Below are 55,917 nucleotides of genomic sequence, written 5' to 3'. Positions count from 1 at the left end.
CTCAGCTGAACACGATCATCGATCCCTGCGCCAGGCTGCGGGTCGCCGCCGCGTGCAGGCCGAGCCACACGTGCCGCTCGCGGGCGAACGGGCTCGGGTCGTAGGGAGCCGGGGTCGCCGGTTCCTCCAGGTCGGTGGGAGCGAGGGGGGCCTGTGGGGCCGCCGGGGGGTTCGCCGGGTCGATGCCGATCGACGGGGCGACGTACTCCAGCTCGCGCAGCAGGGCGTGGGACGAGCCCAGCGGGCCGCCGCTCGCGAGGAGTTCGTCGCTGGAGAGCGGGCTCGGGAAGTCGACGGGGACGTACGCGCCGGCGTGGTCGTAGTGCCAGACCAGATGCGACTGCTGGGCCGTGGACTCGAACATCTCCAGGAGCTGCTCGTAGTCGCCGCCCAGGTCGTCCACCGGGGAGACGGGCAGGCCGCACACCTGGAGGAGATAGGCGCGGCGCAGGAAGTGGAGCGCGTCGTAGTCGAAGCCGGCCACCGGCGCGACCTCGCCGGACAGTCCCGGCATGTACTGGTACACCGGCACCGGCGGCAGCCCGGCCTCGGCGAGCACCTTGTTGTACTGAGCGAGTTCCTCGGCGAACGGATTGTCGGGGGTGTGGCACAACACGTCGACGAGCGGTACCAGCCAGAGGTCACAGGCCAAAGAGGGCTCCTCGTATCGGCGCGGTGTCCGCGCGTTCACAGCACGTGCTCAGCTAGACGGTCTGGGAAGAGTAGTCGGTGCGGGGCCGCTCAGCTCCCCTCGTGCAGGTCCCATACCCAGACCCCACCGGTCCACCTACCGGGTTTTCCGGTCAGAGCCTGCAGAGCCTGCCGCAGCTTGTCGTCGTTGGGCTGCGGCGCGACCACCAGGACGCCCGCCTTCCAGTACGCGAAGTCCTTGCGCGCCTGCGCCCGCCAGTTCTTGCCGATCACCGGCACCTTCCCGGTGTAGCGGACGTCGCGCAGCATGTCGGAGGTGAAGCGCGGGACGGCGCCGTAGATGCCGATGCGGTCCTCGCCGTAGGGGCCGTTGAAGTACCCGCCGGGCACCTTGAAGCCGAGGTCCGCGGCCGTCTGCCAGTGCAGCGCCTCCGCGGAGCCGGGATCGGGCAGCGGCAGCGGCACCAGGGACTCGCCCCTGCCCACGTACGACGTCCACATCCCGCTCGTCACGAACTCCGGGACCGGCGTCCGGGGCGCGGACTTGAGCGGGGCCGGGACGATCGGGAGCAGCGCGACCACGAGCGCGAGCAGGCCGAAGTACTGGGTGCCGACTCGGCGGGCGCCCAGCACCTTCTCCAGCGCGAGCGCGAGGAGCACGCCGAGCGCCGGGGCGCAGATCATCGCCACCCGGCCCTCGATCACCGACTCGAAGAGCGGCAGCTTGCGCACCAGCGCCCACGGGCCGGAGTACACGGTGTCCGTCAGCGGGATGCGGATCTTCGGGCCCATGGACAGGACCGCAGCGGCCACCGCCGTGAACGCCAGCGCCTTGACCAGCGGCCGCGACCAGAGCCGTACCGTGATCGCGAAGGCGAGCAGGACCAGCGGCCAGCCGTAGAAGGCGTTCTGCTCGGTCGGGTTGAGGGACAGCTCGTTGGCGCGGGCCGCGTCCCCGAAGAGCATCGAGCGCTCGGAGAAGCCGAGGAGCGACAGCGGGCTGTTTCCGGCGTTGTCGCCGTGCAGCACGCTGTGGTAGCTCTGCGGGCCGCTGAACTGCCAGTACAGGGGATAGGCGACGACCGGCAGGCAGACCGCGCCCGCGATCAGCAGGCCCTTGCCCAGCGGACGCCAGGACTCCCTCGCCACCTCGGGCCGTGCGGCCGCGTACGCGGCGGCGAACAGGACCATGCCGAGCGCCGCGAGCAGGAACGGCTCCTCGCCCAGGAAGACCTGGTAGGCCGCCATCAGACCGAGCACGATCCCGTTCCGCCTCACCCGGGTGCCCGCCGCCAGCCGCAGGGCGCGGTCGATGATCAGCGGGATCATGAACAGGATCACGAAGTTGGGATGGGCGTTGGCGTGGCTGACCATCGGCGGCGCGAAGGCCGCCAGGGCCGCGCCGAGGAAGGCGGCACCCCGGTGCCGTACCACCCGCCTGACGAGCAGCCAGTACCAGGCGACGGCGGTCCCGGCCAGGCCGAGCGCCATGCAGACCGACAGGGAGACGGCCGGTCCGGCGAGCAGCGTGAGCGGGGCGAGGGGGACGGAGACGCCCAGCATGACCGTGTTGGCCATCAGGTTGACGCCGTCGGGGAAGTTCTGGAGGTCGGAGAAGAACGGGTTGCGCAGGTGCGCGAGGTTGTCCGCGGTCACCGCGAAGAACCACTCCCACTGGTTCTGGTCCTGGAGGGAGTCGGTGAGGTAGCGGTGGCCCGGATCGAAGAAGCGGCCCGAGTACAGGGCGACCGACAGGACCAGGAAGAGCACCGGGACCAGCAGGTCGGCCGGGCGCAGCCGGCGCAGCCGCAGCCGGGCCAGGTCGGCGAGGACCTTCGGGTAGGCCAGCGGGCCGACCTTGGAGCCGGGCTGGTGGCTCCAGCGGACCGGCACCTCGGCGATCGAGCCGCCGTCGCGGTGCAGGTGCTGGAGGACCTCGACGTCGATGCCCCAGCCGTCCAGCCGCGAGCCGGCGAAGGCCTCGCGGGCCCGGTCGCCGTCGAACAGCTTGAAACCGCACTGGGTGTCCTTGATGCCGGGCACCGCGGTGGCCCGTATCAGCAGGTTCCCGGCACGCCCGAGCAGCTCGCGCAGCCGGTGCTGGTGGTCGGATATCTCCGCGCCGGGCACCGCGCGCGACCCGATCGCCGCCGCACAGCCCTCGCCGAGCGCCTTGTCGAGCTGCTCCAGTTCCTCGATCGGGGCCGCCAGGTCGGCGTCGGTGACCAGCACCCGGCGGCCGGTGCTGGCGGCCACCCCGAGGCGCAGGGCGCTGCCCTTGCCGCGGTTGCGGTCGCCGGCGACCAGCCGGACACGCGGACGTCCTAATGCGGCGACCTCGCGCGTCCCGTCGGTGGAACCGTCGTCGGAGACGATCACTTCCCAGGTGCCGAAGCGGCTCTCGTTGTCGGCGAGGTAGCGGGTGACGGCGTCGAGCGTCGGGCCGAGCCGCGCCTCCTCGTTGTAGGCGGGGATGACCACGGACAGGTCGACGGTCTCCTGGGGCGCGGTCATCCGTTCTCCGACAGACGCTCGATGAGGGCGAGGGAGTGTGCGTTGTACGCGGCGACGATCGCGCGGGCGCCCTCGATGTCCCGCCGGGACAGCGTGTCGACCAGCTCGGTGTGCCGGGACCACAGCTGTCCGCGCGGATCGGGCAGCCGGCGCAGGTGCCGGACCGCGCACACCCAGGACTGCACGCGCAGCCGGTGCAGGAAGTCGCCGAGGTAGGGGTTGCCGAACAGCGTGGACAGCTCACGCCAGAAGCGCAGGTCGTAGCCGATCAGCACGGAGAGGTCGCCGGCGGTGGCGGCCCGCTGGGCCTCTTCGCCGCGCCTGCGGACGGCGGCCAGGGCGGCCGCGACCCGTGGCTCCCGGGGGTCCTTGAAGGCGGGGTGGCGGCCGTCGGCGAGGGCGTGGAACATGCCGTCCACGACCAGGCTGCGGGCCTCGATCATGTTCCGGTAGTCGGTGAGCGAGTACTCGGGGACCCGGAAGCCGCGGTGCTGGTCGGCGTCGAGGACGCCCTGCGCGGACAGGTCTACCAGGGCCTCGCGGACCGGTGTGGCGGAGACCCCGTACTGGTCGGCGATCTCCTTGACCGTGAACTCACGGCCCGGCTGGAGGCGCCCGGCGAGCACCTCGTCACGGAGCGCGTCCGCGATCTGCTGGCGCAGCGTACTGCGGGTCACAGCGCCGTTGCCCGGCATGGTCGGGTGCCTCTCCTCACGCGTTCAGGTGACGTGCTCGCTTACATGTACATCTACGAGCACGCCACCTTACGCGTTCGGGTTCCGCGAGTACTCCTTCCGGTGCCGCGGCGGTCCGGGGGAGCGCGGGGCGCCGCTACACCGTGTACGCGTCGGCCACGCTCAGCGCGGCGTCGAGCGCCTCGAACCCCTCCTTCAGCTCCGCCTCGCTGACGTTGCACGGCGGCACGACGTGCGTGCGGTTCATGTTCACGAACGGCCACAGACCGTGCTGCTTGGCGGCGGCCGTGAACGCGGCCATCGGCGCGTTCGCCTCCCCGGCCGCGTTGTACGGCACCAGCGGCTCCCGGGTCTCCCGGCTCCGCACCAGGTCCAGCGCCCAGAACATGCCGGTGCCGCGCACCTCGCCGACGCTCGGGTGCCGCTCGGCCAGCGCGGCCAGAGCGGGGCCGACGACGTCCGCGCCGAGCCGCTTCGCGTTCTCGACGACGCCTTCCTCCGCCATCACCCCGATGGTGGCGACGGCGGCGGCGCAGGCCAGCGGATGCCCGGAGTACGTCAGCCCGCCCGGGTAGGGCCGCCGGGCGAACGTCTCGGCGATCCGCCCGCTGATCGCGACACCGCCGAGCGGCACGTACCCGCTGTTCACGCCCTTGGCGAAGGTCATCAGGTCGGGTACGACGCCGAACAGGTCGGCGGCGAACCACTCACCGGTGCGCCCGAACCCGGCCATGACCTCGTCCAGGACGAAGACGATCCCGTGCCGGTCGCAGAGCTCGCGGACGCCCGCCAGGTAGCCGGGCGGCGGGAGCATGATCCCGGCGGTCCCCGGCACGGTCTCCAGGACGATCGCCGCGACCGTGCCCGGCCCCTCGAACGCGATCGTGGTCTCCAGGTGCTCCAGCGCCCGCGCGGTCTCCTGCTCCTCGGTCTCGGCGTAGAAGCGCGAGCGGTACAGGAAGGGCGCCCAGAAGTGCACGACCCCGGCCGCGGCACCGTCGGAGGCCCAGCGGCGCGGGTCGCCGGTGAGGTTGATCGCCTGCTGGGTGCCGCCGTGGTACGAGCGGTAGGCGGAGAGCACCTTCGGGCGGCCGGTGTGCAGCCGGGCCATCCGCACGGCGTGCTCGATCGCGTCCGCGCCCCCGTTGGTGAAGAAGATCTTGTCCAGGTCGCCGGGGGTCCGCTCGGCGATCAGCCGGGCCGCCTCCGACCTGGCCTCCACGGCGAACGCGGGCGCGAAGGTGGTCATCTTCGCGGCCTGCTCCTGGATCGCGGCGACGACCTTCGGATGCTGGTAGCCGATGTTGGTGAAGACGAGCCCGCTGGTGAAATCCAGGTAACGCCTGCCGTCGTAGTCCCAGAAGTACGACCCTTCGGCACCGGCCACGGCCGGCGGGTCGATGAGTTCCTGCGCGGACCAGGAGTGGAAGACGTGCGCGCGGTCGGCCGCCTTGACGGCGGCTCCGGCCTGGGGATTGGGCTGAGGGGTCATGGCGCCGAGCCTAGGAGTATCCGGCGCGGGCGCGATATCGGCGACATGTTCCATGGTCAGGGGGATTCCGCGACAGTTTGTCCACAGCCGGTGGATGCGCCGGAGGGAACGGCACCTGTTACGCAACCGTAGACAAGGCGGGTCCCGGGTGCCCGGGCGGCCGGAATATTCTCGGCTGGATCACACATGTGGAGAAGGGGCGGATCTGCCATGGAGAAGCTGGGGCCCGGGGATCCGCAGCACATCGGGAGGTACCGGCTGCTGGCGCTGCTCGGCGCGGGCGGCATGGGGCAGGTGTATCTCGCCCGCTCGGAGCGCGGCCGGACCGTCGCCGTCAAGCTGGTGAGGGCCGAACTCGCCGCCCAGGAGGACTTCAGGGCCCGTTTCCGCCAGGAGGTGCGCAACGCGCAGCGGGTCGGCGGGTTCTGGACCGCGCCCGTCCTGGACGCCGACACCGAGGCCGCCGTGCCGTGGGTGGCCACCGGCTACGTCGCCGGGCCGAGCCTCCAGAGGATCGTCGAGCACGACCACGGGCCGCTGCCCGAGCGGTCGGTGCGGATCCTCGCCGCCGGGCTGGCGCACGCGCTCGCCAACATCCACGCCGCCGGGATCGTCCACCGCGACCTCAAGCCGTCCAACGTGATGCTCACGATAGAGGGACCCCGGGTCATCGACTTCGGGATCGCGCGGGCCCTGGAGACCCTCCCGGGGGAGGGCATCACCACCACCGGATCGCTGGTCGGCTCCCCGGCCTTCATGGCCCCCGAGCAGGTGCGCGGCGACCGGATCACCCCGGCCTCCGACGTCTTCAGCCTCGGCTCGGTGCTCGCCTACGCGGCCACCGGCCGGCTTCCCTTCGGTGCCACCGAGGGCGGTGCGCACGCGCAGCTCTTCCGCATCGCGCAGGAGGAGCCCGACCTGGCCGGGCTTCCCGAGGGCATCGCCGACGTGGTCCGCGACTGCCTCCGCAAGGACCCGGCGACCCGTCCCTCGCTGGACGCCATCCTGGCCAGGACGGGAGCGGTCGACACGGTCGAGGAGGGCCGCTCCCGCGACCCCTGGCTGCCGGGGTCGCTGGTGGCCCAGCTGGGCCGGCACGCGGTGGAACTGCTGGAGGTGGAGGACCCGACGCTGTACGGGTCCGCGGCGCAGTCCCCGCGGAGCGGCGCGGCCGGCCCGTGGGCGTGGGGCGGTGCCGTGCAGGCGCGGCCGGCCGCGCCGCAGCCGGCACCCGGCTCGCCGTCCCCCGAACACGCCCCGGCCCATCCCGCCTACGGCCACCCCCAGCAGCACCCGCAGCCGGCGTCGTACAACCCCTACACCACCGTCGCCACCCCCGAACCCGCTCCCCGTTTCCCCGCCCCCCAGCCGCCGCCCCCGCCCTACGACCCGGCTCCCGACGAGGAGCCGGGCCGCAACCGCCGTTCGGTGCTCCTCGTCGCGGTCGCCCTGGTGGTGATGCTGGCCGCCGGCGGTTCCGTGTACGCGCTCCTGGGCAGCGGCGGTGACGACGACAAGGCCGGCGGCCCCGCCGACCCCGCCCCCTCGGCGCCCGCCCGGACCTCCGCCGGGGAACCGGCGCCCACCGGATCGCCGTCCTCCCCGTCTCCCTCGGCCGGCAGCGTGCCCACCGGCTTCCTCGGCACCTGGGCCACCTCGATCGACAACTCCACCGGCCACAACACCCGGCGACTCACCATCCGGCAGGGTGCCGTCGGCGACCCGGTGCTGACCCTGGTCGCCGAAGGACCCGGCTATCACTGCGAGTTCGACGCGAAACTCACCGGGAAGCCGGCCACGGGCGGCCCGTTGGAGATCGGCCCCTCCACGGTGACGGCCGGTGAGCCCCGTTCGTCGTGCAGCGCCGGAGAGGCCACCGAGGTGACCCTGCTGGCGGACGGCCGGCTGAAGCGGGTCCGCAAGGACGGCGAGGAGAGCCTCACCTACAGCAAGCAGTGAACTCCCGCTGCCACTGAGGACGACCCGACGGCGAAGGCGGTGCGCTGCGGGGGAAGACGGGCCGGTTCAGCCGAGGCTCACCCAGGTGCCCTCCGCGGCCGAGCGGCTCATCGCGTCGAGGGCGGTCGCGCTGCGCACGGCGTCCGTCAGGGTCGGGCCGTAGGGGCTGCCCTCGGCTATGGAGCGCAGGAAGGCGCGGGCCTCCACGACCTTGAGGTCGTCGTAGCCCATGGCGTTGGCCGCGCCCGGCTGGAAGGCGCCGTACTCGCCGTGCCCGGGACCGACGAAGACCGTGGCGACCGGCTGGTCCTGGTAGGAGGTGCCGCGGCTGACCCCCAGCTCGCCCATCCGCCGGTAGTCCCACAGGACGGCGCCCCGGGTGCCGTGCACCTCGAAGCCGTAGTTGTTCTGCTCCCCGACCGAGACCCGGCAGGCCTCCAGCACGCCGCGGGCACCGGAGGCGAAGCGCAGCAGGCAGCTGACGTAGTCCTCGTTCTCGACCGGGCCGAGCACGCCGCCGGTGGCCAGGGTGTGGCCGGCGGTGGCGCCGGTCGGGCGGGCGCGCTCGGGGATGAAGACGGCGGTGTCGGCGGCGAGCGCGGTGATGTCGCCGAGCAGGAAACGGGCCAGGTCGACACCGTGCGAGGCGAGGTCGCCGAGGACCCCGGCGCCGCCGCGGGCCCGCTCGTAGCGCCAGGTCAGGGCGCCGTCCGGGTGTGCCGCGTAGTCGCTGAGGAGACGGATGCGGACGTGCGTGACGGTGCCCAGCTCGCCGGAGGCGATCAGGTCACGGGCGTAGGCGACGGCGGGCGCGTTGCGGTAGTTGAAGCCGACCGTGCCCTGGACGCCGGCCTTCGCGACGGCGTCGGCGACCGCGCCGGCGTCCCCGGCGCTCAGCCCGACCGGCTTCTCGATCCACAGGTGCTTGCCTGCCTCGGCCATCGCGACGCCGATCTCCCGGTGCAGGAAGTTCGGCGCGGTGACGCTGACGGCGTGGACGCGCGGGTCGGCGGCGACCTCGCGCCAGTCGCGGGCGGTGGACGCGAACCCGAACCGGGCGGCGGCCTCCTCGGCCCGGCCGGGCACCTCCTCGGCGACGGTCACCAGCTCGGGACGGACGGACAGCTCCGGGAAGTGGTGGAGGACCCGCTGGTAGGCCTGGGTGTGCACCCGCCCCATCCAGCCGAACCCGACGACGGCGACGCCGAGCGTACGCACCATGTGGCTGCCCCTCTTCGGAACCGTTGCGCGGACTGTCCGCTCACGATGGGGCGCGGCTTCCGTGGATGTCAAGACATTAGGGCGTCGTGACAAAGCCGTCGGCTACGGGATCGGCCGGTGTCACCGGGGCTCCGGCGGCCGCTGCCTGGGCATGTTGGGGCGGCTGCCGTTCGCGCCCGGCGGCATCGGGAAGCGGCCGCCCAGATGTCCCGCGTCCGCGCGCGGCCCGGCCGTCACCGTCGCCTGCATACCGAGCGGCGCCGGACCGGTCCGGAACTCCACCATCCAGTCCGCCGTCTCCGTGCGGACCAGTTCCGTCACGTCCTCCGAGAACCGCCGCAGCACCGCGAGGCACCGCTCGGCCGCCTCGCTCGCCGTGCCCTCCGCCGGTCCCAGCACCTCCCGGACGCTCTCCGAGGCCCAGTCGAACTGGAGCACCTGGAGCCGCCGCTGCACCGCCTGCGCGGTCGCCATGTCCCTTATCCAGCCGGAGGTCACCCCGAAGAACCGGTCGATGCCCACGCACGCCACCGCCATCAGCAGGGCGAGGTAACCCCAGGGCGCGACGCCGCCGACCACCCCGGTGAGGTCGAGGAGCGGCAGCGCGGCGCCCAGCACGGCGCCCACGGCCGCCCCGCACCGCAGCGCCCGCGCTCCCCGCCGCTTCCAGATCCGGTCCGACAGGTACCACTCGGCGGTCCCCAGCGCCCCGCGCTCCACCCACCGGTACAGCTCGTCGAGCCGCTCGGCCGGTTCACCCCAGTCCCCGAGCGGGAACGGGCGCCCGGTCAGATCACCCGGCCGCAGTCCGGCCGCGCCCTCGCCCCGCCCTTCCTGAGGCGGTCCCTCGGGCTGCATCTCCGGCTGGCCCACCCGGCACTCCCTACTGATCACAACCGCTCACGTTCCGTGACATTGGATCGTCATGGTGCACGTGACCATGGATGCTGACGACGGGCACCCTTCCTACCGCCCAATGGGTGGCGAAGGCCTGGCTTTCGGCTCTTTTCCGCTCGGAAGTGGGCCTTGATCAGGTATAGGGCCGCCAGGATTCTCACTCGAAAGTGTGGCGGGGCGATGGCCGCGTCGAGCACGTAGGCTCATCCACAGCAGTGCAGAACCGGCAAGACGCCGAGCAGGACGCAGACGACACGGACGCGGAACCAGGAGCTGATCGTGATCCCCGGTGGTGGCCAGCCCAACATGCAGCAGTTGCTCCAGCAGGCCCAGAAGATGCAGGAGGACCTGGCGCGGGCCCAGGAGGAGCTGGCGAACACGGAGGTCGACGGGCAGGCGGGCGGTGGGCTGGTGACGGCCACCGTGACCGGCGCCGGCGAACTCCGCACGCTGAAGATCGACCCGAAGGCGGTGGACCCGGAGGACACCGAGACCCTCGCCGACCTGGTCGTCGCGGCCGTCCAGGCGGCCAACGCGAACGCCCAGGCGCTCCAGCAGCAGAAGCTCGGCCCGCTCACGCAGGGGCTCGGCGGCGGCAGCGGCATCCCCGGTCTGCCGTTCTGATCTGGCCGTTCTGATGTTCGTCGCCCGTGCGACACCCGTACCGCCTTCCTAGGACAGGCGGCAGCCAACTACGGTACGTACCGAAGACTCCAGGAAGGGCAGTCCGTTGTACGAAGGCGTGGTCCAGGACCTCATCGACGAGCTGGGGCGGTTGCCCGGCGTCGGTCCGAAGAGCGCGCAGCGGATCGCCTTCCACATCCTGCAGGCGGAGCCGGCGGACGTACGGCGGCTCGCCCAGGCCCTCCTGGAGGTCAAGGCCAAGGTCCGGTTCTGCGCGGTCTGCGGCAACGTGGCGCAGGAGGAGCTGTGCACCATCTGCCGTGACCCGCGCCGCGACCAGTCGGTGATCTGCGTGGTCGAGGAGCCCAAGGACGTGGTCGCCATCGAGCGCACCCGCGAGTTCCGCGGGCGGTACCACGTGCTCGGCGGCGCGATCAGCCCGATCGAGGGCGTCGGCCCCGACGACCTGCGGATCAGGGAACTGCTCGCCCGGCTGGCCGACGGCGCGGTCACCGAACTCATCCTGGCCACGGACCCCAACCTGGAGGGCGAGGCGACCGCCACCTACCTCGCCCGCATGATCAAACCCATGGGCCTGAAGGTCACCCGCCTGGCCAGCGGCCTCCCGGTGGGCGGCGACCTGGAATACGCGGACGAGGTCACCCTCGGACGCGCCTTCGAGGGGAGACGACTCCTAGATGTCTGACGCCACACTGCACGCGACCGCCCAGGACCCCGACGACTTCGCGGTCCAGATCGCCGACCAGGTCGAGAGCTTCCTGGTGGCCGTCACGGAGGTGGCCAAGGGCGACGAGCCGGACTCGGCGGTGCCCTTCCTCCTCCTGGAGGTCTCCCAGCTGCTGCTGGCCGGCGGCCGCCTCGGCGCGCACGAGGACATCGTCCCCGACGAGCGCTACGAGCCGGACCTGGGTCCCGAGCCGGACGTCGACGAGCTGCGCGAGAACTTCGCCCGCATGCTGGAGCCGATCGACGTCTACTCCGAGGTCTTCGACCCGTACGAACCCCGCAGGGCGCCCGTCCCGGCCCGTATCTCGGACGACCTGGCCGACATCGTCGCCGACCTCCGGCACGGCATGGCCCACTACCGGGCCGGCCGCACCACGGAGGCGCTGTGGTGGTGGCAGTTCTCCTACTTCTCCAACTGGGGCCCGACGGCCTCCGCGACCCTGCGCGCCCTGCAGTCCATCCTCATCCACGTGCGCCTCAACCAGCCGCTGGCGGAGCTGGACGGCCTGGACACCGACCAGGCGGCGCTGGGCGACGAGACCCTGGAGTTCGAGGCGGGCCAGGTCATGCAGGAGGAGATCGGCGGACAGCTGGGCCTGCGGACCTCGTGAGCAGGCGCCCCGGCTGCCGGGGCACCGGACCGGTCCCGGCCTCGGCGCTCTCCTCGCCGCCGTCACTGTGAGCCACCGCACTTTCCCGAGTGGTGCGCGGTGCGCTGGGCATGTTCCGTCCCGGAAGCGAGCGGCGGAACCCTCCGTCACCACGTCTCACCATGCGGGAGCACGCCGGCGGGATCCGGCCGCTCGTTAAACTGAGCCGACAGAGACAAACCGAGCGAGGAGCGCACGTGGGCCTTGTCGTGCAGAAGTACGGAGGTTCCTCCGTTGCCGATGCCGAGGGCATCAAGCGCGTCGCCAAGCGGATCGTGGAAGCGAAGAAGAACGGCAACCAGGTGGTTGTCGTCGTTTCCGCGATGGGCGACACGACGGACGAGCTGATCGATCTGGCCGAGCAGGTGTCCCCGATGCCCGCCGGCCGCGAGTTCGACATGCTGCTGACCGCCGGAGAGCGGATCTCCATGGCCCTGCTGGCCATGGCGATCAAGAACCTGGGCCACGAGGCCCAGTCGTTCACCGGCAGCCAGGCGGGCGTCATCACCGACTCGGTGCACAACAAAGCCCGGATCATCGACGTCACGCCGGGGCGCATCAGGACGGCGCTGGACGAGGGCAACATCGCCATCGTCGCCGGATTCCAGGGCGTCAGCGCGGACAAGAAGGACATCACCACGCTGGGGCGCGGCGGGTCCGACACCACGGCCGTGGCGCTCGCCGCCGCGCTGGACGCCGAGGTCTGCGAGATCTACACCGACGTCGACGGTGTGTTCACCGCCGACCCGCGCGTGGTGAAGAAGGCGCGGAAGATCGACTGGATCTCCTTCGAGGACATGCTGGAGCTCGCCGCCTCCGGTTCCAAGGTGCTGCTCCACCGCTGTGTGGAGTACGCACGCCGATACAACATCCCGATCCACGTCCGGTCCAGCTTCAGCGGACTCCAGGGCACATGGGTCAGCAGTCAGCCGATTGGGGACAAGAAGGTGGAGCAGGCCATCATCTCCGGTGTCGCGCACGACACCTCCGAGGCCAAGATCACGGTCGTCGGTGTGCCGGACAAGCCGGGTGAGGCCGCAGCCATCTTCCGGACCATCGCCGACGCCCAGGTCAACATCGACATGGTCGTGCAGAACGTGTCCGCCGCCGCCACCGGTCTGACGGACATCTCCTTCACCCTGCCGAAGACCGAGGGCCGCAAGGCCATCGACGCCCTGGAGCGCAACCGGGCCGGCATCGGGTTCGACTCGCTGCGCTACGACGACCAGATCGGCAAGATCTCGCTGGTCGGCGCGGGCATGAAGACCAACCCGGGCGTCACGGCGTCCTTCTTCGAGGCGCTCAGCGACGCCGGGGTCAACATCGAGCTGATCTCGACCTCCGAGATCCGCATCTCGGTCGTCACCCGCGCCGACGACGTGCCCGAGGCCGTACGCGCCGTGCACACCGCCTTCGGGCTCGACTCCGCCAGCGACGAGGCCGTGGTCTACGGAGGCACCGGCCGATGACCGCCAAGCCGACGCTCGCGGTCGTGGGGGCGACCGGGGCCGTCGGCACGGTCATGCTCCAGATCCTGTCCCAGCGGGCGGACGTCTGGGGCGAGATCCGGCTGATCGCCTCGCCGCGCTCGGCCGGCCGCAAGCTGACCGTGCGCGGGGCGGAGGCCGAGGTCGTCGCCCTGTCGGAGGAAGCCTTCGACGGGGTCGACGTCGCGATGTTCGACGTGCCCGACGAGGTGTCCGCGCGCTGGGCGCCGGTCGCCGCGGCCAAGGGCGTCGTCGTGGTCGACAACTCCGGCGCCTTCCGGATGGACCCCGACGTGCCGCTGGTGGTGCCCGAGGTCAACGCGCACTGCGCCCGCAGCCGGCCGCGCGGCATCGTCGCCAACCCCAACTGCACCACCCTGTCGATGATCGTCGCCCTGGGCGCGCTGCACGCCGAGTTCGGGCTGCGCGAGCTGGTGGTGTCGTCGTACCAGGCGGTGAGCGGGGCCGGGCGGGCCGGCGTGGAGACGCTGCGGGCCCAGCTGTCGATGGTCGCCGGCACCGAGCTGGGCACCAAGCCCGGCGACGTGCGGCGGGCCGTCGGGGACAGCACGGGGCCGTTCCCCGAGCCGGTCGCGCTGAACGTCGTCCCGTGGGCCGGGTCGCTGCGCGAGGACGGCTGGTCGTCGGAGGAGATGAAGGTCCGGGACGAGTCCCGGAAGATCCTCGGGCTGCCGAAGCTGCCGGTCGCGGTCACCTGCGTCCGGGTCCCGGTGGTCACCACGCACTCCCTGACCGTGCACGCCCGCTTCCAGGGCGAGGTCACCGTCGACGGGGCCCGCGAGATCCTGGACACCGCGCCGGGCGTCGTCCTCTTCGACAATCCGGCCGCCGGGGAGTTCCCGACCCCGGCCGACGTGGTGGGCACCGATCCGACGTGGGTCGGGCGGGTACGGCGGGCGCTCGACGACCCGACCGCGCTGGAACTCTTCGTCTGCGGGGACAACCTTCGCAAAGGCGCCGCGCTCAACACCGCGCAGATCGCCGAACTGGTGGCGGCGGAACTGACCGGCCGTTCAGGGACGGCCGAGTTCGCGTGAACAGTCGGTGACCACGGGAAACGTCCTGGGTGGGAGCGCGCCCACGCGGGCCGTCCGGACCGGAAATGTGGCCATGAGCATGGTCCAAACCACTTGAACCTCGACCCCTTGGCGTTCGAAGATTTCCCTTCCTGTCCTCCGCAACCAAGCGGGCGGCGGGGAGCGTCTTTGCGGTCGCCCTCTTACGGGGCGCTTACGCGGCCGGCCTTCGGGCCATGGGGGCGCATGATCCTGGCGTGGGGACGCCGTGATCGGGGCGTGGGGACGTCCGTTCATATGGGACACAAGGGAAGAGCGGGACGCATGACGGCATCTGAGGCACCGTCGGGTGTGCTGCCGGACGCGCGCCGAACGGTCACCGCGACGCCGGCCGGCGGGCCCGGCACGCCCGGCGCGACCCCGTCCGGCGGGCCCGGCCCGAATGTGATGCCTGGCACGTACAACCCCGAGGGGGTCAGGCGTGTCCAACAGACGTGGCAGAGGTACTCGAACTCAGTGCGCCCCTCGGCGCGGCGGCCCTGCGGCCGCCGTCCCGCGCGGGCCTGCGCCCCCGTCCGCCCGGTGCGGCCGGCGGCATGCCGGTGATCGCGCCCATGCCCGCGGCGCGCCCCACCCGCATACCCGGCCAGCGCGACGGCGCCGAGGAGACGGTGGCGGCAGGCACCACCGTCGACCACCTCACCGAGACCTACCGGGCGCACTACCGTTCGCTGCTCGGCCTCGCCGCGCTCCTCCTCGACGACACCGCCTCCTGCGAGGACGTCGTCCAGGAGGCCTTCATCCGGGTCCACTCAGCCCGCAAACGCGTCCGTGACCCGGCGAAGACCCTGGCCTACCTGCGCCAGACGGTCGTCAACCTCTCCCGCTCCGCGCTGCGCCGCCGCATCCTTGGCCTCAAGCTCCTGTCCAAGCCGATGCCGGACATGGCGAGCGCCGAGGAGGGCGCCTACGACCAACTGGAGCGGCGCGACCTGATCAAGGCCATGAAGGGCCTGCAGCGCCGCCAGCGCGAGGTCCTCGTGCTGCGCTACTTCGCCGACATGACCGAGGCCCAGGTCGCCGAGACGCTCGGCATCTCGCTCGGCTCGGTGAAGGCGTACGGGTCGCGCGGCATCGCCGCACTGCGGGTCGCGATGGAGTCGGCGGCATGACGGACAGCCCCGAGGGAGGCGACTCGCATGATCGCCACGAGCCCTACGCCTGGCACGAGCCGACACCGGACGGTGCGTCACGCGCCGGCCGTGCGCCGCGCGGCTGCGACGGCCCGGGAGAACCGGACGGCCCGCGGGATGCGGGGGAGCGGCCCGGCGGCCACGACTCTCCCGGACGGCGGGAGCCCGCGCGGGACCACGAGCAAGAGCACACGCCATCGCACGCTGGGAACGGAACTGTGAACCACGGCCCCGACGACAAGAGCCCCGAGGACCTCGGACAGGGCTTCGGCGGGATCGGCCCCGACCACGACGGGCTCGGCACCGACGAACTGGCCCTGCGCCGCATGCTGCACTCCGCGGTCGACGACCTCGCGCCGCGCGACGGCGCCCTCGACCACCTGCGGCGCGCCGTCCCGGCCCGCCGCGCCCGCAAGCGCCAGGCCGCCGTCGGCATGGCGGCAGCGGCCCTGTTCATCGGCACCGCGATCCCCGCCCTGGTGCACGTCTCCCACTCCGGCGGCACCGACCCCAACACCTCCATGGCCGCCCAGGCCTCCCAGACCCAGGGCGGCTCCGGCGGCGGCAAGAACCCGGACGGCGGCTCCGGCACCGCGGGCGGCACCGGCGGCCGGCCGACCGGCCAGGAGTCCGGCGGCACCAAGGACAGCGGCAAGGACGAGAGCACCGGTTCCGTCGGCGGCACCAAGGTCGTCCCCTCCACCAGCGCCGGCACCACGGCCCCGGTCTGCACCTCGGACCAGCTCGGCACCCCGACCGCCACCGTCGGCGCCCCCGACTCGACGGGCGTCGTCTACGGCGGCTTCCGGGTCGTGAACGTCTCCAAGACCAGCTGCACCGTCGGCGGTCCCGGCACCGTGAGCCTGCTCGCGCAGGGCGCGGCCGACGCCGGCAAGCTCAGCGCCGTACGGCACGCCTCGGGCGACGCGGCGGCCGGACTCCCCGACCCGTCCGCCGAGCTGACCGGCCTGGTCCTGGCACCTGGCGCGGCCTTCGACGAGAAGTTCGGCTTCGTCCCGCTGGAGACCTGCCCGACCAGCGGCGACACCGGCGGATCCGGCGACACCGGCGGCCCGACGACCTCGCCGAGCCCGTCCGCGGACCCCGGCAGCGGCACCACCGGAACCACCACCTCGGGGTCGGAGGGCGTCACCAGCCAGCTGCTCACCGAGGGCGGCACGGCCGACGGCTCCGTCGCCGTCTCGTACACCCCCGAGGCCGGCTCCCCGGCCGGCTCCGCCACGGTGCCGAACGCGTGCGCCGGGACGGTCTACTGGACCGGGGTCCTCCCGGCGGTGTGACCGGCCGCGGCGCCCTGCCGCGCCCGCGGCCGGACCGGACCCGCGCTTTTCCGTCCGGCCGGTCCGGCGCGGCTGTTAGCGTGCGCGGGTGGAGGAACTCAGGGGCGTGTCCTGGCCGCCCGAACCGATCAGGACCGAGCGTCTCCTGCTGCGTGAGCCCGAGGCCCGGGACCGCGCGGTCTTCGTCGAACTGCTCGCCTCGCCGGAGGTGCACACCTACCTCGGCGGCCCCCGCTCCCGCGCCGAGCTGGAGCGCGAGCTGCCCGCGGTGCCCGAGCGGCGGACCGGGAGCTTCGTCGTCGAGCTCGACGGGGCGATGATCGGCCTGATCCTGCTCAGGCGGGCGACGGGACACAGCCGTCCGGCCGCCGCGGACAAGGCCGACCTCGGCTACCTGTTCCTGCCGCGGGCATGGGGGGCCGGGTACGGGTACGAGGCGTGCACGGCGGCGCTCGGCTGGCTCGCCGAGGCGCTTCCCGGCGAGCCGGTGGTGCTCACCACCCAGAGCGCCAACGCCCCTTCGCTGCGTCTCGCGGCGAAACTCGGGTTCACCGAGGTGGAGCGGTTCCAGGCCTGGGGAGCGGAGCAGTGGCTCGGCCTGCGCTCCGCCGTCCCGCCAGCCGGCTGACCTGGGAGCGGGTCAGACCGCGGTCGGCTGCGGGGACGGGCTCTCCTCGTCCGGCACCAGGCCGAGCGCCGCGTCCCGGGCGAACTCCACCTCGCGGCGCAGCAGCCGGAACCACATGAACACCGTGAACCCCGCGAACACGAACCACTCGCCGGTGTAACCGAGGTTCTGGAACGCCTTCAGGTCCAGCCCCGAGTTGTCCGGCGCGGTCGCCGGCACCGCCGTCATCCCCGCGTCGGCCTTGTCCAGAGTGATCCACGCGTCGTACACCGGGTACGGCACCAGGTTCACCAGGGAGGCCGCGCTGATCGCCGCCGTCTGCCCGGACGGCAGCCCGCCCTGGGTGCTGACGCCGTTGTCGCCGGGCGTCTCGGAGGCCTGCAGCGCGCCGGTGACGGTGACCTCGCCGGCCGGCGGCGCGGGCACCTCGGCGGCGCCGGCCCGGCCGGGCAGCCAGCCGCGGACGACGGGCAGGGCGCGGCCGGAGTCGGTGCGCAGCAGGGTCAGCACGTAGAAGCCGTCCCTGCCGTCGAGTTGCCGGTCGGGGACCAGCAGCTGCTTGGCGTACCGGCCGCTGACGGTGGCCCGCCTGCCGGAGGTCGACTGGTCGACGGGGAGCAGGTCGGCGAGCGGCCGGGCCGCTTCCGTCCGGGCGTCCACCACCTGCTTGTCGGCGCTGCGGTGCGCCTCGACCCGTGACTCGAAGCGGCTCAGCTGCCAGGACCCCATGAAGACGCAGAACGGGATGGCGAGCAGCACGAAGACGTTGATGCCCCACCAGCGGGGTGTCAGCAGGAAGCGGTACACGCCTTCCACGGTACGGGTCGCTTTGCGGTGACCCGGGATCGGGGGGCGGCGCGGACGGGCGTCCGCTCGCAAAGTTGTCCACAGGCTGAGGACGCCCGCCAGCGCGTCAGGGGCGGGTACGGGCACTATGGGGCCATGACTGCGGCCATGAGTGAGAGCGACATGCCGGACTGGGAGAAGCGCTTCCGCGCCCCTCGGGTCTCCCTGCCGGACTGGGCGGAGGACGCCCCCGACCGTTCCCTGTTCGTGTCGAACGCGACGGGGACGTATGAGCTGTACGCCTGGGACCGCGCGAGCGGAGAGCAGCGCCAGGCGACGAACCGGCCGAACGGCACGACGGACGGGCTGCTCTCCCCGGACGGCGCGTGGATCTGGTGGTTCGACGACAAGGACGGCGACGAGTTCGGCGTCTGGCGCCGCCAGCCCTTCGGCGGCGGCGCGGACGAGGAGGCGACACCGGGCCTGGAGCCGTCCTACCCCTCGGGCCTGGCGCTCGGCCGGGACGGCAGCACGGCGGTCGTGGGCCGCTCCACCGACGACGAGGGTACGACGATCTACCTGGTCAGAGCGGGACAGAAGCCGCGGGAGATCTACCGTCACCACGAGTCGGCGGGCGTCGGCGACCTCTCCCACGACGGCTCGCTGATCGCCATCGAGCACACCGAGCACGGCGACGCCATGCACTCGGCGCTGCGCGTGATCCGCCCGGACGCCACGCCGGTCGCCGAACTGGACGACACCCGGGGCGGTGTGGAGGAACTGGGCCTTGAGGTCCTGGGCTTCGCCCCGGTCGAGGGCGATCCGCGGCTGCTCATCGGCCACCAGCGGCGCGGCCGTTGGGAGCCGCTGGTCTGGGACGTGGTGACCGGCGAGCAGACGGACCTGACCCTCGACCTGCCGGGCGACGTGAGCGCGGAGTGGTACCCGGACGGCAGCGCGCTGCTGATCGTCCACAGCCACGAGGCCCGCAGCGAACTGTTCCGCTACGACCTGGCGGCGCACGAGCTGACCGCGATCCCGACCCCGGCCGGTTCGGTCTCCGGGGCGACGGCGCGGCCCGACGGAAGCGTCGAGTACCTCTGGTCCTCCGCCGCCGAGCCGCCGGTGGTGCGCTCGACGACGGGCGAGGTGGTCCTGGACCCGCCGGGCATGAGGTGCCCGCCGTCCGTCCCGGTCTCGGACGCCTGGGTGGAGGGTCCCGGCGGCCGGATCCACGCGCTGATCCAGAAGCCGGCGGGAGCGCAGGGGCCGCTGCCGACCGTCTTCGACCTGCACGGCGGCCCGACCTGGCACGACAGCGACAGCTTCGCGGCGGGCCCGGCGGCCTGGGTGGACCACGGCTACGCGGTGGTCCGCATCAACTACCGGGGCTCCACGGGCTACGGCCGGGCCTGGACGGACGCGCTGAAGCACCGGGTGGGCCTGATCGAGCTGGAGGACGTGGCGGCGGTCCGGGACTGGGCGGTCGAGTCCGGCCTGGCCGACCCCGACCGCCTGGTCCTGACCGGCGGCTCCTGGGGCGGCTACCTGACGCTGCTCGGCCTCGGCACCCAGCCGGAGTCCTGGGCGGTGGGCATCGCGGTCGTCCCGGTCGCCGACTACGTCACGGCCTACCACGACGAGATGGAGGCGCTGAAGGCGATGGACCGCACGCTGCTGGGCGGTACGCCGGAGGAGGTCCCGGACCGCTTCGCCGCGAGTTCGCCTCTGACCTACGTCGACGACGTGAAGGCCCCGGTCTACATCTCGGCCGGTGTCAACGACCCCCGCTGCCCCATCCGGCAGATCGACAACTACGTCGCCCGCCTCGCCGCCCGTTCGGCCCCGCACGAGGTCTACCGCTACGACGCGGGCCACGGCTCTCTGGTGGTCGACGAACGGATCAAGCAACTGCGACTGGAGATGGAGTTCGCGGAGAGCCACCTGACGCCCGCGGCGGCCGCACCGACGGACTGACCCGGACCCGGCGCCGCGCGGTTCGGTGCCCCGCCTCTCCCGGCGGGGCAACTCCGCGCGGCCCGGCACCCCGTGAGCACCGGCGCCTCCGCCGCGTCGTCCGCCGCCTCGGCGAGGGCGGCGACCGGCTCGCCCGGACACGACGCCGCATCCGGACGCGGCCGACCCCGCGAGGGTCGCGGTCTCGGGCCAGTCGAGCCGGTCTGGCCCGCCCCCTCCGACCCGGCCGCCCCCTTCGACCTGGCCGCCCCCTTCGACCTGGCCGCTCCCTCCGTCCCGGCCGCTCCCTCCGACCCCTTCGATCCGGCCGGCCTCTCCGCCCCCTCCGACCCGGCCGATCCGGCCGGCCGGGACGCTCTCAGCCGAGTGCGCCGGTCGGGTGGGTGGGCGGTACCCGGCCGGACAGCTCCGCCAGGCCCCGGCGGGTGACCGCGACCACCACCCGGTCCCCGTCCCGCAGGACCCGGTCCCCGGCGACCTGCGGCTGCCCTTCGAGTGCCAGCACCCGCCACGCCCCGGCCCGGAACGCCCCGTCCACGGTCCGCCCCTCCAGCTGCGGATGCCCGCCGACGTCCACGGCCGCCACCAGCAGCACCTTGCGCTCCACCGGAATCGCCCCGAGGATCTGCCGCCCCAGCATCGCGCCCGCGAAGGACGGCGCCGCCAGGTAGGAGACGCTCCGACTCCGGGTGACCGCCCGCGGATGCGCGGCGCGCAGCGTCCGGTACACGGCGGTCGCGAAGTCGTCGTCGTACAGGCGCAGGACCGCCTTCAGGTCCGGCCGTACCGCCCGCGCGTACAGCACGGCCTCCAGATTCGTGGTGTCCGCGCTGGTCACCGCGAGCAGCGCCTGCGCCCGATGGATCTTGGCGGCCTCCAGGACGCCTTCCTGGGTGACGTCCCCGAGCACCACCGGCACCCGCAGCCGCCGGGCCACCGCCAGCCCGCGGGCCTCCGGATCGGACTCGACGCACACCACGGGCACGTGCAGTTCGCGCAGGCGCGTCAGCACCCGCGTCCCGATCTTCCCGAGCCCCAGCAGCACCACGTGCCCGCTCAGCCCCCGCGGCGGCTTGCGCAGCGCCGACGCCGTCCGGAAGGTGCCCAGCGCCTCCAGCACCGCCGCCAGCAGCACCGGCAGCAGCAGCAACCCCATCAGCCCGGAGAGGAGTTGAAGGATCTGCCGCCCGAGCGACTGCCCGATCGCGGGATCGTCGATGGCGAACAGGTCGAGGAGCGTGTAGTAGAAGGCCCGGACCGGATGTATGCCCGTCACCACCGACAGCGCGACCGCGAGCGCGATCACGCACCCCCCGACCCCGGCCAGCGACCACCGCAGCCGTCGCGAGAACAGCGAGGCGAGCACCGGCAGGACCCCGACCCGGCGCCGGTCCTGCGCCTCCGCCGCGGACGAGGACGAGGACACCTGCTCCAGCACCATCACGCCCCGCTCGCCGGCGTCCCGTACCTCCGCGTCGTCGGGCAGCAGCCGCGGCCCCTGATCGCGGGCGCCCTCGACCGGCGCGGCCCCGGTGTTGTTCAGCGAGAACAGCGCCAGCGTGCACAGCCCGCGGCCGGAGTCCGCTCCGGCGAGGGCGCCCGGCGGCAGGTCCACCGCCCGCAGCACCAGCCCGTCCGTCTGGATGACCTTGCCGGTGCCGGCGAGCGCGGTGGCGGCCAGCGCGGGCGCGGCGGTGTCGGCGTCGGAGAGGACGGTCGTGGACGTGTCGCCCGCACCGCCGTCCGCGTCACCGACCGCCAGTACGGCCGCCTGGTCCAGGAGTTCCTCGATGTGCTGGCCCAACCGCCGGTTGTAGAGCCGCAGGACGAGCCGGAGCCGCGGGTTCAGCCGGCGGGCGGTGAGGGCCGCCCGGATGTTGGTCTCGTCGTCGTCGTACACCAGGGCGAGGGCGGCGGCCCGCTCCACGCCCGCCTCGGCGAGCACCGTCTCGGTGGCCTCGACGGCCTCCAGCACCCGGTCGCCACGCGCGCCCTCACCGGCGGCCGGTCCGGAACCGCCCGTGCCACCACCGCCGTTGCCGTTGCCGTTGGTCCGTCCGACGGCGGCGCTGACCACCCGGTCCAGGAGCGCCGCGGCCGAGGCGCCGCGGGCCCTTCCGACCACCGGAGGCCGGGCGATCCGCACGTTCGGCGGCACGACGAGCGTGACCTGTTCGCCGTACACGACGCGCAACTCGGCCGCCAGCCGGTGCGCGAGCCCGTCGTCCCCGCACACCACCATGTGCGCCGGGGCGCCACCACCTTGATACGGAACGCTCGCCACAAGGGGAAAGAGTGCCTCAACGGCATGCATGGTTCCAGCAACGAGGTGAACGGCCGTCGCCGCCCGCCCGTAGGGGGGAGGAGGGAGTACCCTCCCGGATCTGAGCGAAGTGCCGGAGGTATCGGACCCGTGGCCATCACCGAGAAAGCCGCCCCGCCCGGCGGCGCGCCCGGCGACAGGACCGCCGGCCCCGACCCCGCCCGCACCCCGCCCGCCCAGGACGGCTGGCACCTCAGCTCGCCGCTGGCCCTGACCCTGCTCCTCGTCCTGGTCGTGGTGTTCCAGGGGCCGGTGCGCGGCGCGCTGTCGAGCCCGGTGATGCAGAGCTGGATGACGGTGTTCGTGGCGGTCGTCGTCCAGGCGCTGCCCTTCCTCGTCCTCGGGGTGCTGCTCTCGGCGGCGATCGCGGTCTTCGTGCCGCCGTCCTTCTTCGCCCGCGCCCTGCCCCGCCGTACCGCGCTGGCCGTTCCGGTCGCCGGTCTGGCCGGTGCCGTCCTGCCGGGCTGCGAGTGCGCGTCCGTGCCGGTGGCGGGCGCCCTGGTCCGCCGGGGCGTCACCCCGGCCGCGGCGATCGCCTTCCTGCTCTCCGCGCCCGCGATCAACCCGATCGTGCTGACGGCGACGGCGGTGGCGTTCCCGCGCGACCCCGAGATGGTGGTGGGCCGGTTCGCCGGCAGCCTGCTGGTGGCCTGCTCGATGGGCTGGCTGTGGCAGCGCCTGGGCCGTACGGACTGGCTGCGTCTGCCGGCGCACGCGCACCACGAGGGCCAGACCAGGGCGGAGGCGTTCTGGGACTCGGTCCGGCACGACACCGTGCACGCGGGGGGCTTCCTGGTCCTCGGCGCGATGGCGGCGGCGACGCTGAAGGCGGTGGCTCCGGCCGAGTGGCTGCGCACGGCCGCCGCCAACCCGGTGATCGCGATCCTCGCCCTCTCGCTGCTGGCCGTGCTGCTGTCCATCTGCTCGGAGGCGGACGCGTTCGTGGCGGCGTCCCTCACCCAGTTCTCGCTCACCGCGAAGCTGGCCTTCCTGATCGTGGGCCCGATGATCGACCTCAAGCTCTTCGCGATGCAGGCGGGCACCTTCGGCCGCGGCTTCGCCCTGCGGTTCGCACCGGCCACCTTCGCCGCGGCGATCGCCGGCGCGGTCCTGACCGGGGCGGTGCTGCTGTGAACCGGCAGGCCCAGGCGGCGGTGATGTTCCTGGTGGGCGTGGCCCTGCTGCACGCGGGCGGCACCGACCTCTACCTGCGTTACGTGAAGGCGGGCCTGCAGCCGCTGGTGCTGGCCGCCGGCGCCGTCCTGATCGTCTCCGCGCTGGCGACCGGGTGGTACGAGTGGAAGCGCGCCCGCGCCCGCAGGGAGGCCACCGCCACCGCACCGGCCGGGACACCTCCCGAGGTCCCCGCGGAGGCGCACGTCCACCGGGAACCGCGCATCTCCTGGCTGCTGGTCCTCCCCCTCCTCGCCCTGATCCTCGTCGCCCCGCCCGCGCTCGGCTCCTACAGCGCGCTGCGCACCGGGACCGCCCTGCAACAGCCGTACGGCTACCTGACGTTGCCCACGTCCGACCCGGTCCCGCTCAACCTGGTCGACTACGCGGGCCGCGCCGTGTACGACCACGGCCGTTCGCTAGCCGGCCGTCAGGTCCGGATCGCCGGCTTCGTGGCCGTCGACTCCTCCGGCACCCCGTACCTCGTGCGCATGGCCCTCAACTGCTGTGCGGCGGACGCCCAGCCGGTGAAGGTGGGCCTGACCGGCGCGATCCCCCCGGTCCTCCGGCCGGACGCCTGGCTCCAGGTGACGGGCACCTACACGAGCAGGCAGGGCCGCGATCCGGTGAACGACGGTCCGATCCCGTTCCTCCGCGTCACCGAGGCCAAGCCGATCCCGACCCCGGCGGACCCGTACGACGAGACCTGGAACAACTGACGGGCCTTCCGGGGTCCACGGGAAAAGAGTTCCCCATTCCTCTTTATCGCGTATTATTGACCGTTTTTCCGGTGGGGTGTCTACTTGCTGGCACGATTTCCGACTCTCTGCCGAGGGAGTGGTTTTGAGTATCCAGCAACCCGAGGGACAGCCGAAGTCCTGGTTTATCACGCTGTTCTTCAGGAGCGCGTCGAAAGTTCCCGACCTGCGTTCCGACGTGGAGCCGCCGGACGGAAGGACACCGCGCAAGAACGTGATCGACCACATCCAGGAGAAGATCAAGGACTGCGAGGGGCCGACGGTCGGCGAGGGGATCGTCGCCGCCATCCAGACCCTCCGCGACACGGCCGGTGAGCGGGGCGCGCGCGAGATCGACTCGGTCTTCCTGAAGCCGGAGCTGACCCAGTACTACCGCCGGCCGCTCGATGACCTCGACGCGCACAAGGCCATCGCGGTGAAGGAGGTCGAGTACTGGCTGGCGGAGCACAAGAAGAAGGAGTCGGGGGGCACCCGCTCGGCGGTCGCCTTCACCGTGCAGGACCGGGTGCAGCTGCAGCACGGATTCGGAAAGCTGAACGAATTCAGCAAGACGCTGGACCCCTCGTCGACGCGCTACGGGCCGGGTTCGGGATATCCGCAGTACTCGGAGTGACGCCACTCGGCACCGCCGAAAAGGCCGGGCCCGCGACGTCGGTTCTCCGGGTCCGGCCTTTTCGCTTTCCTGTGCGAGCTATTCGCTTTCCTGTGTCATTTCCGCCCGCGCTGTGTTTCGCTCGCGCCGGGTTCTGCCCGCGCTGTGTTCCGCGAACCGTTCCCTCTCCTGTGGTCGCTGCGGATCACACCCGGCCCACCGTGTCCTGCTCGGGGGCGCCGGCCTGCGCGGGTACGAGGGCGACGGTGTCCGCGGGCTCCAAGCGGCGGGTGAGGCGGCGGCCCAGTGGTTCGGTGTAGCGGGCGGTGAGCGGGCCGAGGACGACGAGGATCAGGACGTAGGCCGTGGCCAGCGGGCCCAGGGACGGTTCGATGCCGGCGGTGACGGCGAGACCCGCGATGACGATGGAGAACTCGCCGCGGGCGACCAGCGTGCCGCCGGCCCGCCAGCGGCCCTTGGCGGAGATGCCGGCGCGGCGGGCGGCCCAGTACCCGGTGGCGATCTTCGTCAACGCGGTGACCACCGCCAGCGCGAGCGCGGGCAGCAGCACCGGCGGGATGCTCGCCGGGTCGGTGTGCAGGCCGAAGAAGACGAAGAAGACGGCGGCGAACAGGTCCCGCAGCGGCGAGAGCAGATGGTGGGCTCCCTCCGCCACCTCGCCGGAGAGCGCGATGCCGACGAGGAACGCGCCGACGGCCGCGGACACCTGGAGCTGCTGCGCGATCCCGGCGACCAGCAGGGTCAGGCCGAGCACCACCAGGAGCAGCTTCTCCGAGTCGTCGCTGGAGACGAATCGGGAGATGAGGCGGCCGTAGCGCACCGCCACCAGCAGCACCAGCCCGGCCACCCCGAGGGCGATCGCCAGCGTGAGGCTGCCCGCGGCCAGGCCGGCACCGGCGAGCAGCGCGGTCACGATCGGCAGGTAGACCGCCATGGACAGGTCCTCGAGGACCAGGATGCTCAGGATCACCGGGGTCTCCCGGTTGCCGAGCCGCCCGAGGTCGCCGAGCACCTTGGCGATGACCCCGGACGACGAGATCCAGGTGACGCCGGCCAGCACCACGGCCGCCACCGGGCCCCAGCCCAGCAGCAGGGCCATGGCGGCGCCCGGCAGCGCGTTGAGCGCGGCGTCGACCAGGCCCGCCGGGTACTGGGTCTTGAGGTTGGAGACGAGATCGCTGGCCGTGTACTCGAGGCCGAGCATCAGCAGCAGCAGGACGACACCGATCTCGGCGCCGATCGCGACGAACTCCTCGCTGGTGCCGAGCGGATAGATGCCGCCGTTGCCGAAGGCGAGACCGGCCAGCAGGTAGAGGGGGATGGGCGAGAACCGGAGGCGCCCGGCGAGCCGGCCGAGCAGGCCCAGGCCGAGGATGATCGCCCCGAACTCGATCAGGAAGACGGCGGAGTCGTGCACGGAGGCCTCACTCCCGCCCGAGTATGACGGCGGCCGCGTCGACGCCCTCGCGGGTGCCGATCACGATGAGCGTGTCCCCGCCGGCCAGCCGGAAGTCGGGCGCGGGGGAGGGGACGGCCTCGGCGCGGCGCAGCACGGCCACGATGGAGACCCCCGTCTCGGTGCGCATCCGGGTCTCGCCGAGGAGCCTGCCGTTCCAGTACGAGGTGGCGCCCAGCTCGATCCGCTCGGCGACCAGGCCCAGGTCGGTGGTGGAGAGCAGGTTCGGGCTGTGGTGGGTCGGCATCAGCGCGTCGATGAGCGCGTCCGTCTCCCCGGAGGACAGCCGTACCGACAAGGCGCAGGCGTCGGGGTCGTCCTGGTGGTAGGCGCTCACGATCCGTGAACCGTCGCGGTGCGCGACCACGGAGAGCCTGCGCTGTTCCCGTGTGGTGAGGTCGTACCGCACGCCGATTCCCGGCAACGGCGTCCTGCTCAGGCGTGGAGCCCCCAAGGCTGTCTCCCCTGTCTCGTCTGTCTCGTTCCGCAGTCCCTTTGCGATTTCTTTAACGACACCCTAACGGTCCGGCGGGTGCCGCGGGATCGGCGGACGGGACGAAACAGGACGGGGCGGGCGAGCGGGCGGGGCGGCCGTCAGTCCGGGTAACGGGCGTAGCAGTCCAGGGCCGGGTGGTACAGGACCTCCCAGGTGCGGCCCTCGATCACGCCGCTCTCCGGGAGACCGTGGCAGACCTGGATCCACTCGATCTTCTTCAGCGTCCGGTCGCCGAAGCGCCCGTCGGCGGCCAGCTTCGGCGGCACGCCGCCCCAGGCGTTGCTGAGGCACTGTGCCTGCCGGACCGCGGCGCCGGTGCTGCCGTAGGTGAGGGTGGGCCGGAGGTCCGAGGACACGTACGAACAGCCGCCCACGGTGCCGGCCGCGGCGGTGTGCGGCACGGCCAGCCCCAGTGCGGCGGCCGCGCCCAGTGCCGCGGCCGTGGTGAGCAGTCGGTTCCGTCGCATGCGCGCTCCTTCAAGGCCGACTCCTGCCATGGTCGCGCGCGGGACGTGACCTCCGCGAGTCGGACACGGCGGCGCGGGAGGGAAAGCGGTGGCGGCCCCGGCCACCCGTCCGCCACCCGGCCGTGGCTTCCGGGCCGGCGCGGGCGTCGTGTCCCGGTGGCCGCCGCGACCGGGCCGGTCCGCTCGGCGACGTCCTCCCGCGCGCTCCGGTCCGGCGTCCCGGCCGCCGCCGGAGGCGCGCGGTAGGGCGGTCGCGGACGGCGACCGTCCCGCCGAGCAGCGCCGCTCCCAGGCAGCCGAGCCCGACGACGGCGGACGGCGCCTCGGCACCGACAGCCCGGACCCGGTCAGCGGGACGGCCAGCGACCGGCGCACCGCGCCGCCGGCGATCCGGCTGGAGACGAAGGAACCGAGCAGGACGCCCGGCACGGCGCCGATCAGGAGGGGCGCCGCGCGGCCCAGGTCGGCGTCGCCGACCAGCAGGTGGCCGAGGGCCGCGGCGGCCGCCAGGGGGACGGCCCGCACGAGGTCCCGCACGAGGTCGGTGCCGACGAGAGGGTTCGCCTCATGACGCGGGTGGGCCAGCGTCGGCATCACGATGATCAGGGATCCGGAGCCCACCGAGGCCATCCCCACGACCACACCGCCCACCAGCCCGATGAGCAGCGTCGCCACCGGCCGCACCGGGACCTCGGCGCCCTGAAACCGTCAGGCCCGCGCTGAAACCCGGCTGAAGCCGTGCTGAACCGCCGCGGCCGCAAGCTCTGCCGCATGACGACGACAGACGACGAACTCGCCATCGAGGCCACCGCGTTGCGCAAGGCCTACGGGGACCGGACGGTCCTCGACGGCATCGACCTGCGGGTACCGGCCGGCACGGTCTTCGCCCTCCTCGGACCGAACGGCGCCGGAAAGACCACCGCGGTCACCATCCTCTCCACCCTCATCTCCGCCGACGGCGGCGAGGCCCGGATCGCCGGCCACGACATCCGCGCGCGGGCCCAGTCGGTACGGGCCGCCATCGGGGTCACCGGACAGTTCTCCGCCGTGGACGGCCTGATCACCGGCGAGGAGAACATGCTCCTCATGGCCGACCTGCACCACCTCTCCAAGGGCGAGGGGCGCCGGGTCACCGCCGAGCTGCTGGACCGCTTCGACCTCACCGAGGCGGCCCGCAAGCCCGCGTCCACCTACTCCGGCGGCATGAAGCGCCGCCTCGACATCGCCATGACCCTGGTCGGCAGCCCGCGGATCATCTTCCTCGACGAGCCGACCACCGGCCTCGACCCGCGCTCCCGCCACACCATGTGGCAGATCATCCGCGAGCTGGTCGCCGGCGGGACCACGGTCTTCCTCACCACCCAGTACCTGGAGGAGGCCGACCAGCTCGCCGACCGGATCGCGGTGCTCAACGGCGGCAGGCTCGTCGCCGAGGGCAGCGCGCAGGAACTCAAACGACTCGTCCCCGGCGGCCACGTACGGCTGCGGTTCTCCGACCCGGTCGCCTACGAACAGGCGGCCGCCGCGCTGCGCGACACGACCCGCGACGACGAGGCGCTCGCCCTCCAGGTCCCGAGCGGCGGCACCCAGCGCGAACTGCGCGCCGTCCTCGACCGGCTCGACGCGGCCGGCATCGAGGCCGACGAACTCTCCGTGCACACCCCCGACCTGGACGACGTGTTCTTCGCCCTGACCGGCACCCCCGCGGCGGCCGCCGCCGCCACCGACAAGGAGACCGTCCGATGAGCACCGCATCCCCGTCCCCGCGCGCCCACGCCCTCCGCGACAACCTCACCATGCTGCGGCGCAACCTCCTGCACGCCCGCCGCTACCCCTCCCTGACCCTGAACCTCCTGCTCACCCCGGTCGTCCTGCTGCTCCTGTTCGTCTACGTCTTCGGCAACGTGATGAGCGCCGGCATCACCGGCGGCCACGCCGACCGCTCCGACTACGTCGCCTACCTCGTCCCGGGCATCCTCTTCCTGACCCTGGCCATGACCTCGCTCGGCACCTCGGTCTCCGTGGCCACCGACATGACCGAGGGCATCATGGCGAGGTTCCGCACCATGGCCATCTCGCGGTCCTCCGTGCTGATCGGCCATGTCCTGGGCACCGTGATCCAGACGCTGACGGCGCTCGCCCTGGTCCTCGGCATCGGGCTGGCCATCGGGTTCCGGCCCGACGCGACACCGGTGGAGTGGATCGCGGCCGTCGGGCTGATGGCACTGGTCAGCCTCGCGCTGACCTGGATCGCGGTCGGCATCGGCCTGGCGAGCCCGAACCCCGAGGGCGCCAGCAACATGGGCTATCCGCTGGTCATGCTGCCGTTCCTGTCGAGCGCCTTCGTCCCGGTGGACGCCATGCCGGGCTGGTTCCGCTGGTTCGCCGAGTACCAGCCGTTCTCGCCCTTCATCGAGACCCTGCGCGGCCTGCTGCTGGGCAGCGGGATCGGCACCAGGAACGCCGTGCTGTCCCTCGCCTGGTGCCTGGTGCTGATCGCGCTCGGCTACCTGTGGTCCCGGGCGCAGTTCAGCCGCGAGCCCCGGCGGTGAGCTCGTGCAGGGCCGCCAGACGCAGGTGATCCCGCCCCAGGGCCGCGTACTCCGACATCGCGTCGGCGTAGGCGGCCCGGTCCGCGTTCTCGGCCGCCCGCCGGGACCGGTCCCGCGCCAGCGTCGGGACCTCCCGTACCGTCGGCAGCCGCTCCGCCAGCGCCACCAGCCGGACGGCGGAAGTGTCGCCCGCGGCCAGCCCGGCGAAGCCGAGAGCGAGCAACGCGGCGCCGAACGAGGGGAGTTCGAGCACGGACCCGTCCGCCGCGGCCGGCCGCTCCGGAAGGTCCCGGCCGCCCGGACCGCCGGCCGGTGTCCCGGACAGCATGCCGAGGAGCCGTTCCCGCAGCTGCCCGGCCAGCGCGGCCACCGGTTCGAGCCGGCCGTGCTGCGCGTGCGCCGCGAGCGCGGCCGACTGCACCTGAAGCGCCCAGGGATCCACGAACGGATCGCCCGCGAGCACCACGGCGTCCTCCCGGATCCGTTCCACCGCCCGCCGCCACAGCCCGAGTCCGGCCTCGGTCAGCCCGCGGGCCAGCGCGATCTCCGCCCGGGCCACCAGATCGGGCGCGTAGACACGCGTCGACTCCGGCTGCTGGTCCATGGCCGCGAGGTCCAGCCAGTACTCCGCCTCGTCGATCTCCCCGCGCTGGAGACAGGCGAGCACCAGCCCCCAGCGGACGCCGATCGAGTCCGGCCAGCCCTCGAACTCCTCCAGCGTCCGCAGCGCGGCCCGCAGATGGTCGTACGCCTCCTCGCCCAGGTCGGCCCGCATGCACAGCTCGCTGATCCGCCCGTGGCTCAGCAGACGCATGGCCGGGTTGCCGAGGGTGCCCAGCGTCCCGGGCAGCCGTCGGGCGCACTCCAGCGCCCGAGCCGTGTCGTGCCCGGCCTCCCAGACGTAACTGGCGATGCTCAGCGCCGTACCCGCCAGCAAGGGAGCGTCGGAGGCGCAGAGTTCCTGCAGGCGCGTGTACCGCGGCGGCCGGATGTCCGGGGTGGCGCACAGCACCAGGGCCATCGCGCGGACGACCGTGTCCGGCGGGGCGGGCGGCAGCCGGCGCAGGGTGACGAGCTGCCGTACCGCGTGCGGGCCGAGGCCCACGAAGAGGGCGCTCGTGCACACCGCCGCCGCGCTGCGGGCCGTCTCCACGTCCTCGGGACTGCCCGGATCCGGACGGAAGCGGGACAGCGGGCCGCCGGTCTCCGCGCACAGGGTGACGAGCCGGCCGTAGCTGGAGTCGGTGACCCACAGCGCGGCGAGCACGGCGGTGGCCGCGGCGGTGGCGGGCCCGTCGGCGCGGGCCAGCGCGTACCGCAGGGCCAGGACCAGGTTGTCCTGCTCGGCCCGGATCCGGAACCACGCGGGCAGCGGATCGGGGCGGAACAGCGCGTCGTGATGGGCCCGCCCGAAGTCCCGGGCCCAGACCAGGAACCGGCCGGTCACCGCCTCGTCCTCGCCGGCCTCGGCCCGCCGCACGGCACCGAACTCCCGCAGCGTCTCCAGCATGTGGAAACGCACCCCGGACGGCCCCTCGCCCACCTTGAGCAGAGACTGCCCGGCCAGTTGCTCCAGCAGGGCCAGCGCGTCCCCGCCCTCGCCGAGCAGGCACTCGGCCGCCTCCTCGGTGAAGCCGCCGGGGAACACCGACAGGGCGCGCAGCGCGGCCTGGCCGTCGGGCTCCAGCAGGTTCCAGCTCCACTCCACCACGGCCCGCAGCGTGCGGTGCCGCTCCGGCGCGTCCCGGGCGCCGCCGCGCAGCAGCGCGAAACGGTCCTGCAGACGGCGGGCGATGTCGGCGACGGACAGCACCCGCACCCGGGCCGCGGCCAGTTCCACGGCCAGCGGCAGCCCGTCCAGGTGCCGGCAGATCTCGGCGACCCGGTCGGCCGGCAGCTCCACGCCCGGCCGGGCCGCCCGCGCCCGCTGGACGAAGAGTTCGACCGACGTCGCCGGCGACAGCTCCGGCAGCGCGTACACGGACTCCGAGGTCAGCCCCAGCGGAGCCCTGCTGGTGACCAGCACCCGCAGCTCCCTGGAGCGCGATACCAGCGCCTGTACGAGCGCGGCCGCACCGGAGATCACCTGCTCGCAGTTGTCCAGCACCAGCAGCGCGGGTCCGGTGCCCAGCGCGGCGACGATGCCGCCCAGCGCGTCCGCGCCCCCGCCGAACCGGCCGCCCTCCCCGGCGCCGACCGCCGAGGCCACCTCGCCTGCCACGTCGTCGTCGGCGCGGACACCGGCGAGCGACACGAAGTGCACCACGGGCTGCTCGGCCGCCCGGCTCACCGCGTGCGAGAGCCGGGTCTTGCCCAGCCCGCCGGGACCGACGACGCTGACCACCCGGGACGCCCGCAGCAGCCCGCCCACGGCGGCGACGTCCGCGTCCCGCCCGAGCAGCGGGTTCGGCTCGTGCGGCACCCCGTGCCTGACCCGGGGCACGTCCGCCCGCACCAGTTCCTGGTGCACGGCCGCGACCCCGGGCCCCGGATCGCTGCCCAGCTCGTCCCGCAGTCTGCGGCGGTAGGCGTCGTACCGGGTCAGGGCCGCGGCCCGCCCGGTGGTCGCGGCCTCGCAGCGCAGCAGCTCCGCCAGCACCTCCTCGTCCCGCGGCAGCTCCCTGGCCAGCGCGGCCAGCGGCGCCACGGCCTCCGCCCGGCGCCCCAGCCGGGCCAGCGCGAGCGCCCGGGTCCTGACCAGCGCGCGCCGCGCCCCGACCCGGCCGGCGCGCAGCGCCACCAGCGGATCGTGCAGGTCCTCGCCCGCGCCGGCGCCCACGCTCCCGTCCCAGAGCGCGAGCCCGGCCTCGGCCCGCGCCAGTGCGCCCGCGTGGTCCCCGGCCCGCGCGCGCTCGGCACTCGCCGCCTCCCACACCAGCAGCGCGGAACTGTCGACCTGCGTCTCCTCCAGCGCCAGCCGGTACCCGGTCGGCGTGCTCGCGATCAGCTCGGCACCCAGCTGCGACCTGAGCCGCGAGACCAGGATCTGCACGGCCTTGCCGGGTCGCTCGGGCAGTTCGTCCGCCCACAGCCCCTCCACCAGCCGGCCGGTGCTGCAGCCGCCGCGCAGATCCTCCGCGAGCAGCGCCAGCAGACCGCGCAGCCGGGGCGCGGTGATCTCCCGTCCGCGACAGGCGACTCGGGGCAGCAGGATCAGGTCGGTGGTCACCCGTGCAGAGTAGCCAGGGGGCCGGTGGAACGCCGGTCGGAGCCGGAGCGGCGACCCGGCACCCGCCCCCGGCGCCCCCACGCCCGGCACACCAGCCACCCCACCCGCCCGAACTCCGCTGCCAGTCACCGAAGTTGCACGATCCCCAGCCCCCACCACGCCGCCCCCGACGGGAGCCGCATCAGCCGATCGGCCCTCAGAAACCGTCCCTGGCCCCCCGGATGGCTTCCTCGAAGGGCGCCCGGGGAGATGTCGATCTAGCCTCCCAAATGAGCGCCGAGTGGATTTTCTGACGATCCGCTCATTTTTCCGGAGGAGGAGATATGACCAGTTTTCGCAAGGTTGCCGTGGCGGTGGCGATCATAAGCGGTGTCGGATTCCTGGGCGCCGGCCCTGCCGACGCGCAGGTCATGCACGGCATGCACGGCATGCAGGGCGGCGGGTGCAGGTCCCATGACCTGAACCTCGACGTCCTCGGCGAGGTGGGCATCCTCAACGGCCTGGGCGGCAACCTGCTCAACGGCGAGGGCAGCCCGGGTGCGCAGGTCACGGACATCGGCTCCGACTGCGACCGCGGCTGGTAGCCGACCCACCCCCTCCGACGACCGCCCAGACGCCCGGCCGGGAACCTCCCGGCCGGGCGTCTCCATGGCCCGGCTCGCCCCGGCGCACCCAGCGTGACCGGGACGGACGTGCCGTCAGGGGGCCGCGAGCCGTGGCGAGCCGCGGAAGACCTGGTCGGTGTGCCAGGCCCGGTGGGCCTCGGCGACGGGCCGGATGCCGGGCTGAGGGCCGATCAGCGGTCGCCCGGGTAGGCCGGTGAAGTGCCGCGGGGCGGCCCGTACTCCGCCAGCAGCCGCTTCAGATCGGCCTCCACCGAGGTGTAGCGCGACTCGCCCTCGGCATCGGACTGGAAACGGGCCGGCGCGTACAGCGGAAGCAGCAACGGCTTGTGCGGTGCCCGCACCCCGTGCCGGCTCCACTGCCTCAGTCGCGCGGCCCGCTCCAGCCAGTCCGTGACGGCGATCGTCATGAAGCGCCTCACGCCGCCCGCCCCGAGCCCCCTCCCGCCCTCCCGTCCACGGCGACGGGCCCTCCCGCGGACCTGCAGGCCCGCCGCTCCAGCGCCCGCGCTTCCCCGGTGAACTCGATCAGATGCTGCCCGGCACACCGCTGCAACGCGTCCCGCACCTCCATTGGGATCGCGTAGAACAACTCCTTGCCATCACCCTGCGACTATGGGTGAACGGCAGTTGTCAGCGACGCACGGTGCGCCATGCCCGAGGGTTGTGCAGACTCGCCAACTACTCCTAGCCGCAACCGTGTTGGAATTTCCCCCGTAGCCACTCCCGCTGACGGAACCACCCACCTGAGTCCGGACGGGCCCGAGCGCCGCTTGCGTGCCGAGAACGAGCGGCTGAGGGACGAGGCGACGCGGCAGAGAGCACTGGCCCATCACCGGTCCGAGTTCTGGACCAATATGGACATCGCCCTCGGCTTCCCGGCGGCCCTGCTCGCCGGTGCGGCGGGCACAGCGGGACTGGCCTCGCCGGACGCCCGAGTGCCCGCCGCCTTCACTGCCCTGGCCGCCACCGGATTCGCGGCGGGAGCGGGCTTCCTGCGCAGCGATACCAGACGCCGCGCCAACAAACGGGCCCGGCACGCCTGGGCCTTGGTCGAGGCCAGAGCCACCGTGGCCCTGACCCAGGAGCACATGACCCCGGAGATCCTCGGTGACCTGCTGGAATGCCGCCAGACCGCCCTGGCGGCCTATGACGGGGACGAACCCCGCCCCCGACCGTCATGACCCACACCTCGACACGGTCCACCGGCCACGACGATCCCTTCCAACGCACTGAGTGCTTCGATCAGACGGTGTCGATCTGCCATGCGATTACACCTGTAGATCCTTTGGTGCCATCGACATCGATGCGTACTGGCAGCTTGTGCGCAGTGATCCGTTGTTGCACCACTGACTGATCGCACGGCACGTCGGTCGTCGGCCCAGCGCTAGCCGGTATCAATGTCAACTGCGCGCTGCCGCTGCCGACGCACACCAAGTTGAGCTTGTACGTCTTGCCCTGGTTCAGGGTGGGCTCTGTGTGAATGCCGTCAGTCATGCGCTCCGCGCCAGCCTCAACCATCGTCCCGCCGTGAACGGCGGCAAGGGCTGCCTGGGCCTGGTCGGTCAGCTTCTTCTCCCGCGCCTTGGCCGCAGCCTGAGACGCGCTCGCCGCGGGCGATGACGACGTCTTGGCGGCCTCACCGTCCCCGCTTCCAGAGGTGCACGAGGTCAGCAGCAACGCCGACGCTGCCACAACGCATCGGGCGAACCAGGCTCGCGAGCTCAAAATGGTCATGAGGAGGTTTCCCAATACTTCCAACCGGTCTCGGACGTGGGGTAGACCGCTGTTCCGTGACCTATTTCAACGGTGTTGCAGCTGCTGCCGCTGCTGGAACGCCATCGCTTCCAGGTCATCTTGTAGCCCCACGACCCGTACTGCAGATGGCCGTACTTGTTCCGGCTGATGTCGTGGGAGTAGTTGTGGCCGGTGGTGACGCTTACGCTGGCAGCAACCTTGACGCTGATGGTGGTCTTGGCCTTCGCGAGGATGGCCCCGGCCGACCACTCACCACTGCCCGAGACTTCGCCGGAAATGGTGCCGCTCTTGGTCACAGACACGGACATGTTGCCGCCCGGACCGTCCTTGTAGCTGGTGCCATTCCACAAGGACGGGACGTGGTAGTTCTGGTACGAGAGGGTGTACCAGGTCTCCGGTCTGTCACACATGGTCGGCGTCTTCTCCTCGACCGGCCGATCGGTGGTGTCTTCCCAACCCTGCCTGTCGTTGACATCCGTCGTTTGATCGGCAGATATCGCCGTGTTGTCGGACGCTGCGCTGTCAGACGTCGTGCTGCCGGACGGCGCCTCCTCAGCGACGGCAGTGCCCCCGGTCACGAGGCAGAGAAGTAATGCAGTGGCAGCGCCGGTCACAGCGCGCCGTGAGCTGATGCCCATGTGACACCTTTATTTGGTGGACCGCCCCCGTGGCGATCGATCACTTGGACACTATGCACAGGACATGTCCGAGACAGTGAGATGATCGGTTTCAGAGGACAGCTTGAGGTTCGCGCGTGCTCCTCGGGTGTTCTCGGCGCGGAGCGGGCAGGCAAGGGCCCAGGTCGGTGTAGTGACTTTGACCGGGAGCTGCTTCGGCGCGAGTGATCATGGCCCCGTAAGCTTCCGGCGCGTCGGGCAGTCTGCGGACCTGCCATGGCGCGGGACAAGGTGAAGCGCAACGTCGTCGAACTCTGCTCGGTACCCCAGGGACAGGCTGGCCGCCCGTCGAAAGCGCTCACCTTCGCCCAGGCCCAGGCCGTCCTCCAAGGGCCGAAGGAACCTCGATGTACCCGTACATCGTCGTCGCGCTGCTGACCGGTGCCCGCACCGGAGAACCGCGCGCCCTCACCTGGGACCACGTCTCCCTGAGGGGCCGCCCTGACGTCGATCCGCGGCAGCCTCCCCACATCGCCGTGTGGCGTTCGGTTCGGCGCAGCGGCGACACCAAGACCCGGAAGCCCGGCGCACCCTCGCCCTGCCGGCGCGCTGCGTCGACGCTCTCTGGCAGCAGTCCGAAGACCAGGAATGGGACCGGCTTGCCGCCGGTGACGACTGGGAGGAACACGGGCTCGTCTTCTCCTCGGCCGTTGGCAAGCCGCTCGACGCCGCCAACGGCCGCCGCGCCTTCCGCCAGGCGCTCAAGGATGTCGACGGGGTCGACGCTGCGGAGTGGACACCCCGGGAGCTCCGCCACAGCTTCCTGTCCCTGCTCTCTGACCGAGGCGTGCCTCTGGAGGAGATCTCCCGGCCCGTCAGGCACTCGGGTACGGCCGTGACGGAGGAGCTCTACCGGAAGCAGACCCGGCCCGTGATCCAGACCGGCGCCGTCGTCATGGACAGCATCCTCGGATTCGGAGCCGATCCGCGGAAGCCGTAGGCACTCAGAAAGCGATAGTCACGCAGGCAGACACGCAGCAACGCCAGAGGGCCCCTACCAACTCGGTAAGGGCCCTCTGAACTGCTATTTGGCTGTCGGGGTGGCGGGATTTGAACCCACGACCTCTTCGTCCCGAACGAAGCGCGCTGCCAAGCTGCGCTACACCCCGATGTCGCTGCGGTCCTGCTCGCTGCGGCGACGTCGTTTACTCTAGCCCACCGGTGGCGTGAGACGAAATCCGGTTTATGGGCGGCGGCCGACGGGGTTCGGGCGGGCGTGGTCGAGGGCCACCAGGAGGACCGCGAGGCCGTAGCAGGCGAGGCCCAGCAGGAGTGCGTTGGCGAGGGCGCCGCGGTAGCCGTGCTGCTCGGCGTCGAGGAAGGAGTAGAGGTAGCGGCCCGGTGTGCCGGGCAGCGACAGCTCCGCTCGGGTCAGGAAGAACGCCAGGTAGGCCAGGGGATAGAGCATCCAGGCCGCGGTCTGGCGCAGGTGCAGGCGGCCGGGTGGCGTGAGGATCAGCCAGTCCACGAGGGCCGCCACCGGAGCCGCCGTGTAGAGGAGCTGCAGGGCCAGCCACTGGCCGTGCCAGGCCACCGGCGGGTGGGCCGAGCCCGTCATGGAGAACGGCGGCGTGGTGTGGCCCAGGAGCAGGTGGTACACCAGGCCCGAGATCACGATGTAGAGCAGTGCCGCGCCCGTCAGGGCCGAGGTCAGGGGGCGGGACGCCTGCCAGGCGCGACGGGCCGAGGCCAGGCTGACCAGGGCGAGGATGACCGCCGCCTGGACGCCGAAGTAGCTCATGATCCGGTCCGAGCTGCCCAGCAGCAGCTCCAGGGCCACGCCCGCCGCCGCCAGCGCCGCCGTCACGAGGCGGAACACTGCGGTCGCGGGGCGGCGGATGGGGGCCACCACCGCCGTCGCCGGGACGTAGCCGGGCAGCAGCACGGGTGTACCCGGGACCGCGGGGAGGTCCGGGATGTCCCGGGGTATGGGAGCCGTCATGCCCTCAAATTAGGAACAAGAGGGCATGACCGGCATGTTGTTCTACGCCGAGTGGGTTACGCCGGGGCCTGGTCCCGGGGCACCAGCGTCAGCAGCGTCGCCTCCGGCGGGCACGCGAAGCGGACCGGCGTGTAGCGGTTGGTGCCGCAGCCCGCCGACACGTGCAGGTAGGACGTACGGCCCTCCGCCGTGTGCCGGGAGAGGCCCTTGACGCGGTCCGCGTCCAGGTCGCAGTTGGTGACCAGGGCGCCGTAGAAGGGGACGCAGAGCTGGCCGCCGTGGGTGTGGCCGGCCAGGACCAGCGGGTAGCCGTCGGCCGTGAAGGCGTCCAGGACACGCAGGTACGGGGCGTGGACCACGCCCATCGAGAAGTCCGCCGTGCTGGACGGGCCACCCGCCACCTGCACGTACCGGTCCCGCTTGATGTGCGGGTCGTCCAGTCCGGTCAGCTCGACCGAGACGCCCTCGATCTTGAGGACACCGCGGGTGTTGGTCAGGTTCAGCCAGCCCGCCCCGTCGAACGCGTCCCGCAGGTCCTCCCACGGCAGGTGGATCGCGCCGACCACCGGCGGATTGCCGTTCAGGCCGTGCTTGCCGTTCACCTTCTCCAGGAGGTAGCGGGCGGGGTTGCGGGGCTTGGGGCCGTAGTAGTCGTTGGAGCCGAAGACGTAGGCGCCGGGGAAGTCCATCAGGGGGCCGAGCGCGTCCAGGACCTCGGGGATGCCCTCCGGGTCGGACAGGTTGTCGCCCGTGTTGAGCACGAAGTCCGGGCGCAGGCCCGCCAGCGACTGGAGCCAGCGCTGCTTCTTGCGCTGTCCGCTCACCATGTGGATGTCGGAGACCTGGAGCACGCGCAGCGGACGCATCCCCGGCGGGAGCACCGGGACCGTGACCCGGCGCAGGCGGAACGATCGGACCTCGAAGCCGGCCGCGTACAACACACCGGCGGCGCCGAACGCCGCGATTCCCAGGGGTACTCCGTATCGAGCGCGCATACGACCATCGTGTCAGACGCGCGGGGGACTCTTGACCGGCCACCCGTCGCCGCAGCCGGCCAGCCGCCCCCGCCCCCGGCCAGCCGTCGCCGCAGCCGGCCAGTCGCCCCCGGCACCGGTCACCCGCCCCCGGTCACCCGCCCCCGGCAAAGGCCCTGCCCCACAGCCGGCCCCGACCCCGTCCCACGGCCGAGGCCGGTAAAACGGCGGGCGGTCCGCCTGACGTACCTGCGACAATCGGAACCATGACCACCACGCTCAAGTCGAAGCTGCACGACGACCTCAACTCCGCGATCAAGGCACGCGACGAGCTTCGCTCCTCGACGCTCCGGCTGACCCTCGCCGCGATCACCAAGGAGGAGGTCGCGGGCAAGGAGAAGCGCGAGCTCTCCGACGACGAGGTGCTCAAGGTGATCGCCAAGGAGGCGAAGAAGCGCCGGGAGGCGGCCGAGGCCTTCGCGCAGGGCGGCCGTCCCGAGAGCGCCGAGCGGGAGAAGGCCGAGGGCGTGATCCTCGACGACTACCTGCCCAGGCAGCTCAGCGACGAGGAGCTGGCGGGGATCGTCGCCGCGGCCGTCGAGGAGGCGAAGGCGGCGGGTGCCGAGGGCCCGCGGGCCATGGGCGCCGTCATGAAGATCGTGAACCCGAAGGTGGCCGGACTGGCCGAGGGTGGCCGGGTCGCCGCCGCGGTGAAGCAGCGGCTCCAGGGCTGACACCGGGGCCCCGGAGATCACCGGAGGCCTTCCCTTACGGGCGGTACGACGGCGGGGCCGCACCTCTGCGCGAGAGGTGCGGCCCCGCCGTCGTGTCCGTCGATGAGCCGGAGCCGGTTGGGTGCCGGCGGGCTGCTCAGTTCCTGCGGCCGCCGTGTCCGTTGCCGCCGCCGTTCCCGTTGCCCTGGATGAAGCCGTCGGGGAAGGAGAACGTCGGGTTCGGAGAGGAGTTGCCTCCGTTGTTCCCGCCGTTGTTGCCGCCGCCGTTGCCCGCGCCGCCGACGAGGCCGCCGATCAGGCCGCCCGTGTCGTTGCCCCGGCCGTGACCATTGCCGTTCCCGTTTCCGTTGCCCTTGTCGCGGTCGGGCTCGTCAGGGATGTCGACCAGGTTGAAGGACTCCGTCTGCTTGCCCTCCAGGGCGCCGGTCATGGCGTCCTTCCAGATCGGGCCCGGCGTGTCGGCGCCGAAGACCTCGGAGTGGTAGACACCGCCGATGGTGATGTTGGTCATCTCGACGTTCTGCTTGGCGCTGCCGACCCAGACCGCGCCCGCGAGGTTGGGCGTGTAGCCGACGAACCAGGCGTTCTTGCGCTGGTCCGTCGTACCCGTCTTGCCCGCGCTCTCGCGGTCGTCCAGGCCGGCCTCCTGACCGGTACCGGAGTCGACCACACCGCGCAGCAGGGTGTTGATCGTGTCGGCGGTCCTCTCGCTCATCGCACGCGAGCAGGTCGACTTCGGCACGGGCAGGGACTTCTGCTCGTTGCCGGCCTTCTGGGTGATCGACTCGATGGCGACCGGCGTGCAGTACATGCCGCGGTCGGCGAAGGTGGCGTACGCGCTCGCCATGGTCAGCGGCGAGAGACCGATCGCGCCGAGGGCGATGGCCGGGGTCTGCGGGAGCTTCGAGCCGTCGCCCTGGTGGACGTGGAGCGCGTCGGTCATCTTGACCACCGGGCACAGGCCGATGTCGGAGATCAGCTGGACGAAGTAGGTGTTGATGGACTTCGCCATCGCCTTCTTCATCTGGTACGGCCCGACCTCGGACTCGTTCTCGTTCTCGACCTGCTCGTTGGTCGTGTTGACCCACTGCTTGCCGTCGCACTGCTGGACGGGGCTCGGGTAGGCCATCTTGTACGGCGCCGAGTACTCCTGCGTCGCCTGCTTGCCGCCCTCGATGGAGGCCGCGGCGACGAACGGCTTGAACGTCGAACCCGTCGGGAAGCCGAAGTTGGACCCGCCGTAGTCCCGGTCGACCGAGAAGTTGTACTCGGTCTCGTTCTTGTTGTAGCCGTACGGCTTCGACTGGCCCATCGCCAGGATCTTGCCGGAACCGGGCTCCACCAGGGTGGCGGCCGCGGCGACCGAGTCCGCCTTGTAGACGTGGTCCCTGACCGAGGCCTGCACCGAGTCCTGGGCCTGCGGGTCCAGGGTGGTGCGGATGGTCAGGCCGCCCTGGTTCCAGAGCTTGGCCCGCGCCTCGCGGGTCTTGCCGAAGGTCGGGTCGGTGAGGAAGACGTTCTCGACGTACTTGCAGAAGAACCCGGCGCCCTTGGCGGCGGTGATGCAGCCGTTCTTGGGCTGGGTCACGTGCAGGCCGAGCGGGGCTTCCTTGGCCTTGTCGGCCTCCGCCTTCGAGATGTCGCCGAGTTGGGCCATGCGTTCCAGGACGACGTTGCGCCGCTTGGTGGCCTCGGCCTCGTCGTTGACCGGGTCGTAGCGGCTGGGCGACTGCACGATGCCCGCCAGCAGCGCCGACTGCTGGAGGTTGAGGTCCTTGGCGTGCTGCGAGAAGTAGCGCTGGGAGGCGGCCTCGATGCCGTAGGCCTGCTCACCGAAGAAGGTGATGTTCAGGTAGTTCTCGAGGATCTTCTTCTTGCCGAGCTTCTCCTCCAGCTGGATCGCGTACTTCAGCTCCTTGACCTTGCGGCCCAGGGTCTGCTGGGTGGCCTCGGCGACCTTGGTGGGGTCGTCGCCGGCCTCCTCGATGAAGTAGTTCTTCACCAGCTGCTGGGTGAGCGTGGACGCGCCCTGCGCGACCCCGCCGCTCACGGCGTTCTTGTTCAGCGCGCGGAGGACGCCCTTCAGGTCGATGGCGCCGTGCTGGTAGTAGCGCGAGTCCTCGATCGCGACGATCGCCTTCTGCATGTACGGCGAGATGTCCTTGAGCTCCACCACCGTGCGGTCACGGGAGTAGACCTGGGCGATCTGGTTGCCCTTGCTGTCGAGGATCCTGGTCCGCTGGCTCAGCTGCGGGCTCTTCAGGTTGGCCGGGATGTCGTCGAAGCCCTGGACCGAGCCCTTGGCCGCGAGGCCCAGGGCGCCGGCCGCGGGCAGTGCGATGCCCGCCATGACGGCTCCCGCGAGCACACTGACACCGAGGAACTTGGCGGCCTGCTGCGTGGTCGACAGACCACCGCCCGAGCGCTTCTTTGGCATGGGGGCAGCCTAATCCGTAGGGATGAGCATTCCGCGTGTGCGGGCGGCTCTCGGGATGTTCGGGTGCCGGATCGTGACATAGAGGACGACACCGCCGGCACGGCCCGACGGCACGACGACATGGACGGTCTACCTTGTCATTCGCCGGACACGCGCGCAGGCCTTGGCCTAAGCTGCTCTCAACTGTCACAGCAGTGCGGCCACGTATCAATACGTCCGGCGACCCCGAATCGTTCCGGACCCGCCCACATTTCTTCGGGTGATGTGTTGATGGTGTGTCCGAATCCGCCTCGTGTGTCATCCGGCGTCCGTTGTGGCGCGCCGCAGCTGTCCCGCTTTGCCGGGGTGATCACGCATGTCGCCAGCTCACTCCCGCGGGTGATCTGCCGCTTACCCATAGTCCGTTCGGGCCATTCAAGATTGGGCCCGAAGGGGGTGTTGCGCTGTGCCCACCTTCCGTAACGTCCTCAACTGGCGGCGGTGAATATGCCGCTGCCGCCGTGGGGGAGCCTCGATTCGGGAGAGGACGGCGCCGGTATGGGCTGGGTAACCGACTGGAGTGCGCAGGCTGCCTGCCGCACTACCGATCCGGATGAACTGTTCGTTCAGGGAGCAGCGCAGAACAGGGCCAAGGCGGTGTGCACCGGGTGTCCGGTACGCACGGAATGCCTGGCCGACGCGCTGGACAATCGCGTCGAGTTCGGCGTGTGGGGAGGAATGACCGAGCGGGAGCGCCGCGCACTGCTGCGCAGGCGTCCCACCGTGACCTCCTGGCGCAGGCTCCTGGAGACAGCGCGTTCGGAGTACGAGCGGGGGACCGGCATCGTCCCCCTCGACAACGACGAGGTGTACGAGAACTACGCGGCGGTGAGCTGAGCCACCCGCCGCACCAGCGGCTGGACGCCCTGTCGCACCACCGGCTGGAAGCCCTGCCGGGCCGTCGGCCGGACGACCACCGCGCCACCGGCCGGACGACGACCGCGCGTCGGCCGGACGGCCGCCGCGCCCTGGGCCGGACGACCTGCCGCGCCGCTTCACTGGCTGGACGACCCGTCGAACGACCGGCTGACCGCCCCGTCGGACCTGCCGGAGGCATACGCCTCCGGTGACTCCCCGGGCGCGCCACCGGTACGCCCCGGGCACTCCGCGGGTACGCGGACGACCAGCGGTACACAGCCACGGCGACTCGGCTGTGGCTGCGCGGCTACGGCAGCTCCGAGCGGCCGGCCGCGAGCCGGTCGCCGATGTCCCGCAGTCCCGCGAGGTCGTGCACATCGCCGGGCAGCGCGGCCACCTCCACCACGGCCACCTCGGGGTGGCGCGCGGTGAAGCGGTCACGTGTGCGCTGCTCGCGGGAGAGCAGCTGCATGCGTTCGGCGTGCAGCCTCAGCAGGCCTGCGGTGAGCTGGTCCACGGTGCGGCTCGGATCGCCGTCCGCGTGGGGTGCCGGGTGCGTCCGGGACGCCGTCGTCCCGTCGAGTCCGGACGAGGGGGAATCGTCGGACTCGGACGCGGATGATTCAGAACTGCCGTACGTGTCGGGAGAGTTACGAAGTCCAGCTTTCCCGCCCCCCTGATCGACAATGCCGGACTCCTCAAGATTTTCCGCACTCTCGGGGTGCTCCGCGCCCTCGATGTTCTCCGCGGCGGCGAGTGCGCGCTCGGCGGACAGCCGGTCGGCGCCGCTGCCGTGGACACGGTTGAGGACCAGCCCGACCAGGGGCATGTCCTCCGCGGCCAGCCGCTGCACGAAGTACGCGGCCTCGCGGAGCGCGTCCCGCTCCGGAGCCGCCACCACCAGGAACGCCGTACCGGGCGCCTGGAGCAGCTTGTACGTTGCGTCCGCGCGCGTACGGAACCCGCCGAACGTGGTGTCCATGGCGGCGATGAACGTCTGCACGTCCTTCAGCAGTTGCCCGCCGAGCAGCTTGCCCAGGGTGCCGGTCATCATCGACATGCCGACGTTCAGGAAGGCCATGCCGGCGCGGCCGCCCAGCTTCGCCGGTGCGGTGAGCAGGCGGATCAGCTTGCCGTCCAGGAAGGAGCCGAGCCGCTTCGGCGCGTCCAGGAAGTCCAGCGCGGACCGGGAGGGCGGGGTGTCGACGATGATCAGGTCCCACTCGTCCCTGGCCCGCAGCTGGCCCAGCTTCTCCATCGCCATGTACTCCTGCGTGCCGGCGAAGCCCGCGGAGAGCGACTGGTAGAAGGGGTTGGCCAGGATGGCGGCCGCCCGCTCGGCGTCCGCGTGCGCCTCGACGACCTCGTCGAAGGTGCGCTTCATGTCGAGCATCATGGCGTGCAGTTCACCGCCGCCCTTGGCCGGATCCCCGTCCGCCTCGGATCCGGTGTCCGCGGCCGGACCGCCGTCCGAGTGCTCCGCGGCGTCCGCGGTCTCCTCCGCGTGGTGCGCCGGGTCCGGGGCCCCGTCGCCCTGGCCCGCCTCGCTCCGGTCCTCCGTGCCCTTCACCTTCCGCGGCACGTTGTCGAGCGAGTCGATGCCCATCGACTGCGCCAGCCGCTTGGCCGGGTCGATGGTGAGGACGACCACCTTGCGGCCGCGCTCCGCGGCCCGCAGCCCCAGCGCCGCCGCGGTCGTCGTCTTCCCGACTCCGCCGGAGCCGCAGCAGACCACGATCCGCGTGTTCGGGTCGTCGAGCAGCGCGTCGACGTCCAGCGAGGGCGCGTGGGCCAGCCGGCGGCCGCCGTCCAGCGCCGGGTCCGGATCCGGGTCCGAAGTCATGACATCCCCTGTTCCCGCAGCTCGGTGGCGAGTTCGTACAGGCCCGCCAGGTCCATCCCCTCGACGAGCAGCGGCAGTTCGTGCCGCGGCAGGTCCAGCTCGGCGAGGACCGCGCGCTGCTCGTGCTCCAGCGCGTACCGCTCGGCGTACTCGGTGGCCTGCGTGAGCAGCGGGCCGACCAGCTGCTCGGCCTTGCCGCCGCGCCGCGCCCCGCCCAGTCCGGCGGCGGACAGCGACTGCGCCACGGCGGTGCGCGGCACGCTCCGTACGAGTTCCAGATCGGCCGCGTCCAACACCTGGGGCCGGACCATGTTCACGATGACCCGTCCCACCGGGAGCCGCGCGGCCCGCAGCTCGGCGATGCCGTCCGCGGTCTCCTGGACCGGCATCTCCTCCAGGAGCGTGACCAGGTGCACGGCCGTCTCCTTGGACTTCAGCACCCGCATCACGGCCTGCGCCTGATTGTGTATCGGGCCGATCTTGGCGAGGCCGGCCACCTCGTCGTTCACGTTCAGGAAGCGGGTGATGCGGCCGGTCGGCGGGGCGTCCATGACGACGTAGTCGTAGATGAACCGCCCGGCCTTGTCCTTCCTGCGCACCGCCTCGCACGCCTTGCCGGTCAGCAGGACGTCCCGCAGACCGGGCGCGATGGTGGTGGCGAAGTCGATCGCACCGATCTTCTTCAGGGCCCGGCCCGCCCCGCCGAGTTTGTAGAACATCTGGAGATAGTCCAGAAGGGCCAGTTCGGGATCGATGGCCAGCGCATGGACCTCACCTCCTCCCGGGGCCACCGCGATCTTTCGCTCCTCGTACGGCAATGCCTCCGTCTCGAAGAGCTGGGCGATGCCCTGCCGACCCTCGACCTCCACGAGAAGCGTCCGCTTCCCCTCGGTCGCGAGGGCCAGCGCGAGTGCGGCGGCGACCGTCGTCTTTCCGGTCCCGCCCTTGCCGCTGACGACCTGGAGCCTGCTCACATCTTCGAGACTAACCATTCACCCGGACACTCACGCGGGAGGCTGTGGACAACCGTGCGTACGGGCGGCCGCCGACGCGGGCCACGACCGGCCCTCACCGGCCCCGCGGCCGACCACGTGTTCCGCCCGTCACAGCGGATAAAGTCGGCCCCATGACCAAGTGGGAATACGCAACCGTGCCGCTGCTCGTCCATGCCACGAAGCAGATTCTGGACACCTGGGGCGAGGACGGCTGGGAGCTCGTCCAGGTCGTGCCCGGGCCCAACCCCGAGCAGCTCGTCGCCTACCTGAAGCGGGAGAAGTCCTGATGAGCGCCGTCGAGGACAAGCTGGCCGAACTCGGCCTCGCGCTTCCCGCGGTCGTCCCGCCGCTCGCCGCCTACCAGCCGGCGGTCCAGTCGGGCGTGTACGTCTACACCTCCGGCCAGCTGCCGATGGTGGACGGCAAGCTTCCCGTCACCGGCAAGGTGGGCGCCGAGGTCACCGCGGAGGAGGCCAAGGAACTGGCCCGCACCTGCGCGCTGAACGCCCTGGCCGCCGTGAAGTCCGTCGCCGGTGACCTGGACCGCGTCGCGCGCGTCGTCAAGGTCGTCGGCTTCGTCGCCTCCGCCGCCGACTTCACCGGCCAGCCCGGCGTCATCAACGGCGCCAGCGAACTGCTCGGCGAGGTCCTCGGCGACAAGGGCGTGCACGCGCGCAGCGCGGTCGGCGTCGCGGTGCTGCCGCTGGACGCGCCCGTCGAGGTCGAGGTCCAGGTAGAACTGCTGCCATGACCGACTCCGGCCGGCGCGGAGTCCGCGCCGGCCGGAGCGGTGCCCGGCGGGGCGCGCCACCCGAGGGCCGGTGCACCCGTCGGCTCGGCGCGGGACCAGAGCCGGCCTCCTCGCCGGGACCAGAGCCGGCCGGGGCGGAGGCCGCGCCGACCCGTCGCCGTGTCCGGGGCCGCCCGTCGACGGTGATCGCTTCGGGCCGACTGGGCCGTCCGGTGGCACCTCCGGGCGCTCCCGAGCCCCTCTCGAACATTCGCTCCCCAGGGGATAGCCTCCGGTAATGGCCGATGGACAGTGGTATCCCCCGGAGTGGCCGGACCGCATCCGCGCACACGCGGAGGGCACCCTCGTGCCGGTGTCCCCCAGGCGGGCGGCGACCGTCCTGCTGCTGAAGGACACCCCCGGCGGTCCCGTCGTCCACATGCTGCGCAGACGCGCCACCATGGCCTTCGCCGGAGGCGCGTACGCGTATCCGGGCGGCGGTGTCGATCCGCGTGACGACGATCAGCGGATCCGCTGGGCGGGTCCCACGCGCGCGTGGTGGGCGGAGCGGCTCGGGGTGGACGAGGCAGGCGCCCAGGCGATCGTCTGCGCCGCCGTGCGCGAGACCTACGAGGAGGCAGGCGTCCTGCTCGCGGGCCCGGCCGCCGACGCCGTGGTCGGGGACACCACCGGGGACGACTGGGAGGCCGACCGCGCTGCCCTGGTCGCCCGCGACCTGTCCTTCGCGCAGTTCCTGGACCGGCGGGGCCTGGTCCTGCGCTCGGACCTGCTGGGCGCCTGGACCCGCTGGATCACCCCGGAGTTCGAGACCCGCCGCTACGACACCTGGTTCTTCGTCGCCGCCCTCCCGCACGGCCAGCGCACCAGGAACGCCTCCACGGAGGCCGACCGCACGGTGTGGATCGCCCCCGCGGAGGCGGCCGCCGGGTACGACAAGGGCGAGCTGCTGATGATGCCGCCCACCATCGCGACCCTGCGCCAGCTGCTGCCGTACGGCACCGCCGCCGAGACGCTCGCGGCGGCGCCCGCGCGGGACATGACGCCGGTGCTGGCCAGCGCGCGCCTGGAGGACGGCGAGATCGTCCTGAGCTGGCCGGGCCACGGCGAGTTCACCAAGCGCATACCGACCGACCTCACGTCCGGGGGAGCCTGAGCATGACGAACGCAGCAGCCCTGCCCGGTCAGCCGCGCGGCGGGGTCCTGTCGGGTCCCGCCACCGCGCGGGCCGTCAACGTGCTGGCGCCCAACGCCTCCGTGATGACCCTGGACGGCACCAACACCTGGATCGTCGCTGAGCCGGACTCGGAGCTGGCCGTCGTGATCGACCCGGGTCCGCTGGACGACGGTCACCTCAGGAACGTCGTGAACACGGCCGAGAAGGCCGGAAGACGCATAGCCCTGACCCTCCTGACCCACGGTCACCCCGACCACGCCGAGGGCGCCGGCCGCTTCGCCGAGCTGACCGGCACGCGCGTGCGTGCGCTCGATCCGGCGCTGCGCCTCGGCGACGAGGGGCTGGCGTCCGGCGACGTGATCACGACCGGCGGTCTTGAGCTCCGGGTGGTGCCCACCCCGGGTCACACCGCGGACTCCCTCAGCTTCCATCTCCCGGCCGACGGCGCGATCCTTACCGGCGACACCGTCCTGGGGCGCGGTACGACGGTGGTCGCCCATCCGGACGGCCGGCTGGGCGACTATCTGGACTCGCTGCGGCGGCTGCGCTCTCTGACGGTCGACGACGGCGTCCACACGGTGCTGCCGGGCCACGGACCCGTCCTGGAGGACGCCCAGGGGGTCGTCGAGTTCTACCTGGCCCACCGTGCCCACCGGCTCGCCCAGGTCGAGACGGCCGTGGAGAACGGCCACCGCAGCCCGGCCGAGGTCGTCGCCCACGTCTACGCGGACGTGGACCGCTCCCTGTGGCCGGCCGCGGAACTCTCGGTACGGGCCCAGCTGGACTACCTGGGCGAGCACGGGCTGATCTAGCCCGCGGCCCGCAGCCGGCGCCCGTAGGGGTACGGGGGCGTCCGGTCAGTCCCAGCCGTCGGGTCTGGGGGTCTTCACGCCGTGCACGCGCGCGTACTCGTCCGCCAGCCACGGGCCCAGGTCGTCGACGTACGACCGCAGCACCGCGCGGTCGCCGACCGGCTCGTGCCCCAGCTCCGCCGCCCGACGGAGCTGTCCGGCCCGCTCCGGGTAGTAGCCCGCGAACGCCTCCGCCATCTCACCCAGATCGCTGGTCCAGCCGTTCCAGCGGGGCATGACGAGGGTGAAGCCGGTCCGTACGAGGTGCCGCGACATGAACCGCACCAGGGGCCGCAGGGCCGCCTCGGCGTCGCCGGCGGTGGCGATCCGCTGCCGCCAGCGCGGCAGGAGCCGGGCCAGGTCGCCGTTGGTCTCGCGGGCGAGCAGGGAGTCGGGGCGGTAGCGGGGCAGGAACTCGGCGAGGTCCTCGCCGAGCAGCGGGGTGCACTGACAGGCCAGGAACCAGCCGACGTCGTACCGCTCCCGCTCGTCGAGCACCCGGGCGCGGGAGTAGAGCAGGATCCCGACCCCGTCGATCTGCGGGAACGCCTTGTCGACGGCCTCGCCGAGGGCGCGGACCGCGTCCCGGTCGCCGCCGGACGGCTCCGCCCGCAGGACGACCACCAGATCCAGATCGCTGCGCCCCACGCGGGCGGTGCCGCGCGGCACCGACCCGTAGAGGTAGGCGCTGTCCAGCCGCGCTCCGAAGACCTCCAGGAGCCGGTCCCGGGCCGCGGCGACCACGGGACGGAAGACGAGCGGCACGCGCGCGTGCGAGCCCTCGCGCTCGATGAAGCCCAGAGGATCGAGTCCTGGGGGCGAGACCGTTTCGACCATGGCGCGTTTCAGCTGTGGAGCGACCGGGTCCGGGGGCGACGGCCCCCGGATTCGGCGACTACCGCGAACGCTTCGCCAGACGCTCGACGTCCAGCAGGATCACGGCCCGCGCCTCCAGGCGCAGCCAGCCGCGCTGGGCGAAGTCCGCCAGCGCCTTGTTCACGGTCTCGCGGGACGCGCCGACCAGCTGGGCCAGCTCCTCCTGCGTGAGGTCGTGGACGACGTGGATGCCCTCCTCGGACTGCACGCCGAAGCGGCGCGACAGGTCCAGCAGGGCGCGCGCGACACGGCCCGGGACGTCCGAGAAGACCAGGTCGGACATGGCGTCGTTGGTCTTGCGCAGCCGGCGGGCGACAGCGCGCAGCAGGGCGGTGGCCACCTCCGGACGGGCGTTCAGCCAGGGCTGGAGGTCACCGTGGCCGAGGCCCAGCAGCTTGACCTCGGTCAGCGCGGTGGCGGTCGCCGTGCGCGGGCCCGGGTCGAACAGCGACAGCTCGCCGATGAGTTCGCCGGGGCCGACGACGGCGAGCATGTTCTCGCGGCCGTCGGGGGAAGTGCGGTGGAGCTTGACCTTGCCCTCGGTGACGACATACAGCCGGTCGCCCGGGTCGCCCTCGTGGAAGAGGGAGTCGCCACGCGCGAGGGTCACCTCACTCATGGAGGCACGCAGCTCCGCGGACTGCTCGTCATCGAGCGCCGCGAAGAGCGGGTTGCGCCGCAGAACGTCGTCCACGAGTTCTCTCCTTGTCGACCTGCTCAGGGGATCTTGCTTCCCCTTGGTACCAGGGGACCGTGCTCCCCATTTTGCCGGACGATGCAAACAGTGTGATCTGTCACAAGGATGCCGCACAGGTGTCCGGAGGTAAGCGGCAGGGGTCCAATCGGGGGCTGATCTTCCGGGGTCGGGGCGGATGTCGGTGCCGGGCTTTAGGCTGGCCGGGTGTCCAAATCGCCGGTGAGAGCACAGGCCAAGGGGGGTGGGCGGGTGGTTGTACGCCGTGATTCCGCCGTGGGCGAACAGGGGTCCGATACTGCCCCGGCTGAGCCAAAAAAGGCGACGAAGGCGGCAAAGGACGTAAAGAAGGCAGCTGTGAAGAAGACCCCCGCGAAGACGACGTCAGCGAAGAAGACGTCAGCGAAGAAGACCGTGGCGGAGAAGACCGTGGCGGAGAAGACGGCATCCGCGGAGGCGGCCGTACCCGCGGAGACGGCCGCATCGGCAGGCAAGGCCGTGCCGGCGAAAAAGGTCGCACCGGCCGAGACCGCGCCCGCGAAGACCGCGCCGAAGAAAGCAACGGCCAACAAAGCAACGGCCAAGAAGGCCGCGACCGGTCGGGCCGCCGCCGAGAAGCCGGTTGTCGCCTGGAAGCCCGAGTCGCGTACCGCCCTGGTGCGCCGGGCCCGCCGGATCGACCGCGAACTCGCCGAGGTGTACCCCTACGCCCACCCCGAGCTGGACTTCGAGAATCCCTTCCAGCTCCTGGTCGCCACGGTGCTCTCCGCGCAGACCACCGACCTGCGGGTCAACCAGACCACCCCGACGCTGTTCGCGAAGTACCCCACCCCCGAGGAACTGGCCGAGGCCAACCCCGAGGAGGTCGAGGAGATCCTGCGGCCCTGCGGCTTCTTCCGGGCCAAGACCAGGTCGGTGATAGGGCTCTCCAAGGGCCTCGTGGAGTCGTTCGGCGGTGAGGTGCCGGGGCGGCTCGAAGACCTCGTCAAGCTGCCGGGCGTCGGCCGCAAGACCGCCTTCGTCGTCCTGGGCAACGCCTTCGGGCGTCCCGGCATCACCGTGGACACCCACTTCCAGCGCCTGGTGCGCCGCTGGCGGTGGACCGAGGAGACCGAACCCGACAAGATCGAGGCGGCCGTCGGCGCGCTGTTCCCGAAGAGCGAGTGGACCGACCTCTCGCACCACGTGATCTGGCACGGCCGCCGGATGTGCCACGCCCGCAAGCCCGCCTGCGGCGTCTGCCCCATCGCACCGCTCTGCCCGGCCTACGGCGAGGGCGAGACCGACCCGGAGAAGGCGAAGAAGCTGCTCAAGTACGAGAAGGGCGGGTTCCCGGGGCAGCGGCTGAAGCCGCCGCAGGCGTATCTGGACGCGGGCGGCCGGCCGGCACCGCCGCTGGGGGCCGTATCCGGGACATGACCTGCGGATCCGGGGGACATGCCCTAGGGGCCTTCCGAGGGGCGAGACACGGAACGATCAAGGAGTCGTCGGGCGTTGGAACGGGCAGGCCGGGGCAGCAGGGCGGGACGGGGAATGCCATGACACAGGGCGGCAAGGCGCACACGGAGGATCCGCACGCGGACGTGGCGCTCAGCAAGGACGGCCTGCCGGAGTGGCTGGACCCGGTGGTGCGGGCCGCCGAGACCGTGCAGCCGCTCCAGCTGAGCCGCTTCCTGCCGCCGGAGGACGGCGCGGGCCGCCAGTCGGCCGTGCTGATCCTGTTCGGAGAGGGCGAGCAGGGCCCTGAGCTGCTGCTCATGGAGCGAGCCGGCTCGCTGCGCTCGCACGCCGGGCAGCCCTCCTTCCCCGGCGGCGCCCTCGACCCCGAGGACGGCGACCCGAAGACCGACGGACCGCTGCGGGCCGCTCTCCGCGAGGCCGAGGAGGAGACCGGGCTCGATCCGGCGGGCGTGCAGCTCATCGGCGTGCTGCCCAGGCTGTACATCCCGGTGAGCCAGTTCGTGGTCACCCCGGTGCTGGGCTGGTGGCGCGAGCCGAGCCCGGTCGGCGTGGTGGATCCGAACGAGACGGCGAAGGTGTTCACGGTCCCCGTGGCGGATCTCACGAATCCGGCCAACCGGGCCACCGCCGTGCACCCCAGCGGCCACCGGGGTCCGGCATTCCTGGTCGAATCGACCTTGGTGTGGGGGTTCACGGCCGGGGTGATCGACCGGCTGCTGCACTACGCGGGATGGGAGCGCTCCTGGGACCGCGAGAAGCTGGTCCCGCTCGACTGGCGGTCATGACAGGGTGTCCACCGTGAATGTGCTGGACATCCTGTTGCTGGTCGCCGCCGTGTGGTTCGCGATCGTCGGCTACCGCCAGGGGTTCGTCGTCGGCATCCTGTCGGTGATCGGCTTCCTGGGCGGCGGACTCATCGCCGTCTACGTCCTGCCGGTGATCTGGGACGCGGTGACCGACAACGCCGAGGTGAGCACGACCGCGGCGGTGGTCGCCGTGGTCGTCGTCATCGTCTGCGCCTCGATCGGGCAGGCCCTGACCACGCACCTGGGCAACAAGCTGCGCCGCTTCATCACCTGGTCCCCGGCCCGCGCCCTGGACGCCACCGGTGGCGCGCTGGTGAACGTGCTGGCGATGCTGCTGGTCGCCTGGCTGATCGGCTCCGCGCTCGCCGGCACCACGCTGCCGACGCTCGGCAAGGAGGTCCGCAGCTCCAAGGTGCTCCTCGGCGTCTCCAGAGCGCTGCCGAACCAGGCGGACACCTGGTTCGCGGACTTCTCCACGGTGCTCGCGCAGAACGGCTTCCCGCAGGTCTTCAGCCCGTTCGCCAACGAGCCGATCACCAACGTGTCGCCGCCCGATCCGGCCCTCGCGAACAGCGCGGTGGCCACCACCGCCCAGCGGTCCATCGTCAAGGTGACGGGCACCGCGCAGAGCTGCGGCAAGATCCTCGAAGGCACCGGCTTCGTCTTCGCCGACCGCCGTGTCATGACCAACGCGCACGTGGTCGGCGGCGTCGACGAGCCCACCGTCCAGATCGGCGGCGAGGGCCGCACGTACGACGCCAAGGTCGTCCTCTACGACTGGCGGCGCGACATCGCGGTGCTCGACGTGCCCAGCCTGCCGGCGAAGGCGTTGAAGTTCTCCGCGCGGGACGCCGAGACCAGTGACAGCGCGATCGTCGCCGGGTTCCCGGAGAACGGGTCGTACGACGTCCGCGCCGCCCGCGTGCGCGGCCGTATCTCCGCCAACGGGCCGGACATCTACCACCGCGGCACGGTCCGCCGTGACGTCTACTCGCTGTACGCGACCGTCCGCCAGGGCAACTCCGGCGGCCCGCTGCTCACGCCCGAAGGCCGCGTCTACGGGGTCGTCTTCGCGAAGTCACTGGACGACGCCGACACCGGATACGCCCTCACCGCCGACGAGATCCGGGCGGACATCGCCCGGGGCCGTACCGCGAATCAGCAGGTCGGTACCGACAGCTGCGCCCTGTGAGTGATCACGCGCGGGCGTGGCGCAGCCGGACCGAGACCCAGCGGGCCCGGCGGCGCAGGATGTGCGGAATCCCCACCCTGAGGTCCGCGCCCGGCAACTGCGGAGCGGCTCCTCGATGGGAGGTCAGACCGCCGGTCGAACGGCGGTTGCGGGGTGCGTCACTGTAGTCGTGCGTCCAGCCCATACCCCGACGTCTGCCCCCGCCCCAAGGTCGATAACCTCCGGCGCGCCCCTCAATCGGCCTATGCGCCAGGCATGTGGCTGTTCGTGGAACAGGTGTGCAGGTCCGGATACCGGGCGCGGCCGAATGGTCACCGATCGGGTTCGGGATCCTTCAGCCAGCTGATCAGTTCGGTGGAGAACGCGACCGGGTCCTCCTCGTGCGGGAAGTGCCCGAGCCCGTCGAACAGCCGCCAGCGGTAAGGGGCTTCGACGTACTCACCGGAACCGGCCGCGCTGCGGGTGCGGGCCACCGGGTCCAGGGAACCGTGCAGATGCAAGGTCGGGACGCGCACCGGACGCTTCATCCGGCGGTTGAACTGGATGCCGTCCGGACGGGCCAGCGAACGCACCAGCCAGCGGTACGGCTCGATCGCGCAGTGCGCGGTGGAGGGGATGCACATGGCCCGCTGGTACGTCTCCACCGCCTCGTCCTCGGGCAGCCGCGGGCCCGACCAGTCCCGGATCAGCCGGCCGACCAGCGCGCCGTCGTCGGCGGTGAGCTGCCGCTCGGGGATCCACGGCCGCTGGAAGCCCCAGACGTAGGCGGCGGCGGCGGACTGCCTGCGGTCCCTGAGCATCGCCGAGCGCCAGCGCCGCGGGTGCGGCATGGAGACCACCGCGAGCCGTCGTACCAGCTTGGGACGCATGGCGGCCGCCGTCCACGCCAGGTAGCCGCCCAGGTCGTGGCCGACCAGCGCGGCGTCCGGCTCGCCGAGGGAGCGGATCACGCCGGTGATGTCCAGGGCGAGGTTGGCCGGATCGTAGCCGCGCGGGGTCCGGTCGCTGCCGCCGACGCCCCTGAGGTCCATGGCCACGGCCCGGAAGCCCGCGTCGGCGAGCGCGACCAGCTGGTGCCGCCAGGTCCACCAGAACTCCGGGAAACCGTGCACCAGCATGACCAGCGGGCCGTCGCCGAGTTCGGCGATGTGGAAACGCGCGCCGTTCGCGGCGACGTCCCGGTGGGTCCAGGGGCCTTCGAGCCGTACGGCCGAGGGGGCGGGATCGCTCATGACGACGAGCGTCCCACAGCCTCGATGGCGGGCATGTCGTCCCTCGGCAGCGCCGGACGCGGATGCGGCTTGGCGTTCTGCAGTACGCCCGCCGACTCCTTCATCGACGCGGCCACCTTCTGCGGGCCCTGGCCCTTCTTGGCCTTCTTCGCGAACACCACGCCGATCAGCGCGAGGGCGACGGCCACCAGGACGTTCGCCGCGAAGGAGAGCAGGAAGCAGATCGCCAGGTTCCAGTTGCTCCAGGTCCGAATGCCGTAGGCCAGCGCGAAGTTGAGCATCGGCAGGGAGAACAGCAGCAGCGCGCCGGCCACCGAGAAAGCGCCGCCGCTCGTCGCGCCCCGCTTGACGTCCTGCTTCAGCTGGGCCTTGGCCAGCGCGATCTCGTCGTGCACCAGCGCCGACATCTCGGCCGTGGCCGAGGCGAACAACTGGCCGATGCTGCGTTCGGCACCGACCGGGCTGCCGTCGGGTGCGCTCATCGCGGTCTCCCTCTGCGTACGTGTCATCGTCTTTTGTACCGTCTCGTCAGATCATGCCGGACGGTTGCCCTGCGCGCCTGCCCCGCCCGGTACTTAGGCAAGCGAGTCGTGCCCGTTCCCGGACTCCGTCGGCCCCTGCCCGGCGGACCGCCCGGCCTTCTCGGCCGCTGTCCGACGGTGTTCGGCGGCCTTCCGGTCGTAGATCTCCGCCATCCGCAGGTGGTACGCCGGGTCGTCCTGCTCGTAGACGTCCGGGATGCCGTCGAGGTCCTCGTCGCGTTCCTCGGCCTCGACCAGCCGCCGGTAGCGGGCATTGCGGATCTTCAGCAGCACCGTGGCGCACAGGGCCGCGATCAGCGAGCCGCAGAGCACGGCGGCCTTGACCTCGTCGGTGAGCACGGCGTCACCGGTGAAGGCGAGTTCGCCGATGAGCAGCGAGACGGTGAAGCCGATTCCGGCGAGCGAGGCGACCGCGAAGACGTCGCCCCAGGCCAGGTCCTCGCTGAGCGAGGCGCGGGTGAAACGTGCGGTCAGCCAGGTCCCGCCGAAGATCCCGACGGTCTTGCCCACCACCAGACCGAGGACCACCCCGAGCGTCTCCGGCTTGCGGAACACGTCCCCGAGCGCCCCTCCCGACACCGTCACTCCGGCG

General features: G+C 72.1%; 51 protein-coding genes, 1 tRNA gene and 2 pseudogenes (1 of these 54 cut by a window edge). 27 read left to right on the top strand and 27 right to left on the bottom strand.

From position 1 onward, the window contains the following. Window position 1: 1 nt before the first annotated feature. The 4 genes from ACIRQ9_RS28080 to ACIRQ9_RS28065 all read right to left on the bottom strand — a co-directional run bounded on the left by ACIRQ9_RS28080 (window position 2) and on the right by ACIRQ9_RS28065 (window position 5,352). A complete protein-coding gene (locus ACIRQ9_RS28080; RefSeq protein WP_404179193.1) occupies window positions 2-652 on the bottom strand; it encodes a hypothetical protein in 651 nt (216 codons plus the stop codon). Window positions 653-741: 89 nt separating this feature from the next. Beyond that, window positions 742-3,165: a dolichyl-phosphate beta-glucosyltransferase gene (locus ACIRQ9_RS28075; RefSeq protein WP_404179190.1), complete on the bottom strand. Its 2,424-nt coding sequence runs from the start codon at window positions 3,163-3,165 to the stop codon at window positions 742-744. Beyond that, window positions 3,162-3,860: a GntR family transcriptional regulator gene (locus tag ACIRQ9_RS28070; protein ID WP_404179187.1), complete on the bottom strand. Its 699-nt coding sequence runs from the start codon at window positions 3,858-3,860 to the stop codon at window positions 3,162-3,164. Before ACIRQ9_RS28070 ends, ACIRQ9_RS28075 begins: the two co-directional genes overlap by 4 nt. A gap of 136 nt (window positions 3,861-3,996) precedes the next feature. Then, window positions 3,997-5,352, bottom strand: coding sequence for an aspartate aminotransferase family protein (locus ACIRQ9_RS28065; protein ID WP_404179184.1), 1,356 nt, complete (start codon window positions 5,350-5,352; stop codon window positions 3,997-3,999). A 210-nt stretch (window positions 5,353-5,562) separates the two neighbouring features. Between ACIRQ9_RS28065 and ACIRQ9_RS28060 the strand changes: the two genes are divergently transcribed. Beyond that, complete coding sequence (locus ACIRQ9_RS28060; RefSeq protein ID WP_404179181.1) at window positions 5,563-7,311, top strand: serine/threonine-protein kinase; 1,749 nt, start codon at window positions 5,563-5,565, stop codon at window positions 7,309-7,311. Window positions 7,312-7,377: 66 nt separating this feature from the next. Here the strand turns inward: ACIRQ9_RS28060 and ACIRQ9_RS28055 are convergent, their stop codons facing one another. Together ACIRQ9_RS28055 and ACIRQ9_RS28050 are read right to left on the bottom strand one after the other, a co-directional pair. Further along, window positions 7,378-8,532 carry a Gfo/Idh/MocA family protein gene (locus tag ACIRQ9_RS28055; protein ID WP_404179178.1) on the bottom strand — a complete coding sequence of 385 codons (1,155 nt, stop codon included), beginning with the start codon at window positions 8,530-8,532 and terminating at the stop codon, window positions 7,378-7,380. Between the two features lie 120 nt (window positions 8,533-8,652). Further along, window positions 8,653-9,405 (bottom strand): SLATT domain-containing protein, encoded by a 753-nt coding sequence (locus ACIRQ9_RS28050; RefSeq protein WP_404179175.1) that lies wholly within the window; start codon window positions 9,403-9,405, stop codon window positions 8,653-8,655. Between the two features lie 303 nt (window positions 9,406-9,708). On the opposite strand from ACIRQ9_RS28050, the gene ACIRQ9_RS28045 reads away from it, so the two are divergent. From ACIRQ9_RS28045 to ACIRQ9_RS28010, 8 genes are all read left to right on the top strand, one after another. Further along, window positions 9,709-10,053 carry a YbaB/EbfC family nucleoid-associated protein gene (locus tag ACIRQ9_RS28045; RefSeq protein WP_351940561.1) on the top strand — a complete coding sequence of 115 codons (345 nt, stop codon included), beginning with the start codon at window positions 9,709-9,711 and terminating at the stop codon, window positions 10,051-10,053. Between the two features lie 106 nt (window positions 10,054-10,159). After that, window positions 10,160-10,759, top strand: a complete 600-nt coding sequence (gene recR / locus ACIRQ9_RS28040; protein ID WP_404179171.1) for a recombination mediator RecR — start codon at window positions 10,160-10,162, stop codon at window positions 10,757-10,759. Further along, on the top strand, window positions 10,752-11,411 hold the full coding sequence (locus ACIRQ9_RS28035; RefSeq protein ID WP_404179168.1) for a DUF5063 domain-containing protein: 660 nt from the start codon (window positions 10,752-10,754) through the stop codon (window positions 11,409-11,411). The genes recR and ACIRQ9_RS28035 overlap by 8 nt, the downstream gene beginning before the upstream one ends. Before the next feature lie 236 nt (window positions 11,412-11,647). After that, window positions 11,648-12,919, top strand: a complete 1,272-nt coding sequence (locus tag ACIRQ9_RS28030) for an aspartate kinase (protein ID WP_404179165.1) — start codon at window positions 11,648-11,650, stop codon at window positions 12,917-12,919. Then, the gene (locus ACIRQ9_RS28025; protein ID WP_404179162.1) at window positions 12,916-13,995 is read left to right on the top strand and encodes an aspartate-semialdehyde dehydrogenase; all 1,080 of its coding nucleotides are present in this window, start codon (window positions 12,916-12,918) and stop codon (window positions 13,993-13,995) included. Before ACIRQ9_RS28030 ends, ACIRQ9_RS28025 begins: the two co-directional genes overlap by 4 nt. Before the next feature lie 473 nt (window positions 13,996-14,468). After that, a complete protein-coding gene (locus tag ACIRQ9_RS28020) occupies window positions 14,469-15,146 on the top strand; it encodes a SigE family RNA polymerase sigma factor (RefSeq protein ID WP_404179159.1) in 678 nt (225 codons plus the stop codon). A 239-nt stretch (window positions 15,147-15,385) separates the two neighbouring features. Beyond that, entirely contained in the window at window positions 15,386-16,468 is a 1,083-nt protein-coding gene (locus ACIRQ9_RS28015) for a hypothetical protein (RefSeq protein ID WP_404179156.1), read from the top strand. A gap of 88 nt (window positions 16,469-16,556) precedes the next feature. Beyond that, window positions 16,557-17,096 carry a GNAT family N-acetyltransferase gene (locus ACIRQ9_RS28010; protein WP_404179153.1) on the top strand — a complete coding sequence of 180 codons (540 nt, stop codon included), beginning with the start codon at window positions 16,557-16,559 and terminating at the stop codon, window positions 17,094-17,096. 12 nt (window positions 17,097-17,108) lie between these two features. Here the strand turns inward: ACIRQ9_RS28010 and ACIRQ9_RS28005 are convergent, their stop codons facing one another. Further along, entirely contained in the window at window positions 17,109-17,903 is a 795-nt protein-coding gene (locus ACIRQ9_RS28005; RefSeq protein WP_404179150.1) for an SURF1 family protein, read from the bottom strand. Window positions 17,904-18,050: 147 nt separating this feature from the next. Between ACIRQ9_RS28005 and ACIRQ9_RS28000 the strand changes: the two genes are divergently transcribed. Beyond that, the gene (locus tag ACIRQ9_RS28000) at window positions 18,051-19,859 is read left to right on the top strand and encodes a prolyl oligopeptidase family serine peptidase (protein ID WP_404179147.1); all 1,809 of its coding nucleotides are present in this window, start codon (window positions 18,051-18,053) and stop codon (window positions 19,857-19,859) included. 358 nt (window positions 19,860-20,217) lie between these two features. On the opposite strand, the gene ACIRQ9_RS27995 is transcribed toward ACIRQ9_RS28000, so the two are convergent. Then, window positions 20,218-22,101 carry an NAD-binding protein gene (locus tag ACIRQ9_RS27995; RefSeq protein ID WP_404179321.1) on the bottom strand — a complete coding sequence of 628 codons (1,884 nt, stop codon included), beginning with the start codon at window positions 22,099-22,101 and terminating at the stop codon, window positions 20,218-20,220. Between the two features lie 171 nt (window positions 22,102-22,272). On the opposite strand from ACIRQ9_RS27995, the gene ACIRQ9_RS27990 reads away from it, so the two are divergent. The 3 genes from ACIRQ9_RS27990 (at window position 22,273) to ACIRQ9_RS27980 (ending at window position 24,726) form a co-directional block, all read left to right on the top strand. Then, window positions 22,273-23,316 (top strand): permease, encoded by a 1,044-nt coding sequence (locus ACIRQ9_RS27990; RefSeq protein WP_404179145.1) that lies wholly within the window; start codon window positions 22,273-22,275, stop codon window positions 23,314-23,316. Then, window positions 23,313-24,074 (top strand): TIGR03943 family putative permease subunit, encoded by a 762-nt coding sequence (locus tag ACIRQ9_RS27985; RefSeq protein ID WP_404179142.1) that lies wholly within the window; start codon window positions 23,313-23,315, stop codon window positions 24,072-24,074. Before ACIRQ9_RS27990 ends, ACIRQ9_RS27985 begins: the two co-directional genes overlap by 4 nt. 124 nt (window positions 24,075-24,198) lie before the next feature. After that, a complete protein-coding gene (locus ACIRQ9_RS27980; protein WP_404179139.1) occupies window positions 24,199-24,726 on the top strand; it encodes a hypothetical protein in 528 nt (175 codons plus the stop codon). Window positions 24,727-24,910: 184 nt separating this feature from the next. Here the strand turns inward: ACIRQ9_RS27980 and ACIRQ9_RS27975 are convergent, their stop codons facing one another. The 3 genes from ACIRQ9_RS27975 to ACIRQ9_RS27965 all read right to left on the bottom strand — a co-directional run bounded on the left by ACIRQ9_RS27975 (window position 24,911) and on the right by ACIRQ9_RS27965 (window position 27,820). After that, entirely contained in the window at window positions 24,911-26,143 is a 1,233-nt protein-coding gene (locus tag ACIRQ9_RS27975; protein ID WP_404179136.1) for a cation:proton antiporter, read from the bottom strand. Between the two features lie 7 nt (window positions 26,144-26,150). After that, complete coding sequence (locus tag ACIRQ9_RS27970) at window positions 26,151-26,636, bottom strand: TrkA C-terminal domain-containing protein (RefSeq protein ID WP_351317495.1); 486 nt, start codon at window positions 26,634-26,636, stop codon at window positions 26,151-26,153. Window positions 26,637-26,776: 140 nt separating this feature from the next. Next, a complete protein-coding gene (locus tag ACIRQ9_RS27965) occupies window positions 26,777-27,820 on the bottom strand; it encodes a TSUP family transporter (protein WP_404179133.1) in 1,044 nt (347 codons plus the stop codon). A gap of 96 nt (window positions 27,821-27,916) precedes the next feature. Between ACIRQ9_RS27965 and ACIRQ9_RS27960 the strand changes: the two genes are divergently transcribed. Next, window positions 27,917-28,891 carry an ATP-binding cassette domain-containing protein gene (locus ACIRQ9_RS27960; protein WP_404179130.1) on the top strand — a complete coding sequence of 325 codons (975 nt, stop codon included), beginning with the start codon at window positions 27,917-27,919 and terminating at the stop codon, window positions 28,889-28,891. Continuing rightward, entirely contained in the window at window positions 28,888-29,697 is an 810-nt protein-coding gene (locus ACIRQ9_RS27955; RefSeq protein WP_404179127.1) for an ABC transporter permease, read from the top strand. The genes ACIRQ9_RS27960 and ACIRQ9_RS27955 overlap by 4 nt, the downstream gene beginning before the upstream one ends. Here ACIRQ9_RS27955 and ACIRQ9_RS27950 read toward each other — a convergent pair. Next, a complete protein-coding gene (locus tag ACIRQ9_RS27950) occupies window positions 29,675-32,866 on the bottom strand; it encodes an ATP-binding protein (protein ID WP_404179124.1) in 3,192 nt (1,063 codons plus the stop codon). The two genes, ACIRQ9_RS27955 and ACIRQ9_RS27950, sit on opposite strands and share 23 nt — an antisense overlap. 323 nt (window positions 32,867-33,189) lie before the next feature. Between ACIRQ9_RS27950 and ACIRQ9_RS27945 the strand changes: the two genes are divergently transcribed. Beyond that, window positions 33,190-33,450, top strand: a complete 261-nt coding sequence (locus ACIRQ9_RS27945; protein WP_404179121.1) for a hypothetical protein — start codon at window positions 33,190-33,192, stop codon at window positions 33,448-33,450. 224 nt (window positions 33,451-33,674) lie between these two features. Here ACIRQ9_RS27945 and ACIRQ9_RS27940 read toward each other — a convergent pair. Beyond that, window positions 33,675-33,899 (bottom strand): annotated as a pseudogene (locus ACIRQ9_RS27940) (restriction endonuclease); the annotation flags it as partial. 363 nt (window positions 33,900-34,262) lie between these two features. On the opposite strand from ACIRQ9_RS27940, the gene ACIRQ9_RS27935 reads away from it, so the two are divergent. Then, the gene (locus tag ACIRQ9_RS27935) at window positions 34,263-34,673 is read left to right on the top strand and encodes a hypothetical protein (protein WP_404179119.1); all 411 of its coding nucleotides are present in this window, start codon (window positions 34,263-34,265) and stop codon (window positions 34,671-34,673) included. A 61-nt stretch (window positions 34,674-34,734) separates the two neighbouring features. Here the strand turns inward: ACIRQ9_RS27935 and ACIRQ9_RS27930 are convergent, their stop codons facing one another. Continuing rightward, window positions 34,735-35,226: a hypothetical protein gene (locus tag ACIRQ9_RS27930; RefSeq protein ID WP_404179117.1), complete on the bottom strand. Its 492-nt coding sequence runs from the start codon at window positions 35,224-35,226 to the stop codon at window positions 34,735-34,737. Next, complete coding sequence (locus tag ACIRQ9_RS27925) at window positions 35,223-35,885, bottom strand: hypothetical protein (RefSeq protein WP_404179114.1); 663 nt, start codon at window positions 35,883-35,885, stop codon at window positions 35,223-35,225. Before ACIRQ9_RS27925 ends, ACIRQ9_RS27930 begins: the two co-directional genes overlap by 4 nt. A gap of 252 nt (window positions 35,886-36,137) precedes the next feature. On the opposite strand from ACIRQ9_RS27925, the pseudogene ACIRQ9_RS27920 reads away from it, so the two are divergent. Then, window positions 36,138-36,864: pseudogene (locus tag ACIRQ9_RS27920) on the top strand (site-specific integrase); the annotation flags it as partial. A 95-nt stretch (window positions 36,865-36,959) separates the two neighbouring features. On the opposite strand, the gene ACIRQ9_RS27915 reads toward ACIRQ9_RS27920, so the two are convergent. The 3 genes from ACIRQ9_RS27915 to ACIRQ9_RS27905 all read right to left on the bottom strand — a co-directional run bounded on the left by ACIRQ9_RS27915 (window position 36,960) and on the right by ACIRQ9_RS27905 (window position 38,861). Further along, window positions 36,960-37,033: transfer RNA gene (locus ACIRQ9_RS27915), tRNA-Pro, on the bottom strand. 74 nt (window positions 37,034-37,107) lie between these two features. Then, window positions 37,108-37,866: a Pr6Pr family membrane protein gene (locus ACIRQ9_RS27910; protein WP_404179111.1), complete on the bottom strand. Its 759-nt coding sequence runs from the start codon at window positions 37,864-37,866 to the stop codon at window positions 37,108-37,110. Window positions 37,867-37,922: 56 nt separating this feature from the next. Further along, window positions 37,923-38,861 (bottom strand): metallophosphoesterase, encoded by a 939-nt coding sequence (locus tag ACIRQ9_RS27905; protein ID WP_362643145.1) that lies wholly within the window; start codon window positions 38,859-38,861, stop codon window positions 37,923-37,925. A gap of 245 nt (window positions 38,862-39,106) precedes the next feature. On the opposite strand from ACIRQ9_RS27905, the gene ACIRQ9_RS27900 reads away from it, so the two are divergent. Continuing rightward, the gene (locus tag ACIRQ9_RS27900; protein ID WP_404179108.1) at window positions 39,107-39,574 is read left to right on the top strand and encodes a GatB/YqeY domain-containing protein; all 468 of its coding nucleotides are present in this window, start codon (window positions 39,107-39,109) and stop codon (window positions 39,572-39,574) included. A gap of 136 nt (window positions 39,575-39,710) precedes the next feature. On the opposite strand, the gene ACIRQ9_RS27895 is transcribed toward ACIRQ9_RS27900, so the two are convergent. Continuing rightward, complete coding sequence (locus ACIRQ9_RS27895; RefSeq protein WP_404179105.1) at window positions 39,711-42,011, bottom strand: transglycosylase domain-containing protein; 2,301 nt, start codon at window positions 42,009-42,011, stop codon at window positions 39,711-39,713. A gap of 537 nt (window positions 42,012-42,548) precedes the next feature. Here ACIRQ9_RS27895 and wblA point away from each other — a divergent pair. After that, window positions 42,549-42,887, top strand: coding sequence for a transcriptional regulator WblA (gene wblA, locus ACIRQ9_RS27890; RefSeq protein ID WP_063777071.1), 339 nt, complete (start codon window positions 42,549-42,551; stop codon window positions 42,885-42,887). Between the two features lie 328 nt (window positions 42,888-43,215). On the opposite strand, the gene ACIRQ9_RS27885 is transcribed toward wblA, so the two are convergent. Both ACIRQ9_RS27885 and ACIRQ9_RS27880 read right to left on the bottom strand, forming a co-directional pair. Next, complete coding sequence (locus ACIRQ9_RS27885) at window positions 43,216-44,751, bottom strand: ArsA family ATPase (RefSeq protein WP_404179102.1); 1,536 nt, start codon at window positions 44,749-44,751, stop codon at window positions 43,216-43,218. Further along, window positions 44,748-45,725 carry an ArsA family ATPase gene (locus ACIRQ9_RS27880; RefSeq protein WP_404179099.1) on the bottom strand — a complete coding sequence of 326 codons (978 nt, stop codon included), beginning with the start codon at window positions 45,723-45,725 and terminating at the stop codon, window positions 44,748-44,750. The genes ACIRQ9_RS27885 and ACIRQ9_RS27880 overlap by 4 nt, the downstream gene beginning before the upstream one ends. 152 nt (window positions 45,726-45,877) lie before the next feature. Between ACIRQ9_RS27880 and ACIRQ9_RS27875 the strand changes: the two genes are divergently transcribed. The 4 genes from ACIRQ9_RS27875 (at window position 45,878) to ACIRQ9_RS27860 (ending at window position 48,483) form a co-directional block, all read left to right on the top strand. Then, a complete protein-coding gene (locus ACIRQ9_RS27875; protein WP_176101022.1) occupies window positions 45,878-46,033 on the top strand; it encodes a DUF4177 domain-containing protein in 156 nt (51 codons plus the stop codon). Continuing rightward, on the top strand, window positions 46,033-46,497 hold the full coding sequence (locus ACIRQ9_RS27870) for a RidA family protein (protein ID WP_404179095.1): 465 nt from the start codon (window positions 46,033-46,035) through the stop codon (window positions 46,495-46,497). Before ACIRQ9_RS27875 ends, ACIRQ9_RS27870 begins: the two co-directional genes overlap by 1 nt. Before the next feature lie 277 nt (window positions 46,498-46,774). After that, on the top strand, window positions 46,775-47,650 hold the full coding sequence (locus ACIRQ9_RS27865) for an NUDIX hydrolase (RefSeq protein WP_404179092.1): 876 nt from the start codon (window positions 46,775-46,777) through the stop codon (window positions 47,648-47,650). A 2-nt stretch (window positions 47,651-47,652) separates the two neighbouring features. Then, a complete protein-coding gene (locus tag ACIRQ9_RS27860; protein ID WP_404179089.1) occupies window positions 47,653-48,483 on the top strand; it encodes an MBL fold metallo-hydrolase in 831 nt (276 codons plus the stop codon). Window positions 48,484-48,528: 45 nt separating this feature from the next. Here the strand turns inward: ACIRQ9_RS27860 and ACIRQ9_RS27855 are convergent, their stop codons facing one another. Beyond that, the gene (locus ACIRQ9_RS27855; protein WP_404179086.1) at window positions 48,529-49,359 is read right to left on the bottom strand and encodes a nucleotidyltransferase domain-containing protein; all 831 of its coding nucleotides are present in this window, start codon (window positions 49,357-49,359) and stop codon (window positions 48,529-48,531) included. A 58-nt stretch (window positions 49,360-49,417) separates the two neighbouring features. Then, complete coding sequence (locus tag ACIRQ9_RS27850) at window positions 49,418-50,092, bottom strand: Crp/Fnr family transcriptional regulator (RefSeq protein ID WP_018547939.1); 675 nt, start codon at window positions 50,090-50,092, stop codon at window positions 49,418-49,420. Window positions 50,093-50,368: 276 nt separating this feature from the next. On the opposite strand from ACIRQ9_RS27850, the gene nth reads away from it, so the two are divergent. The 3 genes from nth to ACIRQ9_RS27835 all read left to right on the top strand — a co-directional run bounded on the left by nth (window position 50,369) and on the right by ACIRQ9_RS27835 (window position 53,551). Beyond that, entirely contained in the window at window positions 50,369-51,511 is a 1,143-nt protein-coding gene (gene nth, locus ACIRQ9_RS27845) for an endonuclease III (RefSeq protein WP_404179083.1), read from the top strand. Between the two features lie 119 nt (window positions 51,512-51,630). Beyond that, window positions 51,631-52,338, top strand: a complete 708-nt coding sequence (locus ACIRQ9_RS27840; protein ID WP_404179080.1) for an NUDIX hydrolase — start codon at window positions 51,631-51,633, stop codon at window positions 52,336-52,338. Window positions 52,339-52,351: 13 nt separating this feature from the next. After that, window positions 52,352-53,551, top strand: coding sequence for a MarP family serine protease (locus tag ACIRQ9_RS27835; RefSeq protein WP_404179317.1), 1,200 nt, complete (start codon window positions 52,352-52,354; stop codon window positions 53,549-53,551). 4 nt (window positions 53,552-53,555) lie between these two features. On the opposite strand, the gene ACIRQ9_RS27830 is transcribed toward ACIRQ9_RS27835, so the two are convergent. The 4 genes from ACIRQ9_RS27830 to nhaA form a co-directional block, all read right to left on the bottom strand. Further along, window positions 53,556-53,735 carry a hypothetical protein gene (locus ACIRQ9_RS27830; protein WP_351317564.1) on the bottom strand — a complete coding sequence of 60 codons (180 nt, stop codon included), beginning with the start codon at window positions 53,733-53,735 and terminating at the stop codon, window positions 53,556-53,558. A 127-nt stretch (window positions 53,736-53,862) separates the two neighbouring features. Beyond that, on the bottom strand, window positions 53,863-54,783 hold the full coding sequence (locus ACIRQ9_RS27825; RefSeq protein ID WP_404179077.1) for an alpha/beta fold hydrolase: 921 nt from the start codon (window positions 54,781-54,783) through the stop codon (window positions 53,863-53,865). After that, window positions 54,780-55,265 carry a phage holin family protein gene (locus ACIRQ9_RS27820; RefSeq protein ID WP_404179074.1) on the bottom strand — a complete coding sequence of 162 codons (486 nt, stop codon included), beginning with the start codon at window positions 55,263-55,265 and terminating at the stop codon, window positions 54,780-54,782. Before ACIRQ9_RS27820 ends, ACIRQ9_RS27825 begins: the two co-directional genes overlap by 4 nt. 93 nt (window positions 55,266-55,358) lie before the next feature. Further along, window positions 55,359-55,917, bottom strand: partial view of a Na+/H+ antiporter NhaA gene (nhaA, locus tag ACIRQ9_RS27815; protein WP_404179071.1) — the final stretch only. The gene runs 872 nt beyond the window's last position; the window shows 559 of its 1,431 coding nt (coding positions 873-1,431); its start codon lies beyond the right edge, outside the window; the stop codon is at window positions 55,359-55,361.

The sequence above is a fragment of the Streptomyces sp. NPDC101237 genome (genome assembly GCF_044767465.1).
Classification (GTDB): domain Bacteria; phylum Actinomycetota; class Actinomycetes; order Streptomycetales; family Streptomycetaceae; genus Streptomyces; species Streptomyces gramineus.
This window is presented reverse-complemented; position numbering and strand designations above follow the sequence as displayed.

Coding starts and splice junctions, on each gene's coding strand:
- ACIRQ9_RS28075 (WP_404179190.1), bottom strand. CDS start 3,165: ATGACCGCGCCCCAGGAGACCGTCGACCTGTCCGTGGTCATCCCCGCC.
- ACIRQ9_RS28070 (WP_404179187.1), bottom strand. CDS start 3,860: ATGCCGGGCAACGGCGCTGTGACCCGCAGTACGCTGCGCCAGCAGATC.
- ACIRQ9_RS28065 (WP_404179184.1), bottom strand. CDS start 5,352: ATGACCCCTCAGCCCAATCCCCAGGCCGGAGCCGCCGTCAAGGCGGCC.
- ACIRQ9_RS28060 (WP_404179181.1), top strand. CDS start 5,563: ATGGAGAAGCTGGGGCCCGGGGATCCGCAGCACATCGGGAGGTACCGG.
- ACIRQ9_RS28055 (WP_404179178.1), bottom strand. CDS start 8,532: ATGGTGCGTACGCTCGGCGTCGCCGTCGTCGGGTTCGGCTGGATGGGG.
- ACIRQ9_RS28035 (WP_404179168.1), top strand. CDS start 10,752: ATGTCTGACGCCACACTGCACGCGACCGCCCAGGACCCCGACGACTTC.
- ACIRQ9_RS28025 (WP_404179162.1), top strand. CDS start 12,916: ATGACCGCCAAGCCGACGCTCGCGGTCGTGGGGGCGACCGGGGCCGTC.
- ACIRQ9_RS28000 (WP_404179147.1), top strand. CDS start 18,051: ATGAGTGAGAGCGACATGCCGGACTGGGAGAAGCGCTTCCGCGCCCCT.
- ACIRQ9_RS27995 (WP_404179321.1), bottom strand. CDS start 22,101: ATGGTGGTGTGCGGGGACGACGGGCTCGCGCACCGGCTGGCGGCCGAG.
- ACIRQ9_RS27960 (WP_404179130.1), top strand. CDS start 27,917: ATGACGACGACAGACGACGAACTCGCCATCGAGGCCACCGCGTTGCGC.
- ACIRQ9_RS27955 (WP_404179127.1), top strand. CDS start 28,888: ATGAGCACCGCATCCCCGTCCCCGCGCGCCCACGCCCTCCGCGACAAC.
- ACIRQ9_RS27945 (WP_404179121.1), top strand. CDS start 33,190: ATGACCAGTTTTCGCAAGGTTGCCGTGGCGGTGGCGATCATAAGCGGT.
- ACIRQ9_RS27930 (WP_404179117.1), bottom strand. CDS start 35,226: ATGACCATTTTGAGCTCGCGAGCCTGGTTCGCCCGATGCGTTGTGGCA.
- ACIRQ9_RS27925 (WP_404179114.1), bottom strand. CDS start 35,885: ATGGGCATCAGCTCACGGCGCGCTGTGACCGGCGCTGCCACTGCATTA.
- ACIRQ9_RS27910 (WP_404179111.1), bottom strand. CDS start 37,866: ATGACGGCTCCCATACCCCGGGACATCCCGGACCTCCCCGCGGTCCCG.
- ACIRQ9_RS27905 (WP_362643145.1), bottom strand. CDS start 38,861: ATGCGCGCTCGATACGGAGTACCCCTGGGAATCGCGGCGTTCGGCGCC.
- ACIRQ9_RS27900 (WP_404179108.1), top strand. CDS start 39,107: ATGACCACCACGCTCAAGTCGAAGCTGCACGACGACCTCAACTCCGCG.
- ACIRQ9_RS27895 (WP_404179105.1), bottom strand. CDS start 42,011: ATGCCAAAGAAGCGCTCGGGCGGTGGTCTGTCGACCACGCAGCAGGCC.
- wblA (WP_063777071.1), top strand. CDS start 42,549: ATGGGCTGGGTAACCGACTGGAGTGCGCAGGCTGCCTGCCGCACTACC.
- ACIRQ9_RS27885 (WP_404179102.1), bottom strand. CDS start 44,751: ATGACTTCGGACCCGGATCCGGACCCGGCGCTGGACGGCGGCCGCCGG.
- ACIRQ9_RS27875 (WP_176101022.1), top strand. CDS start 45,878: ATGACCAAGTGGGAATACGCAACCGTGCCGCTGCTCGTCCATGCCACG.
- ACIRQ9_RS27870 (WP_404179095.1), top strand. CDS start 46,033: ATGAGCGCCGTCGAGGACAAGCTGGCCGAACTCGGCCTCGCGCTTCCC.
- ACIRQ9_RS27865 (WP_404179092.1), top strand. CDS start 46,775: ATGGCCGATGGACAGTGGTATCCCCCGGAGTGGCCGGACCGCATCCGC.
- ACIRQ9_RS27860 (WP_404179089.1), top strand. CDS start 47,653: ATGACGAACGCAGCAGCCCTGCCCGGTCAGCCGCGCGGCGGGGTCCTG.
- ACIRQ9_RS27855 (WP_404179086.1), bottom strand. CDS start 49,359: ATGGTCGAAACGGTCTCGCCCCCAGGACTCGATCCTCTGGGCTTCATC.
- ACIRQ9_RS27840 (WP_404179080.1), top strand. CDS start 51,631: ATGACACAGGGCGGCAAGGCGCACACGGAGGATCCGCACGCGGACGTG.
- ACIRQ9_RS27830 (WP_351317564.1), bottom strand. CDS start 53,735: ATGGGCTGGACGCACGACTACAGTGACGCACCCCGCAACCGCCGTTCG.
- ACIRQ9_RS27825 (WP_404179077.1), bottom strand. CDS start 54,783: ATGAGCGATCCCGCCCCCTCGGCCGTACGGCTCGAAGGCCCCTGGACC.
- ACIRQ9_RS27820 (WP_404179074.1), bottom strand. CDS start 55,265: ATGAGCGCACCCGACGGCAGCCCGGTCGGTGCCGAACGCAGCATCGGC.